The organism is uncultured Parvibaculum sp. (genome assembly GCF_963975745.1).
Lineage (GTDB): Bacteria > Pseudomonadota > Alphaproteobacteria > Parvibaculales > Parvibaculaceae > Parvibaculum.
In genome coordinates, this window is the sequence record NZ_CAXBIB010000014.1 from 57356 (window position 1) to 100643 (window position 43288).

A 43288-nucleotide genomic window follows, 5' to 3' on the forward strand; every position below is an offset into this window, starting at 1 on the left:
GCGCGGGCGAAAGTCGGCTGTATCACCAACAATGTCTCGGCCGGCGAGGGCGCCGGCATGGCGCGCAGCCACGACAAGGCGGCCGCCGTGCAGGAAATCATGTCGCTTTTCGACCATGTGATCGAAAGCTCGAAGGTCGGCATCCGCAAGCCCGATCCGCGAATCTACGAAATGGCCTGCAATGCGCTCGGGGTTTCCGCCGCGTCATCGGTCTATCTCGACGATCTCGGCATCAATCTGAAGCCGGCCCGGGCGCTCGGCATGACGACCATCAAGGTCGTGACGCCCGAACAGGCGCTGAAGGAACTCGAGGCTGCCGTCGGCTTTGCGGTCGCCTGATCCCCGACCTTGCTTGAGTGGCCGCGCCAAAGCGGCCTGGAGCCGCTCACCGTTTCACGGATACGATGAACGGCTCCAGGTTATTGTTCTGTCGCGTTTTCGAACCGCAAAACCGGTAGTCACTTTTGCTGAAAACGCTCTAAGCTTCCCGAAAAGAACAACGGGAGGAACTCGATGCTCAGGCCCCAGGCAAAGGCGATCGATCTCGGTGGCAAGCCGGATCTGAAGGACCCCGACCTCTACATGCGCGACGAGCACCACGCGGTGTTTCGCAAGCTGCGCGCCGAGGAACCGGTCTACTGGAACCCGGAGGCGGATGCGGCCGGCTTCTGGGCCGTCACGCGCTACGACGATATCGAGGCGATCTCGAAAAATCCCGGTCTGTTCTCATCGGCCAAGAACAATGGCGGCCACCGGATCTTCAACGAGAACGAGATCGACGGCAACGACACCGACGCCTCGATGATCTCGATGGATCCGCCCGAACATGCCGCCTACCGGCGCATGGTGACGCCGGGCTTCGTCCCGAAGCGCATCACCGGGATGGAAGACCGCATTCGCGCGCGCGTCACGCGGCTGCTCGACAATCTGCCGAAGACCGGCGAGGCCGAATTCATTTCGTCCGTCGCCGCCGCCCTGCCGATCGAGGTGCTGGCCGAACTTTTCGGCGTGCCGCAAAGCGACGGCGCCAAGCTTTTCGAATGGTCGAACGCAACCGTCGGCGAGGACGATCCGGAACTTCGCGTCTCCGACGAGTATATGCGCCAATGCGTGTTGGAAATGGCGGGCTATGCGGCCGGGCTGTGGCAGCAGCGGCTCGAAAAGCCGGGCGAGGACCTGATCTCGATGCTGGCGCATTCGAAGCCGGGCGGCGAGGCGATGAATTTCCCGACCTATATCGGCACCTTCATCCTGCTGGTCGTCGCCGGCAACGAGACGACGCGCAATTCGATTTCGGGCGGTTTGCTGGCACTTTCCGAAAACCCGCAGGAGCGGCAGAAACTTCTCGACGATCCGGCGCTGATCCCGAGCGCGGTGCAGGAAATCGTGCGCTGGGTCAGTCCGGTGCTGCATATGCGGCGCACCGCGACCGCCGACACCGAGATTCGCGGCCAGAAGATCCGGCAGGGCGACAAGGTCGTGATGTGGTACGCCTCGGCCAATCGCGACGATGAGGCATTCGACGATCCCTACCGCTTCGACGTCACGCGCTACACCAGGCCCGATGTCCCGACCCAGCTCGGCTTCGGCGCCGGACAGCATTTCTGCCTCGGATCGCGGCTGGCGGAACTGCAGCTGAAAGTGCTGTTCGAGGAACTGCTGAAGCGCTTTCCCGACATTCACGTTTCGGGGCCGGTCCGGCGCCTGCGCTCCAACTTCATTTCGGGCATCAAGGAAATGCCGGTCCGCTACACGCCGGAAGGCTGACGCCACGGCCGCAAGCCATGCGCTGAAACAAAAGAGCCGCCGGTCGCCCGGCGGCTCTTTCCGTTTTCGCTGTCGCGCCGCTCAGTGAACGGGCGCGTTCTTCATTTTCGCGACCGGACGCGAACGCGGGAAGAGCATTTCCAGCGTCACGGCCAGGGCCGGCAGCACCGTCACCGCCATGATCATGTTGACCATGAACATGAAGGAGAGCAGCAGACCCATATCGGCCTGGAACTTCAGGTCCGAGAAGGCCCAGGTCGACACGCCCACCGCCAGCGTCAGGGCGGTGAAGAAGGTCGCCATGCCCGCTTCCAGCAGCGACTGACGGAAGGCGTCGGAGATGTTCAACCCCTCGCCCAGATAGTAGGGAACGCGGTTGTAGATGTAGTAGGCGTAGTCGACGCCGATACCGACGGCCAGCACCATCACCGGCAGCGTGGCAACCGTCAGACCGATCTGCAGCATCTCCATGAACCAGTAGCCGAAGAAGGTGCCGAAGGTCAGCGGCAGACAACAGGCGATGACCGCGCGCCAGTCGCGATAGGTCAGCGCCACCAGTGCGATGATGACCGCATAGACCCACATGATCATCGGCAATTCGGTTTCGGTGATCTCCTGGTTGACGGCAGCCTGCACGCCCATGTTGCCGGAGGCCAGCCGGATCGTGACGCCTTCCATCTTGTTGGTGTTGCGGAACTCCTCGATGGCGGCGATGGCGGCCTTGATGGTCGTCGCCTTGGCGTCGCGCAGATAGAACATGTGCGGCAGAACCGTGCAGGTCTGGTTGTAGAGCGAGGAGGCGCCCGGCACGGTGTTGGAGGCCTGGGCCAGCGCCGGCCGGTTGCGCGGAATGTCCTTCCACTTCAGATTGCCTTCGTTCCAGCCGGCGGCCGAGCCCTTGATCGCGAAGGGCAGCGAGACGACCAGCGTCACGTCCGGCACGTTCTGCATGTACCAGGAGAAGCGGTTGAGATACTCCATGTAGGGATATTGCACGCAGCTGTCCGGCGGCGTCTCGACGACGGCGATCAGCACGTTGAGACCCAGCGCATAGCTTTCGGCGATCTCGGTCGAGTCGATATTGTAGCGCGCGTCGGGGCGCAGTTCCGGCGCACCGGCATGCAGCGCACCGACATGGCGGTTCATCGCCTGGTTGACGGCGATGGCGAAGAGCACCGTCGCGCCCGCCAGCAGGAACGGGGCGATCTTGCGGTTGGCGACGAAGCCCAGCGAACGCATGATCTTCAGGCGCACCTCGCGCGAGCGCTGAACCCGATGAACGAATCGCTCGTCGAACTTCAGGTAGCTGACCAGCAGCGGCAGCATGACGAGGTTGGTCGCGACCTTCAGGATGACACCGATCGAGGCGGTGATCGCCAGTTCGCGGATCATCGGCACCGGGATCAGATAGAGCGTCGCGAAGCTGACCAGCGTCGTGATCAGCGCCATTGAACCCGGGATGAAGAGACGCGAGAAGGCGGTGCGCGCGGCCGTTTCGGCATTGGCGCCGCCGCTGATCTCGGCGGTGACCACGTTTATCTGCTGCACGCCGTGGCTGACGCCGATGGCGAAGACCAGGAAGGGCACCAGCACGGCCAGCGGATCGAGGCCGTAGCCGAGGAAGTTCAGGAGGCCGAATTGCCAGACCACCGAGGTCAGCGAGGCAAAGAGCGTGGCCGCCGTCAGCATGATCGAGCGCGAATAGAGATAGACCGCGAGCGCGGTCAGGACAAAGGCGACGAAGAAGAAGGTGACGACGGTGCCGGCACCATCTGCGATGTCGCCGATCAGCTTGGCAAAGCCGATGATGCGGATCGTGTGGTCTTCGGTCTCGTATTTCTCGCGGATCTGGGCTTCGAGCTTGGCGGCGAGATCGAAATAGTTGAGGCGCTCGCCGGTCGAGGGATCGAAATCCTGGAGCTCGGCCACGACCATCGCCGAATGGAAATCGTCGGAGACGAGACGGCCGACATAGCCGCCGCGAATGACGTTGTTCTGGACGTTCATCAACGCCTGCTCGGTCATCGTGTCGGCGGTGACCTTGCCGGAAATCACGTCATCGGCGCTGATGCCTTCCTCGGTGATCTCGATGTAGCGCGTGTTCGGCGTCCAGAGCGAGGTCACGGTGTGGCGCGAGACGCCGGGCAGGAAGAAGATGTCGTCGGTCAGGTCCTTGTAGACCTTGAAGAATTCCTTGGTCCAGATCGTGCCCTCATTGGCCTCCATCACCACGATGATGCGGTTGGAGCCGAAGAGCTGGTCGCGATATTCCTGGAAGGTCTCGATGTATTCGTGGCCGATCGGGAGCTGCTTGTCGAAACCGGCATCCATGCGCAGGTTCAGCGCGTAGAAACCCGAAACGACCGTGAAGGCGAGAAGGCCGGCCAGAATGAAGAAACGCAGGCCGAAAACGACATTCTCAAGTAACTTAATCATGGACTTTACCCATCGCTCCCCTGGCCGCATCACCGCGCATGGCGGCGGACGGCGCCGTTGCAAATCCCTGCCCGCCGGCCGGGCCGGATGGCGCTTGGCACCGGTCGCGGCTGCATCGGCATGCAGCGGCGCGAGCCGGCCTCTTGTCGTCCTGGAGGTCTGCCGGCCGCCGCCTGTAGCGCCTGGCCCGGCATGGCGGTCCCGCTCGAACCGCCCCTCCCGAAAAATCAGCGCTCGCCGGTCCGCGGCCTTGCGGCCGGGCGCGAGCACAATGTCGTTCGGGGTTTATGCCCCCTCCCAGGATGCCTTTCTCTTGTGACGGCGCGTCATCGGTCCCCCGCGCGGCCGTCCGGAACGGTCATCTTTCGTTACTTAAGCAGATAGCACAATTTTCGCCGCTTTGTAACGGGTGCGTAGTCATCATCCGTGAAGTTTAGATGGGCAGGGTTAACGGCTGGCAAGGAAGTTGACGCCAGCGTCACTTTCTTCTTGACCCGGCGCCGCTTCACCCTATTCTGCTGGCAACGAGACAAGATGGAAGTGCCGCCCCCGCGGCGCGAAACCGTCATTTGCGTTTGCCGGAAACATCTCTTTCCGGCCGTCATTCCGGAGGACCCGATGACCGAGATTCGGCAGATTACCAAGGACAATGCCTATGACGCCGTCGCGCCGGACGATTTCCCGGCGATGATGGAAGTCGACCGCTACAACGCGCGCTCGACCGCCTTCGACAAGATCATTTCGGCGACCCATGACCATTTCTGGGATCCGCTCGACAAGAAGTATATCGACTTCAGCGAGCCCTTCGATCTCGAGAACCAGATGATCATGCCCGAGGAGATGGTGCCGGAACTCAGGCTGCCCTGCGTCCAGGCGCTGGACCGCAAGGCGCAGGTCAAGCTCGCCAATGAGAGCGCGCGCTGGGCCCTGTCCTCGATCCTGCATGGCGAACAGGGCGCGCTGAACCTGTCGGCGTCGCTCTGCCACATTCTCCGCGATCCGGGTGCGCAGGAATATGCCGCCAACCAGACCCGCGAAGAAGCCCGCCATGTCACGGCCTTCGCCAAATACGTCCAGGCCCGCTGGGGCAAGCCGCTGCCGGTCGGCACGACGCTGGGCGGCCTTCTGACCGACATTGTGCGCGCGCCGGAGGTCTACAAGAAGATCGTCGGCATGCAGATGCTGGTCGAGGGTCTCGCCATGGGCGCCTTCGCGACGCTCTATGCCAAGTCGAACGACCCGCTGCTCGTCAAACTCACGCAGCTCGTCATGACCGACGAGGCCTTCCACCACAAGTTCGGCAAGATCTGGGCCGACCGCACGATCCCGAACCTGTCGGAAGAAGAGCAGAACATCATCGAGGACTGGGCGGCCGAGTGCTTCCAGACGCTGCTGTTCAACCTCGTCAACCCCGAGCAGAAGCAGGTCATCTATGGCGATTTCGGTCTCGACTGGCAGCAGGTCCAGCTCGAGATGCTCGAAGCCTTCGGCGACGACGACCGCCGCGAAGCGATGAAGGAAGGCACCAACATCTTCCGGGTGCTGATCAAGACGCTGCTCAAGGCCGGCATCATCACCGACCGCACCAAGGCCTTCTATGCGACCTATGTCGACATGGAAGAGCTCCGGGGCGAAGGCGACCGCATGGTCGGCGACGACATCGCCGAGGACGGCATCCGCTATCTGCAGAAGATCAATTTCGGCGCCAATATCGACGCGCTGAAGGAAGTCACGATCTCCGCAGCCGAATGATCCTGTCTGTTGCGTGCGTAAAGTGAAGAAGGCGTAGAGTTTCCCTCAGCTCGATCCCTCACAAACTGGGCGGCTCCATACCGGAGCCGCCCTTTTTGTTGTTGGCGGGGCGACGTCCCATGCACAAAAAAGCCGGGCGCGGATTTCTCCGGCCCGGCTCTTTCGTTGCGGCTGTTGCCTCAGTGCTTGCGCTTCGGCAGTTCGACCATCATCTTTTCATAGCCCTTGACGAAGGGCGAGAACACGCGGGTCGGCTCCTCGAGAACGCGGATCGGCTCGTCCGGCCAGCGTTTCAGGATTTCCTCCCAGACGATGCGGAGCTGCATCTCGGCCAGGCGGTTGCCGACGCAGCGGTGAATGCCGAAACCGAAGGAGAGATGCTGGCGGGCGCGATCGCGGTCGATCACGAGCTGGTTCGGATTGGAGATCACGTCCTCGTCGCGGTTGCCCGAGACGTACCACATCGCAACCTTGTCGCCCTTCTTGATCTGCTTGCCGCCGAGCTCGACATCCTGAAGCGCGGTGCGGCGCATATGTGCCAGCGGCGTCTGCCAGCGGATGATCTCGGCCACCATGTTCGGGATCAGCGAGGGGTTCGCCTGCAGCTTCTTGTACTGCTCCGGGAACTTGTTGAGCGCGTAGAGGCCGCCGGTGATCGAGTTGCGCGTCGTGTCGTTGCCGCCGACGATCAGCAGGATCAGGTTGCCGAGATATTCCATGCGGTCCATGTTGCGCGTCGATTCGCCATGCGCCAGCATCGAGATCAGGTCGTTGCCCGGCTCGCGCGCATTGACACGCTCGTTCCAGAGGCGGGTGAAATAGTCGGCGCATTCGAGCAGCTCGGCGCGGCGCGCATCCTCCGATTCGATGAGGCCCGACTCTTCCGAGGCGGTCGCAACGTCCGACCAGCGCGTCAGCTTGCGGCGGTCCTCGAAGGGGAAATCGAACAGCGTTGCCAGCATCTGCGTCGTCAGTTCGATCGAGATGCGATCGACCCAGTCGACGGGCTGCTGCGTATCCATTTCGTCGAGAAGTTTGCCGGCGCGTTCGCGGATCGTGCTTTCGAGCTTGGCCAGATTGGCCGGCGCGACGATCGGGCTGACCACCTTGCGCTGATCGTCATGCTTGGGCGGATCCATCGCAATGAACATCGGCAGCTTGAAGTCCTCGTCCTGGTCGCGCAGCGTGATGCCGCCTTCGGACGAAAACACCTGATGGTTGGTGTCGACCGCCATGATGTCGTTGTATTTCGTCACCGACCAGTAAGGCCCGAACTCCTCGTTCGTCGCGCAGTAATGCACCGGCGCTTCCTTGCGCAGCCGTTCGAAATAGGGCCACATCGTGTCGGTCTTGAAGAGCTGTCCCTGGCCGACATCGATTTCCTCGAGCGGCATCGAATAGGCGGCCTCGCGCGCCTCGTCGATCTCGTATTTGCGTGCTGCGTCGCTCATGGTTTCCTCCACGTCAGCCATTGTTTGTTGGCACCAGCCTACCCTTCGAGCACGGAGTTGTCATACGCAAAGTGACGCAGGCGTCATTTTGCGTAGTTCATTTTTCCGAGCCAGCCCTCAGGGGCACCCTGCGCAAAATGACGCAGGCGTCACTTTCGGATTGATGTGCAGCGCAGCAATACCCACACTCCAATTGTGACAATTCGCCGGGTCCCGCCCCGCTCGAGGGCCGCCGGCGCAACAAGAACCAGTTTGGAGAGAGCCCATGACCGCTGTTCGGCAGATCACCAAGGACAATGCCTATGATGCCGTCGCGCCGGACGATTTCGAGGCGATGATGAATACCGAGCGCTACAACCGGCGCTCCTCGGCCTTCGACAAGATCATCTCGGCGACCCATGACCATTTCTGGGATCCGATGGACAAGCGCTATATCGACTACAGCGAGCCCTTCGATCTCGAAAACGAGATGCTGATCGATCCGCAGCTGGTGCCGGAACTGAAGCTGGCCTGTTTCGAGGCGCTGTCGGAGAAGGAAAGGATCCGCTTCGTCAACGAGACCGCGCGCTGGATGATGTCGGCGATCCTGCATGGCGAACAGGGCGCGCTCAATCTCTCGGCCTCGCTCTGCCACATCCTGCTCGATCCGGGCGCACAGGAATATGCGGCCAACCAGGCGCGCGAGGAAGCCCGCCATGTGACCGCCTTCGCCAAATATGTGCAGGCCCGTTTCGGCAAGCCGCTGCCCTGCGGCGAGACGCTGTCCGGGCTGCTGTCGGAAATGGTCAATGCGAAAGAGGTCTACAAGAAGATCGTCGGCATGCAGTTGCTGGTCGAGGGTCTCGCGATGGGCACCTTCGCGACCTTCTTCAACACCGCGCGCGATCCGCTCCTCGTCAAGCTCTGCCAGCTGGCGATGACGGACGAGGCCTTCCACCACAAGTTCGGCAAGATCTGGGCCGACCGCACGATCCCGAAACTTTCCCAGGACGAGCGCGACATCATCGAGGACTGGGCCGCCAGCGTCTTCCAGACGCTGCTCTTCAACCTCGTCAATCCGGAACAGAAGAAGCTGATCTATGCCGATTTCGGCCTCGACTGGCAGCAGGTGCAGGCCGAGATGCTCGAAGCGGTGACCGATGAAGACCGCCGCGAAGGCATGAAGGATGCGGCCAACATCTTCCGCGTGCTGGTCAAGACGCTCCTGAAGGCCGGCATCATCACCGACCGTACCAGGGCCTTCTATGCGATCTATGTCGACATGGAAGAACTGAAGAACGAAGACGACCGCATGGTCGGCGACGATATCGCCGAACAGGGCATCGACTTCCTGAAGACGGTCAATTTCGGCAAGAAGAGCAATCCGATGGCGAGCGTCGCTGCCGAGTAATCCGAATTCCCGAAGGGTCCTCTCCAGAGGGATGAACTTGCGGGCGGTTCCGGAAGGAACCGCCCCTTTTTCGTTTGTGTACGGATGTATCTCAACTTACTAAAACCGTCATGACCCACCCACCTTTATTGTAAAGGAGGGCGGGTCATCCACGTCTTCCTTGCGGTGGTTGCGTGAAAGAAAGACGTGGATGGCCCGGACGAGCCGGGCCATGACGACGTTGGAGATGTACTTTCTCTCGTATATCTTCTGCTACACTCCCGCCATGAGCGATTTCCACGCGCTGCTGCGCGACACGATCCCCGATCTGCCGCAAGGGTCCTGGCCGCTGCTCGGCGAAGGCCTGTGGTCGACGATCCACGATCTCGGCGACGGCTCGGTGCTGAAGCTGGTGCGCCGCAATGGCGGGCTCGGCAGCGGCGAGAGCAAGCATTATCGCGAGGCCGAGGTGCTGCGGCTGCTCGACGGGCTGACGGGGCGCGACTACCGTGTGCCGCGTCTTCTCGGCGCCGGCCGCTTCGCCGATGCCTATGGCTTTTCCGGACCGCCGCTGGCCGGCTGGCTGCGCATCGAGAAACTGCCCGGCCGCGCGCTTGAGGAAGGCGGGCTCTATGCGCTGAAGTCCGATCAGCGCGAAAGGATCGGCGAGACGATCGGCGCGGCGCTGGCGGCGTTCCATGCGGCCGGCGCCGCGCATCTGCCCGCGGCGGCGAAACTCGGCCGCAGCAGCCTGCGCAGTCTCGACGAGGCGCTGACGCGGATCGGCGCTCCCGAACAGCGCGCCGGCATCGACAGGCTGAAGGCGATGTGGGCGGCCGAGGAAGGTGCGCCCGTGCTGCTGCATGGCGACGTCAATCTCGCCAATCTCGTCATCGAACGCGGCGCGCCCATCGGGCTTGTCGATTTTGCCGAAGCCGGCACCGGCCTGCCCGAAGAAGACCTGCGTCATTTCGACAATCCCGGGCCGCTGCGCGACGCGATCTTCCGCGCCTATGGCGCGGTCGCCGGACGCGCGGTCGACATGCGCCGCTTCCGCATGGCGGTCGCGGTCAATGCGGCGGTGTCGCTGGCGCTGGGCAGCAATGCCGGTCATCCGCGCGAGGCGATGCGCCGCGTCAGCTTTCTCGACGAGGCATTGCGGGCGGCGGGCGCGGCGGCGTAGCCTCGCCCCATGAGCGACGAGCTGCCCGATATCGAGGAAGACGAATTCCGCCTGTTCGACGGACGGCAATCGCCGGTGGCCGCCAATGTGCAGCGCGGCTGCTGCCGCTTGCTGGCGCAGATGGGCTATGCCGCCGTCACGGAACTGACGCTGGCCACCGGGCGGCGCGTCGACATCATCGCACTGGGGCCGAAGGGCGAGATCGTCGTCCTTGAAATCAAGTCGAGCCTCGCCGACTACCGGGCGGACGGGAAATGGGCGGAATATCTCGACTTCTGCGACCGTTTCTATTTCGCGGTGCCGCCGGAATTTCCGCGCGAGATCATTCCGGACGAAGTCGGCCTCGTCGTCGCCGACCGCTATGGCGCCGAGATCCTGCGCGAAGGCCCGACAACGCCGCTGGCCCCGGCGCGGCGCAAGAAACTGACGCTGCATGCCGCCCGCATCTCGGCCCGCCGCGTCATCCGCTTCCTCGATCCGGCGTGAGGAGAAACCTTGACATTGTACGTATAACGTACTACATAGAGCTGTGATCAGAAGCTTCGCCGACAAGGACACGCAGCGTCTCTGGGATCGCCAGCCGGTCGCCCGGTTTCGCGCCTTTGAGCGTATCGCCCTGCGCAAGCTTGCGCAGATCGATGCCGCCAAATCGCTGGACGATTTGAAGTATCCACCGGGAAACCGGCTCGAAGCGCTGAAAGGCGGACGGCGGGGACAGATGTCGCTGCGCATCAACGATCAGTGGCGCATCTGTTTCGAATGGCGCGACGGAAGTGCGGAGAACGTCGAGATTGTCGACTATCACTAATCCGCGGAGAGTATCGAGGACGAGCATGGCAAAGATTACCCCCATTCATCCCGGCGAAGTTCTGGCGGAGGACTTCATGGCACCGCTCGGCCTCAGCGCCAACGCGCTGGCGAAGCGGCTCGGCGTCCCGGCAAACCGCGTCAGCGCCATTGTCGGCGGCAAGCGCGACGTCTCGCCCGATACGGCGCTCAGGCTCGAACGCGCTTTCGGTTCCTCGGCCGAATTCTGGCTCAATCTGCAGGCGCGCTACGATCTCGAAACCGCGCGCGACGGAGCCGACAAGAAGGAACTCGCCGCAATCAGGATGATCGAACCAGCCTGAACCCTATTTCGGTGCGCGTTTCGCCAGGATGCGCTGCAGCGTGCGGCGATGCATGTTGAGGCGGCGTGCGGTTTCCGAGACGTTGCGGTCGCAGAGTTCGTAGACGCGCTGGATGTGCTCCCAGCGCACGCGGTCGGCCGACATCGGGTTCTCGGGCGGATCGGCCTTTTCGGCGCCGGTCGCCAGCAGCGCGGCCTCGATCGCATCGGCATCGGCGGGCTTGGCCAGATAATCGGCGGCACCGAGCTTCACCGCGGTCACCGCGGTTGCGATATTGCCATAGCCGGTCAGCACCACGATGCGGGCCTCGGGCCGCGCCTCTTCCAGCGCCGCCACCACGTCGAGACCGTTGCCGTCCTCGAGCCGCATGTCGATCACCGCAAAGCCCGGCTTTTTCGAGCGCGCCAGTTCCTTGCCTTCCCTGACCGTGCTCGCGGTCGAGACCTCGAAACCGCGGCCCTCCATGGCCCGGGCGAGGCGCGTCAGGAACGGCACGTCGTCATCGACCAGCAGCAGCGTCCGGTCTTCGGGAATGACGGGGTTTTCGCCTTCCGGCGCGACACTTGGCTTTTGCACGTTCTTGATTCTCTTGTCGAATTTCCGCGAATGCCGCCGATCTTAGGCCGAAGCGCCGGGCCGCGCCACCCCGGCGGGCGGCGGACCGTCGGCGGGAAAGGCAGGGTCGGCCTCGATGGCGCGGCGCGGCCAGCTGATGGTCAGTTCGGCGCCGGGCCGGGCGTCGCGGCGATTGCCGATATCGACGGTGGCACCGGTGCGCTCCAGCAGCGTCTTGCCGATGAAGAAGCCGAGGCCCATGCCCTCATGCGCGTCGTTGGCGGCCGGTCCGCCGCGCTTGCCCGCGCGCGGCCGCGTCGTCACATAGGGCTCGCCGAGCTTCTCCAGCACATCGGCCGCAAAGCCCGGCCCGTCATCGACAATCGAGACGGTGATGCGGTCGCGGTCGTAGCGCGCCGCGATCGCCACTTCGCTGCGTGCGAAATCGGCGGCGTTCTCGATGAAATTGCCGAGGCCGTAGAGAATCTCGGGGCGGCGCCAGATTTCCGGTTCCGCCTCGCCCTCCTCGCCCGCGATCACTTCGGTGCGGAAGGCCACATCCATGTCGCGATGCGGCCGCGTCACCTCGTCGAGCAATGCCTTCAGCGGCAGGCGCGAATAGATCGCGTCGCCGTCTTCCGGCCGGCGCGACAGGCGCGAGAGGATTTCCTTGCAGCGCTCGGCCTGGCTGTTGAGCAGCGCCAGATCCTCCTTCATTTCCGCCTCGCTCATGCCGCCCCGCATCAGCTCCTTCGAAACCAGCGAGATCGTGCCGAGCGGCGTGCCGAGTTCATGCGCGGCGGCAGCGGCCAGGCCGTCCAGTGCCGACAGGCGCTGCGCGCGCGCCAGCACCAGTTGCGTGGCCGAAAGGGCGGCCGACATGCGGCGCGATTCCTGCGAGATGCGCCAGGCATAGGCGGCGATGAAACCGAGCCCCAGCAGCAATGCGATCCAGTGGCCGGTGACGAAGAGCGGCGGCAGATTGACCTCTTCGCCCGGATACCAGGGCAGCGGCAGGTGAAACCAGGCCAGCAGCGTCACATAGACAAATGCCTGCAGCAGCAGCAGGCCGGTCGAGCGCATGGACAGCGTCGTTGCCGAAATCGTCACCGGCGCCATGAAGAGCAGCGCGAAGGGGTTCTGCAAGCCGCCGGTCAGGAAGAGCAGCACCGCCAGCTGCATCAGATCGATGGCGAAATAGACCGCCGCCTGCCATTCGGGCAGGCGCGTCGTCGAGCGGTAGCGGAGCGTCAGGAAGACATTGAGCCAGGCCGACGCCGCGATGACCGCCAGGCAGAGCCCCAGCGGCAGCGGAAAATCCATCACCAGATTGGCAAACAGCACCGCGGCCAGCTGGCCGGCAATGGCCAGCCAGCGCAGGATCACCAGCGTCTGCAGGCGCACCCGCCCGCTCGCATCGCCCGCGGGCCCGATCCGGCCGGCCAGGAAATCCCGGCGCAGCCAGCGCATGCTGCCTCTGTCCTCGATGGTTGTCATGAAATGCCGCCCTGGTTTTGTCCGGTGGCTATTCTAGCGCGGCTTTCAGCGGTCGGGGATAAGTTCCATGCCGGTGCCTTTCGGCGCCCTCAGGCGTTGGACGGCCAGCCGGAAAGCGGGCGGCTTTCGCCGATGGCCATGATCCAGGCATCCTCGGCCGCATAGCCGGCCGCTTCGGCCGCCGCGCGGAATCGCACCGGCGGCTCGAAAGGCGGTTCGACCGTCAGCAGCACGGTCCCCCAATGCATGCCGACAATACGCCTTGCCTTCAGGTCGCGGCCCATCTGCACCGCCTCTTCCGGCGTCGCATGCGAGGCCTTCATCATGGCGCGCGGCTCATAGGCGCCGATGCCGAGAAGTGCCGTGTCGAAGGGGCCGTAGGTTTCGCCGATTTCGCTGAAGACCGGGCCATAGCCCGAATCGCCGCCGAAAAACAGATGATGGCGGTCGCTCTTCAAGGCGAAGCCGGCCCAGAGCGTGCGGTTGGTGTCGAAGCCGGAGCGCCGCGACCAGTGCACCACCGGCAGCGCCGTCGCCGTCACGCCGCCAATCTCGAGGCTCTCGTGCCAGTCGAGTTCGACGACATTGGGAAAACCGCGGTCGTTCAGAAAACCGCCGAGATTGAGCGGCACAACCACCGTCATGCGGTCCTTGCCCGGCAGCCGCGCCAGCGCGCGTTCGTCGAGATGGTCGTAGTGATTGTGGCTGATGACGAGGAGATCGATCGGGGGCAGCGCCGAGACCGAGACACCCGACTTGACGAAACGGCGCGGGCCCAGCCCGGCAGGGCCGGCATAGGTGGTGAGATAGGGATCGGTCAGCACCGTCACGCCGCCGATGCGGATCAGGAAGGAGGCATGGCCGAGCCAGGTGATGAAATCGCCGCCATCCTCGATATGCGTCTCGATGGCGCGCAGCGCCAGCGGGCGCGGCACCACATGATCCTTCGGCACCTCGACCTTGCGGCCGCTCATCTTCAGCATTTCGAGGAAGAAGGGCGCGGCCGTCTTGAGGCGCGCCAGGCTGCGGGCCGGGCTGCCTTTGGGATTGCGGAAGGTGCCGTCCGGCAGATGATGCCAGGGCTTGTCGCCGGCCGCCTTGCGCTCGTCGCGCGGCTGCATCGAGGCGCGCAGCTGATGGCCGCGCGAAACAAGTTTCGCCCGGACACGCGGCACGGCCTTGACGGTCGGTTTTGGCGGCGGTCTGCGGTCTGTCATTCAGGTCATGAAATAGGGTGTGGCCGCGCCATCAGCAAGGCGCAGCGCGACGCACTGACCGTTTGTCGCGGCCCGCTCAATAGGCGCCGGCCGCGCGCAAAAGGGCGGCAATCTCACGATAATGGTTCTCTTCCGCCAGCATCAGCGCAGTACGGCCCGTCAGATCGGTCTCGCCGAGATCGGCATTGTGGCGGATCAGCGCCTCGACAAAGGCCGTGTTGCGGGCGCGTGTGGCGATCAGCAGCGGCGCATCGCGATTGGGGCCGAGGCCGTTGGGGTCGGCACCACCCTGCAGCAGCACTTCGGCGATGTCGGCACGGCCGGTCGCGGCAGCCATGGTCAACGGCGTGGTGCCGTCGGGCGCACGCCGGTTCGGATCGGCGCCCTTTTCGAGCAGCAGTTCGACCACGGCCAGATGACCGTTGCCGACGGCCAGGATCAGCATCGGAATCCTGTCGCGGCCCGCCTCGTTGGGCGTGACGCCCTTCATCAGGTCGGTGCGCAGCTTTTCGATATCGCCGGTCCGCGCCGCATGCACCGTGTCGTTGTCGACCATGTAGTTGGTCGGCCCGCCAGGCGGCACGGCGCGCGCATCGGACAGGGCGGCGAGCGCCAGCGGGGCGGCAAGCATCAGCGCCATGATCGGCCGGAACAGCCCGGATGTTGCCATACGTGTCATTTTGTCGCCCCGGCGTCCTTTCATGGCGCGCCATCGTTTCACGGCGGCGCCATTTGGCGGTAAAGAGGGGGTTGCGGACCGTGCCTTGTCGGGCGCGTGCTTCCCTGAAAATCACTATAGTCCATAGGCCATGCCGCGTCCGCATTTCAAGCCATTCCGGCCCCATCGGCCGGGCGCCCGCCACCAACCGGAGTACCGATCATGACACGCAACGGCATTATCGCGCTGGTCGCCGGGGTCGCGATTGCGGTCGTCGTCGGCATCTGGTTTTCCAATCTCGTCGTCTCGTCGGTCGAGAATCGCGGCCAGCAGGCGGGCCAGGCGCGTGTCGGCGGACCCTTCACGCTGGTCAACGAGAAGGGCGAGACCGTCACCGAGGCCGATTTCCGCGGCAAGTTCATGCTGATCTATTTCGGTTTCACCTTCTGCCCCGATGTCTGCCCGACCGAGCTGCAGGTGATGGCGAGCGCCATCGAGGCGCTGGGCCCGGAGGCCGAAAAGGTCACGCCGGTCTTCATCACCATCGATCCCGAGCGCGACACGCCGGAACTGATGGCGCGCTATGTCCGGCTCTTCCATCCGCGTCTGACCGGCCTCACCGGCACGCCCGAACAGATCGCCGCCACGGCCAAGGCCTGGCATGTGTTCTATCGCAAGGCCGAGGATCAGTCGTCGCCGGAGGACTACACGATGGATCATTCCTCGATCGTCTTCCTGATGGGGCCAGAGGGCGAATATCTCAAGCTCTTCGGTCCCGGCACCGGGCCCGACCAGATGGCCGAGGGAATCGCGGCCTTTCTCTGATGCCTGTCAGGGATGCTGTCCCATTCATCCGTGTCTTGACGGTTTTCGCGAGGCCACCTATGTTCCGCTCATGGATCGCAACGCGCATATCGCCTTCGGCCGCACGCTTGGCCTTGCACTCGCTCTTCGGGGCGCGCTTCTCTGCGCTTGAGCGCAGAAAACAGATCCACCTCACCCACAGATACCTGAATTTCCCTTTGCGCCGCGCAAGCGACACGCCCGCCATGCCGTGCGCCTGCCGTTGAAGATGCGAGAGCTGTCATGTTGAAGAACCCTGCCGTCAAATACCGCGCCTTCCAGCCGGTCGATCTGCCCGACCGGCAATGGCCGTCGAAAACCATCGCCAAACCGCCGATCTGGATGAGCACCGATCTCCGGGACGGCAATCAGGCGCTTTTCGAACCGATGAATGCGGAACGCAAGCTGCGCATGTTCGAAATGCTGGTCCGGATCGGCTTCAAGGAGATCGAAGCGGGCTTTCCGTCGGCGTCGGACACCGATTTCGGTTTCATCCGCAAGCTGATCGAAGACGGCCGCGTCCCCGACGATGTGCGCATCGAGGTGCTGACCCAGGCGCGTCCCGAACTGATCGCCCGCACGATGGAATCATTGCGCGGCGCGAAGAACGCCATCGTCCATGTCTACAACGCCACCGCGCCCAATTTCCGCGAGGTCGTCTTCCAGCAGGGCAAGCAGGGCGTCAAGGCGATCGCCACCGAAAGCGCGCACCAGATCAAGGAGCTCGCGGCCGCGCAGCCCTCGACCAACTGGACCTTCCAGTACAGTCCCGAAGTCTTTTCGGGCACCGAGCTCGATTTCGCCAAGGAAGTCGTCGATGCGGTGACCAAGGTCTGGGAAGCGGGGCCCGAGCGCAAGGTCATCATCAACCTGCCGGCGACCGTCGAAATGGCGACGCCCAACATCTATGCCGACCAGATCGAATGGATGCATCGCAATCTCGAGCGGCGCGACGGCATCGTGCTGTCGCTGCATCCGCATAACGACCGCGGCACGGCAGTGGCGGCCGCCGAACTCGGCGTGATGGCCGGCGCCGATCGCGTCGAAGGCTGTCTCTTCGGTCATGGCGAACGCACCGGCAATGTCGATCTCGTGACGCTGGCGCTCAATCTCTACAGTCAGGGCATTCATCCCGGTCTCGATTTCTCGCAGATCAACGAGATCGCGCGCACGGTCGAATACTGCACGCAGCTGCCGATCCATCCGCGCCACCCCTATGTCGGCGATCTGGTGTTCACGGCCTTTTCCGGCTCGCACCAGGACGCGATCAAGAAGGGCCTGGCCGCGCGCAAGGACGGCGATATCTGGGAAGTGCCCTATCTGCCGGTCGACCCGAAGGATCTGGGGCGCACCTATGAATCGATCATTCGCGTCAACAGCCAGTCGGGCAAGGGCGGCGTCTCCTATCTTCTCGAAGCCGAGTACGATCTGAAACTGCCGCGCCGGCTGCAGGTCGAGTTCAGCTCGGCCGTCCAGAAGGTCACCGACGACACCGGCAAGGAGGTGACGGCGGCCGATATCTGGCGGATCTTCGAGGCCGAGTATCTGACACTCACCGATCCGCTGGAATATCGCAGCCATTCGCTGTTCGACGAGGGTGGCAAGCAGGGCGTGAAGCTCCGTGTACGCCGTTTCGGCAAGGATGAGGAACTCATCGGCTTCGGCAATGGCCCGATCGACGCGCTGGTCGATGCGCTGAAGCTCGGCGTCCAGTTCCGCCATTTCGAGGAGCACTCGATCGGCTCGGGCTCGGATGCCAAGGCGGTCGCTTTCATCGAGGTGGCGGATCCGGCCGGCGCCGGCGACATTTTCGGCGTTGGCATCGATCCCAACATCATCACCGCTTCATTCCGGGCGCTGATCGGCGGCGCCAACCGGGCGGCGAAGCGGCTGCCGGACGCCGAGCGGCGGCGCTTCTGCGGCCTCGCCGATTGAGGCGGCGGGCGGTGACGGCCGCCAGGCGGGGATAAGGGCGGGGACAAGTTTTTTCGACTTGTCGCCGCCGCCCTGACCGGCGGGTCGGCCGCCCGTCGCCGGAGTCCCGCCCCGGCGATTTGTGACAGTTTTGTGACAGTTCGATGACAGAAGGGGGGTCGGCTGGCGTTGCCGACTGTCAAAAAAATGCCTTGGAGTACCCTGATCGAGCGCCTAGATTGAATGCTGCGCCGCAACATGAAGGCGCGCGGGAGGCCGTTCGCTGCGAGGTACTGCGTGCTCTATCACATCTACGAAATGAACCATGCGGCCGTCGCGCCGTTCCGCGCCGCCGCCGAACTCGGCCTCTGGGCGCTGCGCCACCCGCTCAATCCGCTTTCCGAAACCATCGCCAGCAAGACACTCGCCGCTGCACTCGACGTTTTCGAAACGACGACGCGGCGCTACGGCAAACCCGAATTCGGTCTGCACGAAACGACAATCGGCGACAAGGCCGTGCCGGTCGTCGAGAAATGCGTGTGGGAACGTCCCTTCTCCAAACTGATCCATTTCGAACGCGAACCGTCGGCGCTGAAGGATATGCCGCCGCAGCCGAAACTGCTGATCGTCGCGCCGCTGTCGGGCCATTACGCGACATTGCTGCGCGGCACGGTCGAGGCGATGCTTCCCCATTGCGAGGTCTATGTCACCGACTGGACCGACGCGCGAAAAGTGCCTGTGACAGAAGGCTCTTTCGATCTCGACGACTATATCGACTATGTGATCGACATGTGCCACCTGCTCGGCCCGGATGTGCATCTGCTGGCCGTCTGCCAGCCGTCGGTACCGGTCTTTGCGGCAGTCGCGGCGATGCACGACAATGACGATCCCGATGTGCCGCTCAGCATGACGCTGATGGGCGGGCCGATCGACACGCGGGAAAACCCGACCGAGGTCAATCGTCTCGCGACCGAACGCGGCACCGAATGGTACGAGCGCAATGTCGTCATGACGGTGCCCTTTCCGCATCCGGGCGTCATGCGCCGCGTCTATCCGGGCTTCGTGCAACTGTCGGGCTTCATGGCGATGAATCTCGACCGCCACATGGATGCCCATTGGGACTATTTCAATCACATGGTCGAGGGCGACGGCGACTCGGCCGAGAAGCACCGGGAATTCTATGACGAGTATCTGTCGGTCATGGACATGACCGAGGCGTTCTACCTCCAGACCGTCGACGAGGTCTTCGTCAAGCACAGCCTGCCCAAGGGCGAATTCATGCATCGCGGCCGGCCGATCCGGCCCGAGGCGATCACGCGCACCGCGCTGATGACCATCGAAGGCGAAAAGGACGACATTTCCGGGGTCGGCCAGACAAAGGCCGCGCATAAGCTCTGCACCGCCCTGCCGGCCTCGATGAAGGCTCATTGGGAACAGCCGGGTGTCGGCCATTACGGCGTCTTCAACGGCTCACGCTGGAAGAACGAAATCGCGCCCCGCGTGCGCGACTTCATCGCCGCCCATACCCGGCACCCGAGCGGGCGCTAGAACGTCCGGGCGAAGACCCGCGCCTCGTCCTGAAAGGCCTTGAACTCGAGCGCATTGCCGGCCGGGTCGCGGAGGAACATCGTCGCCTGCTCGCCGGCCTCGCCCTTGAAACGGACATGTGGTTCGATGACGAATTCCGTGCCGGCGGCCGTCAGGCGGCCGGCCAGGTCATGCCAGGCCTGCCATTCGAGGATCAAACCGAAATGGGGCACCGGCACCTCGTCGCCATCGACCGCATTGGATGCGGCATCGGGGCTCTCGCGCGGCGGCGCCAGATGGGCGACAATCTGGTGCCCGCAAAGATCGAAGTCGACCCATCTGTCGGACGAACGCCCCTCGGGGCAGCCCAGCAGCCGGCCGTAGAATTCTCTTGCCCGGGCAAGATCATCGACCGCGAAAGCAAAATGAAATCGTGGCATCCTTGACATGATTCGAGCCTATCTTCTTAGCCTTCGAACAGGAACGACCAGACCGCCGTCATCGCCCGGCCGGGCACCCCGGAGGGCATTGGGTTCGACCGCATTATGAACAAGCCGCTGAAACCTGCATCGCTTCATTTCGACTATCTGCAGATCGAGGGCCGCACCGTCCCGATCACCGTCCGTCACAACCCGCGCGCCAAGCGGGTCATCGTTCGTGTCGACCTTGCTGCCGGTTCGGTGCAGGTCACCGCGCCGTCGCGGCGGGGGCTCGACAAGGCGCTTCTGTTCGCGCGCGAGCAGCGTGAGTGGATCGCTGCAAGGCTGCATCAGGTCCCGGCGCCGGTTCCCTTCCGCAACGGGGCGCACATTCCCTATCGCGGAAAGGAACATATCGTGCGCCATGTCGGTGCACGGCGCGAGGACGCGCTGGAGCGCGGACCGGTCTGGCGGGTGCGCAGCGCCGATACGGGCGGGATGCCGGAAATCCGCGTCACCGGCCATCCGGATTTCGTACAGCGCCGGATAACCGACTGGCTGAAGGCCAAGGCGCGCGACGAGCTCAACGAACAGGCTCTTTTCTACGCCGACCTCTTCGACGTCCGGCCCTCGCGTATCACCGTTCGCGACACGACGACGCGTTGGGGCTCGTGCTCGCCGACACGGGCGCTTTCGTTCTCCTGGCGGCTGATCCTGGCGCCGGGCTATGTGCTCGACTATGTGGCCGCACATGAGGTCGCGCATATCCGGCACATGAATCATGGGCCGCGCTTCTGGAATCTCGTTGCCGAGGCGATCCCCAACTACGAAATGGCCAAGCGCTGGCTTGAGATCAACGGGCCCGGCCTTCACCGCTATGGCGCCGATCCGCTCGGCATTTTCGCCGGCCGATGAGGCTTTCGCCCGGCACAGCCGCCTTCACCATCTTTCTCGGCGCGCTGACGGCGGTCGGCCCGTTGTCGACCGACATGTACCTGCCGTCCCTGCCGGCAATCGCGCTTGCCTTCGCGGCCGATACCGGCGCGACACAGCTTACGCTCAGCGTCCATCTGATCGGCTTTGCCGGCTCGCAGCTCTTCTACGGACCGCTGGCCGACCGATACGGGCGGCGGCCCGTGCTGCTTTGCGGCTTCACGCTCTATATCGCCGGCTGCTTCGTTTCACTCTTCGTCGGCTCGATCGAGGAACTGATTGCGGCGCGGTTCTTCCAGGCGATCGGCGGCGGCGCCTCGGTCGTACTCGCACGCGCCATTGTCCGCGACCTCTATGAAGGCCCGGCCGCCGGACAGATGCTGGCACGCATGGCCGCGATCATGGGGATCGTGCCGGCGCTGGCGCCGATGCTCGGCGGCGTCATCGAAGCGGCCTATGGCTGGAAGATGAACTTCGTCGCCATGGGCGCCTTCGGCGCCGTTCTGGCGCTGATCGCGCTGACGCGCCTCGACGAAACCCTTCCGCCAGCGCGGCGGCAAAGCGCGGCGCCTGCCGCCATTCTCGCGCATTACCGGCGTCTGATCGGCGACCGGCGCTATCTGCGCTATCTGCTGATTGCGAGCACCTGCTTTGCCGGGCTCTTCGCCTTCATCTCGGGCTCGTCCTTCGTGCTGCAAGGCCTCTACGGTCTTTCGCCGATCGTCTACGGTCTGTGTTTCGGGCTGATGGCCGGCGGCTATATCGCCGGATCGCTGACCGGCGGACGGCTGGTGCGGCGGCTCGGAATCGACGGCACATTGAAGGTTGGCGGCAGTTTTGCCTGTCTCGGCGGCCTGTCGATGCTGGCGGGGTCGATCGTCAGCGCCTCGCCCGCCGCCATCGTTGCACCGGTCGTGCTTTACGGTTTTGCCGTCGGTCTGACCATGCCGCAGGCGATGGCGGGCGCCCTGACACCATTCCCCGAAATCGCCGGCACGGCATCGGCCCTGCTGGGCTTTCTGCAAGCCGCTGCTGCCGCGGCTGTCGGCATCTATGTCGGTCATGGCGTGGGAGAGAGCGCCCTGCCGATGGTCGGCACGATGGCGCTGACCGGTCTTCTGACTTTCACGGTGACGTTCTTCAGACGGCGGGCAGCGGACGACTAGCGCCGATCGCCCGGATGACCCGGCTGCAATGTCGGCCGGCGCGGCTCCGCCCGACCGAAGAGGCGATCGAAGAAGCCGGGTTCTTCCCATTCATACTCGCGACCAGCTGCCGTCGTCGCCGATGTCGCGACCGGCATCGGTGTCTCGGCAAGGATCATGTCGGGAAGCTCGGCCACCGGGACATTGCTTTGCGTGCGCGACATGAAGTCGTGCCAGATGCGGGCCGGCAGCGTGCCGCCGGTGACATTCTTCATCGGCGCGCCATTGTCGTTGCCGACCCAGACGCCGACGACAAGATCGGCCGTATAGCCGATGAACCAGGCGTCGCGGAAATCCTGACTCGTGCCGGTCTTGCCGCCGCTCGGCCGTGCGCCAAGCGCCGCGTTGCGCCCGGTGCCATAGATCATCACCGCCTTCAGCATATTGTTCATCGCGCCGGCCGCATGTTCGTCGATCACCCGCCCGAAGCCGGATCCGTGGCGTCGATAGAGCTCTTCGCCCTCGCGCGTGTAGACCTCGGCAATGCCATGCGGAATCACCCCGTAGCCGCCATTGGCAAAGGTTGCATAGGCCCCGGTCAGTTCGATCAGCGTCGCGCTGCCCGAGCCCAGCGCCAGCGACAGGTTCGATGGCATATCTTCCTGCAGACCGAGGCGGCGCGCCGCCGAGACGATGTTGCGGATGCCGACCTCTTGCGCGACCTGCACCGCGACCGAGTTGACCGATTTCGCCAATGCGGTGCGCAGAGTCATTTCGCCCTCGAAGCGGTCGGAATAGTTCGAGGGCGACCAGCCACCATAAGTGACCGGCCGGTCGATGCGCAACGTGTCGGGGCTCATGCCCCTCTCGACGGCGGCCAGGTAGACGAACGGCTTGAAGGCGGAGCCGGCCTGGCGCTTGGCCTGCACCGCGCGGTTGAACTGGCTCTGTGCATAGGAACGGCCGCCGACCATAGCCCGCACCGCACCGTCAGGTGTCATGGCGACAAGCGCGGCCTGGCCTGCATTCATCGCCGCTCCATCATCGGCCAGGATCGCCGCAATGACGGCCTCCGCTTCGCGCTGGAGATCTGGATCGATGGTGGTCACGACATCGACATCGGTGTCGGGGCGACCGGCATAATCCGGCAGCGCTTCCGCTACCCAATCGACGAAATAGTTGATCGACCCTCGCGCCGCATAACCTTCAAGCGATGCCGGGCTGACATTTGCCAGATGCGCCTCGTCGGCCGAAATATACCCGGCATCGACCATGTTCTGGAGCACGATGGCGGCGCGTCCGCGCGCGAGACCGATATCGTTGGTTGGCGAATAGCGCGACGGCGCCTTCAGCAGTCCAGCCAGCATCGCCGCCTCGGGCAAGGTCAGGGCCCGGGCGGGTTTGCGGAAATAGCGTTCGGACGCGGCCTCGAGCCCATAAGCGCCGCCGCCGAAATAGACCCGGTTCAGATAGAGGGTCAGAATCTCCTCTTTCGAGAAGCGCAATTCCAGCCAGACTGCCAGCACCATTTCCTCAATCTTGCGCGCGAGTGTGCGGTCGGGCTTCAGGAACAGGTTCTTGGCCAATTGCTGGGTGATTGTCGAGCCGCCCTGCACATAGGCGCCGGCGCGATAGTTGGCGACCATGGCGCGGCCGAGACCGACCGGGTCGACACCGAAATGCCAGTAGAAGCGGCGGTCCTCGGTCGCGAGTACTGCCGCCGGTACATGCGGCGGCAGATCGGCCAGCGAGGCATAGCCGCCCTTCAGGTCGCCCCGGTGGCTCAGCAGCTCGCCATCGGCGGCGCGAATGGAGACCGACGGGGCCTGACGGACGTTGTAGAGGGCCGAGGTGTCGGGAAGGTTGAGGCCATACCAGAAGAGGAGACCGCCGAAAGCGATCACCCCCCACAATGCGACGACCGCGCCATAATAAAAGGTGGCGCCGAGTATGTTGCGACCGCGGACCGGTTTGCGCTTGCGTTGCGCGGTCGCCTTGCCGGATGGCGGCCGGCGTGAGGGTCGCGGCGAGCCCTTGGCGGCAGGTGCGGTCTTTTTTGCAGATGATTTCGGCTTAGTCCCGGCCTTGCGGGACTTGGACGAAGACTTCACGCCTGATTTGAAGGAGGGGTCGAGACGGCGCATGCCGCGATCTTCCCAGGCATCATCACCCCAGCGCGCCATGTCCTCGCCGTCACTTCCTTGGTCATCGGCATCATTGTCCGGCACACCATTGACGCCAACACCGAGCCTCACAGGACGAATGCCCGGCATACGGACAACGGTCCAGTCGCCGTCATCCGCCATGCCGCGTCGCTCGGATCTCGGTGCCGGCCTGCGGAATGCCATCGGACCCTGTGCCTTGCCCTGCCGCGCCGGCACATCGCCCGGTGCCGGGATTTCGTCCCGAAGCTAGACACCGAGAGTTAATGCGCTGTTAACGCTTCGGGGCAGGCGCGGCCGCCTCTCAGATGTCGAGATTGGCGACACTGAGCGCATTTTCACGAATGAAATCGCGACGCGGCTCGACGACGTCGCCCATCAGTTTCACAAACAGGTCATCAGCCTCATCCAGTTCGCGAATCTTGACCTGCAACAGCGAGCGGGCGTCCCGGTCGAGTGTTGTTTCCCAGAGCTGGTCGGGATTCATCTCGCCCAACCCCTTGTAGCGCTGAACCGAATTTCCCTTGGAGCCGGCGGCCAGAATGGCTTCAAAGAGCTGCGACGGCGAACGAATGAAATGGGTTTCGTCCTTGCGGCGCAGCGTCGCCGCCTTGCCATAGATCTCCTGCAGATGCGGCGTATAGCTGTCGAGCCGGCGGGCGTCGGCACTCGCAATCAAAGGCCCATCGATCGAGACTTCCTCGCGCACGCCCCGCACCTCGCGGGCGAAACGCAATCCGCCATCGGCCGTCGTCTCGCCCGTCCAGCCGCGTTCGGTTTCCTCGGAAAGAAGATCGAGGCGGCGGGCGATATAGGCGGCCGCCTCCGTTGCCTGCGCCTCCTCGGCCAAGGCTTTCGGATTGAGCGCCCCGGCGATTGCCGCCTGCTCGATGACGAAGCGGGGATATTTCCCCGGCAGTCCGTCGAGCACATTGCGCACGGCACGCGCCCTGGACACGATGTCGGCAAGATCGGGGCCGGCGCGTTGCGAACCATCGGCGAGCGTCAGCACCATGTCCTCGATGCCGGTCGCTGCCAGAAAATCGTCGAGCGCCTTTTCGTTCTTCAGATAGGTTTCCGATGTACCGCGCCGTACCTTGTAGAGTGGCGGCTGGGCGATGTAGAGATGGCCGCGTTCGATGACTTCGGGCATCTGCCGGTAGAAAAAAGTCAGGAGAAGCGTGCGGATATGGGCGCCGTCGACATCGGCGTCGGTCATGATGATGATCTTGTGGTAGCGCAGCTTCTCGATGTTGAAGTCGTCGCGGCCGATGCCCGTGCCAAGTGCGGTGATCAACGTGCCGATTTCGTTGGATGACAGCATCTTGTCGAAACGCGCCCGCTCGACATTGAGAATCTTGCCGCGGAGCGGCAAGACCGCCTGATTGGAACGGTCGCGCGCCTGCTTCGCCGAACCGCCGGCCGAGTCGCCCTCGACGATGAAGAGTTCGGATTTTGCCGGATCGCGCTCCTGACAATCGGCCAGCTTGCCGGGCAGGCTCGATACATCGAGCGCGCCCTTGCGCCGCGTCAGTTCGCGGGCCTTGCGCGCGGCCTCGCGGGCGGCGGCAGCCTCCACAACCTTGCCGACAATCTGCTTCGCCTCTGAAGGATGTTCTTCAAGCCAGGTCGAGAGCGCATCGTTGACCAGACTTTCGACGACCGGACGCACTTCGGATGAAACCAGCTTGTCCTTGGTTTGCGACGAGAATTTCGGATCGGGCACCTTGACCGACAATACGCAGGTCAGTCCTTCCCGCGCGTCGTCGCCAGTCAGCGTGACCTTTTCCTTCTTCGCGATGCCGCTTTCATTCGCGTAGGAATTGATAACGCGGGTCAGTGCCGCGCGGTAACCCGCGAGATGCGTGCCGCCGTCGCGCTGGGGAATGTTGTTGGTGAAGCACAGCACGTTCTCGTGGTAGCTGTCGTTCCACCACATCGCCACCTCGACCGTGATGCCGTCCCGCTCGGCCGAAATGGCGATCGGCGTCTGGATCAGCGGTGCCTTGGTGCGGTCGAGGAAGCGGACAAAGGCCTCAAGGCCGCCTTCATACATCAGATCGACGGATTTCGGCTCGACGCCGCGATTGTCGGTCAGATTGATCCGGACACCTGAATTGAGGAAGGCCAGTTCGCGCAGACGGTGTTCGAGCGTCGCGAAATCGAATTCGGTCTGCGTGAAAGTTCCCGACGAGGGGTGAAACGTGATCTCGGTGCCGCTGACAGGCTTGCCATCGGGGCCGAGCGGCGCATCGCCGACAACGGCAAGCGGCGCGTCCGGCACGCCGTGCTGGAAGCGGATCATATGCTCCTTGCCGACACGCCAGATGCGCAGTTCGAGCCAGTCGGACAGGGCATTGACCACAGAGACGCCAACGCCGTGCAGACCGCCCGAGACCTTGTAGGAGTTCTGATCGAACTTCCCGCCGGCATGAAGCTGGGTCATGATGACTTCGGCCGCCGACACGCCTTCGCCCTTGTGGATTTCGACCGGAATGCCGCGCCCATTGTCCATGACGGTGCAGGATCCGTCGGCATTGAGACGTACATTGACCGCATCGCAATGACCGGCCAGGGCCTCGTCGATCGAGTTGTCGACAACCTCATAGACCATGTGATGCAGTCCGGAGCCATCGTCGGTATCGCCGATATACATACCCGGACGCTTGCGAACCGCGTCGAGGCCTTTCAGGACCTTGATCGATTCCGCACCATATTCCTCGGGCACATCGTCGGCTGGCGTAGACATCTGTTTCTTCCTTCGGATTCGTTCACCCACCCACAGGAGCGGGGCTTCAGACCATTTCGGCGGCGGAGCGGATGATCTTGCCGACCACACCATATTCCTTCGCCTCTTCGGCATTCATCCAGTGATCGCGATTGGTGTCCTTGACGATCTTTTCGAGCGGCTGTCCCGTCGCTTCGGCAAAGATCAGATTGAGGCGCTCGCGCATTTTCAGCACTTCGCGCGCCTGAATGTCGATTTCGGTCGCCGAACCGCCAATGCCGCCGCGCGGCTCGTGCAGCAGGAAGCGTGTGTTCGGCAGGCAATAGCGGTCTTCGCGCTCCGCCGAGACATAGATCAGGGCGCCGGCGCTGGCGACCCAGCCCGTGCCCAGAACACGGACACGCGGCTTGATGTACTTGATCATGTCGTGAATCATGTCGCCGGATTCGACATGGCCGCCGGGCGAGGAGACGATCAGCGTGATCGGATCGTCGGACTCGCCGGCCATCGCCAGAAGACGCTCGGAGACGGCGCGCGCCTGACGATCGTTGATTTCACCTGTGACCAGCACGGTGCGCGACTTGAACAATCCGCTTTCGACCAGCGGTGTGAACTGGTTCTTCAGCGCGTCGACGTCGGGGGTCTCTTTTTCGTTTCGCATTCTGCTCATTCCCTTGATGCCGGATCTAGCCGGCATTTTCGATTGCACCGCGCGCGACGCGGAAGTTCTGCGCCCGCGCGCCAAGAGTTTCAAAAAGTGACGGATCGGCACCCGTCATGAAGGCCTGCAGACCCAGCGCGACGATCTCGTCGAACAGAGCGGCGCGGCGCTTGCCGTCGAGATGCGCCGCGATTTCATCGAGCAACAGCAGCGGCGGCGTACCGCGCGCCGCCAGCAGCCGCGCGTTGGCAAGCACAATGCCGATCAGCAGCGCCTTCTGTTCACCCGTCGAACAGCTTCGTGCGTCGCGATCCCGCGCCACGTGACGAACCGCAAGGTCGGTGCGGTGCGGGCCACTGAGCGCACGGCCGGCGGCCGCATCGCGGGCGCGCATTTCGGCAAGTTCGCGGCGGAAACCATCCTCCAGATCGACTGCGGCCGCGCCATCGAGCGCGGCCTCGAGCGCACCGTCCAACGCAATGTCGGCGCGCGGAAAAATGTTTGTTTCCGCGGCCTCCAGCGCACCGCGCAGCCGTGCCAGTGTTTCGACGCGTGCCGCGGCGATGGCCACGCCATGCTCGGCCATCTGGGTTTCGAGACCGGCAAGCCAGCTGTCATCGAGAATATTGTCGGCCAGCAGACGGTTACGTTCGCGCAATGCCCGATCATATGCGTTGACGCGCGCGCCGTGTGCGGGATCGAAACCCATGACGAGGCGGTCGAAAAAGTGGCGGCGTTCGCTTGCACCGTCGACAAAGAGCCGATCCATGGCCGGCGTCAACCAGACCGTGCGCAGATGCGTCGCCAGCGCCGACGGTCCTGCCGGTTCACCATCGATCCTGACGCTGCGGCTGCGCGCGGCGGGCGCCGCACCGGGCTCAATGCCGGTGCCGATGCGGACGGGGCCCTGGGCCGTCTCCAGCGTCGCCGCAACGGCCCAGCCGCCCGCGCCGCCATCGCGGGCAATTTCCGCATAAGGCACGCCGCGAAGCCCGCGGCCTGGCGAGAGAAGTGAAATGGCCTCGAGCAGATTGGTCTTGCCGGCGCCGTTTTCACCGGTCAGGACGGCCGGTCGGCCGTCCAGTGCCAGTTCCGCGCGTGCATAGGAGCGGAAGTCCGTCACGACAAGACGGCTCAGGCCAATGCGCACATGGGCCGCCGGCCGGTCGACAGCAATCAACTCACCCGTAGGATGCACTCCCAGTCCTCTGTTTTCGGCCTAGACGCGCATCGGCATCAGAACATAGATTGCCATACCGTCCTCGCTGTCACGCACAAGCGTCGGCGAGCCGGAATCGGCGAAGGCGAAGGTCGCCTCCGCGCCGTCGATCTGGCCGGTGATATCGAGCAGGTAGCGGGCATTGAAGCCGATCTCCAGCGGCGCACTGGAATAGGCGACCGACAATTCCTCGGTTGCGCTCCCCGAGTCCGGGTTGGTGACCGACAGGGTCAGCTTGCCTTCGTCGAGATTGAGTTTCACAGCGCGGGATTTTTCGGTCGAGATCGTCGAGACACGATCCACCGCCTCGGCAAACCGCTTGCCATCGACCTGCATCATCTTGTCGTTTCCGGCCGGAATGACACGGCCGTAATCGGGAAAGGTCCCGTCGATCAATTTGGAGGTCAGCACGATGCCGCCGAACTCGAAGCGGATCTTCGTTTCCGAAACGCCGACCGACAATGTGCCGGCATCGCCTTCCAGCAGTTTCTGCAGTTCGAGTACCGTCTTGCGGGGGACGATCACGCCGGGCATTCCGCTCGCGCCGTCAGGCAGATCGTGATCGACCTGGGCCAGGCGATGGCCATCCGTCGCCACAGCGCGCAGGGCCTTCTGCTTGCCGCTTTCGACCGCGTGGACATAAATGCCGTTGAGATAGTAGCGCGTCTCCTCCGTTGAGATCGCGAAGCGCGTCTTGTCGATCAGCCGGCGCATGGCCTCGGCCGGTATCTCGAAGCGATGCGGCAAAGAACCCGCCGCCATGGCCGGAAAATCTTCCTGCGGCAGCGACTGCAGCGCGAAACGCGAACGGCCCGCCGTCAGCTGCAGACGCCCTTCGTCGGCTCCGGTCGACAGCTCGACCTGCGCACCTTCCGGCAATTTGCGCACGATGTCGTAAAGTGTGTGGGCCGACGCCGTGGTCGCACCCGATTGCGCAACATCGGCGTCTATCGCCTCCACTACCTCAATGTCGAGATCGGTCGCCGTCAGGCTCAGCTGGCCATCGGCCGCCTTGATCAGGACATTGGAAAGAATGGGAATGGTGTTGCGGCGTTCGACAACCGACTGCACATGGTTGAGAGACTTGAGCAGCGCGCCCCGTTCGATCGTGATCTTCATGGTCTCTCTTCGGTCCCCCCGGTTGGGTTCGCTTGTGGCTTCAGCAGCATCGCGGATGGTGGACCGAAAGCTCCACCGTCCGTGCCTGGTACGGCATCATGCGGGTCTCTCCCCCCACCATCGGCGGTGTGTTCCGGAGTGTCCGGGGGCGCCGCCCGCGTCTCTTGGACGCGCCGTTTCCTCAAGGACCTCTCGCGAACAGGGGGTCGGATACGGCTGCCCCGGGATCGTCCGGATCAACGGAACCGGACACCGCGGCAGGCGCATTCCGGCGACAGCCGGAATTCCGCAGGAATTCGCGCTGAGAGTATATCAGATCGCTCGCACGATGCACGTTTTTCGGCGGATCTGGCGCCCCGCCGTCGGCCCCTCAAAGCCCTGATTCTCAAGGGGTTTCCGGGCGCCCTGCCGCAAGCCGCATCAGTTGGGTCCGTGACCGCCTTCGAGCATCCGGCGGAGCAGATCGACGTCCTCCTCAATGCCCGAATCGAGGTGGCAAAGTTCGTCGATCTTGCGGACCGCATGAATGACCGTCGTGTGGTCGCGGCCACCGAACTTGCGGCCGATCTCCGGCAGGGAGCGCGAGGTCAGCTGCTTGGCCAGATACATCGCTACCTGACGCGGACGGGCGACCGCCCGGGCACGGCGAGCCGAGAGCATGTCGGCCAGGCGCACGTTGTAATATTCGGCAACGCGGCGCTGGATTTCCTCGATCGTGATCTTGCGGTCGTTGGAACGCAGCAGGTCGCGCAGGACTTCCTGCGACATGTCGAGCGTGATCGGACGGCCCACGAAGGAGGCATAGGCCACAACTCGCTTCAAGGCCCCCTCAAGCTCGCGCACATTGGAAACAATACGATGTGCCAGAAATTCCAGAACCCCGGCAGGAATGGTCACCGGCCCGTTCTTCTGCATCATTTCCTCGGCCTTGGCCTGCAGAATCCCGAGACGCAACTCATAGTCCGTCGGGTGGATATCGGCGGCCAGACCCCAACCGAGACGGGAGCGAATGCGCTCCTCGATACCTTCGAGATCGGAAGGCGAACGGTCGGCTGAAATGATGACCTGGCGGTTATGATCGATCAACGCGTTGAAAGTGTGGAAGAACTCCTCCTGCGTCGAATCCTTGCCCGAGATGAATTGAACGTCGTCGATCATCAGGACGTCGACCGAACGGAACTGCTGCTTGAAGGCCATTGTGTCCTTGAAGCGCAGCGCGCGAACGAACTGGTACATGAACTTCTCGGCCGAGAGGTAAAGAACCTTGCGTTCCGGTTGCCGCGTACGAATCTCCCAGGCGATCGCGTGCATCAGATGCGTTTTGCCGAGCCCAACGCCGCCATAAAGGAAGAGCGGATTGAAGCTGACATCCGTCGCTTCGGCCACGCGGCGGGCCGCGGCATGCGCCAACTCGTTCGATTTGCCGACAACGAAGGCATCGAAGGTAAAGCGCGGATCGAGCGGGGCACCAACGCCGGCGTCTTCAAGACCTGCGGGAACCGCGCCCGTGACCGGCTGATTTTCAACCGGAACCGACGCCGGAACCGGACGCATGGTCCGTTCGGCATCGTCCGCGCCATTCGGCTTCGTCTCGCTTGCCGCGACCAGTATCTCGACACGCGCAAAATCGGCGTCTTCATCCGCCCAGAGCTTCGACAGGCGATCGGCATAATGCGAGACAATCCAGTTCCGGATGAACCGTGTCGGCACCGAAAGCATGACGCGACCGTCGCCCACGCCGATCAGATCGATCTGCTTGAACCAGCTGTTGAAAGTCGCCTCGCCCAGCTCGGCCTGCAGCCGGGCGCGCACGCGGCGCCACTGGTCATTGAGGCTCATGGTTGCCGCGCGCCTTTCGACCGGCGCTGCAGCCTCGTCGGCGACCCGCCGCGCATCCGGCCGGTGCAGGAACTTCTTTTCGGCGGAAGATGAACCCATGTCATTCTCGTTCACAAGCCTTGCCCCGTTCTCGTTCCGGCCCAAAAAGCGGCTCCGGATTGTATTTCGCGCTCGGGAATACTCGCCCCGACCCGCCGCCCCCCGACGTTCCCCAAGCTCAGGATTGAGACCAGGGAAGACCTGCCGCCTTCCAGCCGTTGCGCGCGCCGCGATGACGGGCACCGTCAAGGTCGCCCTCGAACCCACCGGCAATGTTGAAGCAACGGCCAAAACCGGCCGATGTCAGGGCAATCGCTGCCGCACGACTGCGCGCACCCGATCGGCACAGAAAGAACACCGGCATGTCGCCGGCACCGGACCCCAGGGTCGCCGACAGTTCGTCGGCAAACCGCGGGTTGCGCTCCATGGCCGGAAAAACCTGCCATTCCAGCAATATCGGCTCCTTGCCCAATCCCGACAGGTCGGGAAGGCCGACAAAGGACCATTCGGCCCGTGTGCGGACATCGACGAGCCTTGCACGGGGGTCGGCGCCAAGCACACGGAAGGCCTCTTCCGGCGTCACATCGCCCGCGTAGTCGTCCGGCCGCTTTCCGATCACTTCCGGCACAGTGTCCCCATCCGCCATGGCCGCCCCATCACTCTGCTGTCCGGCACCCGAACTCCGGACATACAACCTCGACGGGGCACCAACGGAACCGCCCCGGCTCGTCACTCAATTTATTTTGGATACTTGTTTTTGTTCAAAGGAGCAAACATCAATACTGTATTGCTTCGATTTTTATTACAAAAACACAGTATTGGTGGGCCCCTCTGAGGTTGTTAAACATACCGGCTGGTGACGGGTGAGGCAAGCGGAAGAATCGCATCCGTCAAAAAAAGTTCGCATGTGTGACGGCAGGCGCGCACGCAATATCGTGTGTCCATCGCAACGCAAACATACAGCCGCGCCGACAAGTGTTGGTGTGGTCCGAATTATTTTTTTCGCCGCGCGAATGTTTTGCAACGCACCCGTCCCGAAATGATGCGCGGTGCGCGCAAAGAAAAAGCCCGCCGATCATTCGATCGCGGGCTATCCTATTTTCGTCATTCGATGATGAGCGGCAGAAGACGCTGCCGCGCAAAGAATGCCTGTCAGGCAAGTGCTTTCACACGCTGCGCGAAACGCGAAACCTTGCGCGAAGCCGTGTTCTTGTGAATGACACCCTTTTGCGCCGCGCGCATGATCTCGGGCTGCGCGGCGCGAAGCGCGACTTCCGCCGCCTTCTTGTCGCCGCTTGCCAGCGCTTCCTCGACCTTGCGGACGAAGGTCCGCATGCGGCTGCGCCGGTCCTTGTTGACCGCGGTGCGCGCTGCGATCTTGCGGATTGCTTTCTTTGCGGACGTTGTATTCGCCATCGATCTTCGGACCTTGTGTCTCGCCCGGTCCAAGCCGGACCCGCGGAAATGCCGTTCAAGAATAGGCGGCCAGCCGAAGGCAAAGACGGTCTGGTGCCCTGAAAGCGGGGGTTATACGCGGCTGCCCCCCTTTCGTCAACAGGCCAAAACCCGGCGAAAACGCTGCAAATCCGGCCTTTTTCAACGGTTTCGGAACTGCGGCTGGCGCTTCTCGACAAAGGCGGCCATGCCTTCGGTCTGGTCGTCGGTCGCAAACATCGAATGGAACAGCCGGCGCTCGAAACGGACGCCTTCGGTCAGCGTCGTCTCATAGGCCCGATTGACGCTTTCCTTGGTCATCATCGCGATCGGCAACGACATGGCAGCAACGCTCGCCGCCGCCTTCAGCGCCTCGTCGAGAAGGTCATCCGCGGCGACAACCCGGCTGACCAAACCGGCGCGCTCGGCTTCTTCCGCGTCCATCATGCGGCCGGTCAGACACATTTCCATGGCCTTCGACTTGCCGACAAAACGGGTCAGGCGCTGGGTGCCGCCCGCCCCCGGCATGACGCCGAGCTTGATTTCGGGCTGACCGAATTTGGCGGTGTCGGCCGCGATGATGAAGTCGCACATCATGGCGAGTTCGCATCCGCCCCCCAGCGCGTAGCCCGCGACCGCGGCAATGACCGGTTTGCGACAGCGCGTCACGCGCTCCCAGTTGGCCGTGATGAAGTCTTCCCTGTAGACATCCATATAGGATTTCGGCTGCATCTCCTTGATGTCGGCGCCAGCCGCAAATGCCTTCGGCGAGCCGGTGAGGACAATGCAGTGAATGCCGTCGTCGGCCTCCCAGTCGTCCAGCGCCAGGGTCAGTTCATCCATCAGCGCCTTGTTGAGCGCATTCAATGCATCCGGACGGTTCAGCGTGATCAGGCCGACCGCGCCTTTCTTTTCGACCAGGATGTTTTGATAGGCCATTGATTTCTCCTGTCAGAGGTACTCGTTTGCTGCAACGACGGAAGGCCACATTCATTCGGGCGTGATCGAAAATCGCACTTCCGTTCGCGCAATCGCGCCACTCGAAAGGGATACGATCTGGATTTCGAGTTTCTCGCCCTCGCGCCGGAAAAGCAGCAGTCCGCCGATCAATTCCAGTTCCTTAATGCGCGCCCAGCCGAGCTGCGGCAGCGTTTCCACATAAAAAGCACGCACATTGGCGGGCGCGACATCGCCGCGCGCCACGGCGCGAACAATGCGGCCGGTCGGCTTGTCGAAGACAATGCCGCCATCACCGGTTTCACTCAGGCCATCCATCAACGGCATATCCTCGACCTTGTCGAGATAGCCGCCGGCCGCGAATGCTGCCGCCGTCGCCGCACAAAACAGCAGCAGCGCGGCGAAACCGGCGTGAAGCAGGGTGACGGGTCTCGTCATATGGGTCTTCACCTCTGGCAGGATGAACAGAAAAAGGTCGAACGGCCCGATTGCACGATGCGGTTCACGGTACCGCCGCAACCGGGCTTTGAACAAGCATTGCCTTCGCGATCGTAAACAGCGAAGGAATGCTGAAAATAGCCCAGCGCCCCATCGGTATGCGCGTAATCGCGCAGGGTCGAGCCCCCGGCAACAATGGCTTCTTCCAGAACGCAGCGGATCGCTGCGGCAAGCCGTGTCGAACGCAAGGGAGTCGCGACGGTCGCCGCCATGCGCCGGGGCGAGAGCCCGGCGCGGAACAGCGCCTCGCAGACATAGATATTGCCAAGGCCTGCGACCGTGCGCTGGTCGAGCAGCGCTGCCTTGATCGGCGTGCGGCGCCCCGCAAGGCGTTCGGCCAGTACCGGCCCGGAGAATGCATTTCCAAGCGGCTCGGGGCCCATCCCGGCAAAATGCCGCGACGCGTCCAGCGACGCCTCGGGGACCAGGTCCATGAAGCCGAAACGGCGATGATCGGCATAGACGATGCGGGTTCCGTCCTCCATATCGAAGACGACATGGTCGTGGCGCTCTGTCCCGGGCATTCCATGATGAAAATGGCCCGGCGCCATCGGTCCGTCCGGCCCGTGAATGGTGAACCGGCCCGACATGCCGAGATGCATGATCAAAACCTCTTCAGGCGCCGTCGCTGTCGCATCGAGACAGACAAGGATGTACTTGGCGCGACGCTCGAGACGGGAGACGCGCCGGCCGGTCAGGCGTCGGGCGAACCCCTTCGGAAAGGGAAAACGCAGGTCCGGTCGGCGCAAGGTCACATGCGCGAAGCGGCGACCCTCAAGTGCCGGGACGAGGCCACGGCGGACGGTTTCGACTTCAGGGAGTTCGGGCATGGCGGCCTTCAACGCTCGCGGCACAGGCGGGGGATCAAAGTAGCGCCCCCGGCGACGGCGCGCTATGGTCCGGCGCATGAGCGCAGACACAAAAAAGCGGACAGAGACGGATACGACCCGAGCCTCGGAGAGCGAGACGCATTTCGGCTTCCGGACCGTTCGCGAGGGCGAGAAGGCAAAGCTCGTTCACGAGGTCTTCGAGCAGGTCGCCGAGCGCTACGACCTGATGAACGATCTGATGTCGGGCGGGCTTCATCGCGCCTGGAAGCAGGCGATGATCGACTGGCTCAACCCGCCGCGCAGCGCGCGGCCCTTTCATCTGATCGATGTTGCCGGCGGTACCGGCGATATTGCCTTTCGTTTTCTCGACCGTGCGGGCGCCGGCGCGCAAGTGACCGTCTGCGACATCAACGAACACATGCTCGGTGTCGGCCAGGACCGCGCCGAAGCGAAGGCCTGTGAGGGCCGCATCGAATTTGCGTGCGGCGACGCCGAGCGGTTGCCCTTTCCCGACCGTTCGTTCGATGCCTATACGATTGCCTTCGGCATTCGCAATGTGACGCATATCGAACAGGCGCTGGCCGACGCCTGGCGCGTGCTGAAACCCGGCGGACGGTTTCTCTGCCTCGAATTCTCGCATGTCGCCGTGCCGGGACTTGAAGACATCTACAATGCCTATTCGTTTGCCGCGATCCCGCGCATGGGCGAATGGGTGACCGGCGACGGCGCACCCTATCAATATCTCGTCGAGAGCATCCGGCGCTTTCCCGAGCAGGAAACCTTCAAGCAGATGATTGCCGCCGCCGGCTTCGGCAATACGAGCTACCGCAACCTCACTGGCGGCGTGGCGGCGCTGCATTCCGGCTGGCGCCTCTGACGATGCTGCGCGCATTCCGTTCCATCGGCCGATTGACCCGTGCGGCGCGCATTCTGGGCCGTCACGATGCCTTGATGCCGCTCGAATTGCGGGCGGAGATGCCGCCCCTGGTGCTGGCGCTTCTGCCGCTTGCCAAGATCCGCTTCCCCTGGGAAGCGCCGCCGCAGGAGATCGCCAGCAGCGCGGGCGAGCGCCTTGCGACGGCACTGGCGGCGCTCGGGCCTTCGTATATCAAGCTCGGGCAGTTCCTGGCGACACGTCCCGATATCATCGGCGCCGAGCTCGCGCAGGACCTGACATCGCTGCAGGACAAGCTGCCGCCCTTCTCAATGGCCGAAGCCCGCGCCATCGTCGAAGAAGGAATCGGCAAGCCAGTCGAGCAATTGTTCAGTGTCTTCAGCGAGCCGATCGCGGCCGCGTCGATTGCGCAGGTCCATCGCGCCCGGACACTGCCAGCGGACGCGCAGACGGAAGGCCGCGATGTGGCGGTCAAGGTGCTGAGACCCGGTATCGAGACGCGATTTGCGGCCGATCTCGACAGTTTTTTCTGGGTGGCCGAAACGGTCGAGCGCTTCCATGCGCCGGCGCGCCGCCTGCGGCCAGTCGAGATCGTGCAGACGCTGGCCGACAGCGTGAAACTCGAAATGGATCTTCGCCTCGAAGCCGCGGCCATGTCGGAAATGGCCGAAAACACCGCCAAGGAGACGGGATTTCGCGTACCGCAGATCGATTGGGAGCTGACCGCCCGACGCGTGATGACCATGGAATGGATCGACGGCATCGCCGCCTCCGACCGCGCCGCGCTCGTCGCCGCCGGGCATGACATGAAACGGCTCGGGCAGCAGGTGATCCAGTCCTTCCTCACGCATGCGCTGCGCGACGGGTTTTTCCATGCCGACATGCATCAGGGCAATCTGTTCGTCGATGCGGATGGCGGGCTCGTCGCCGTCGATTTCGGCATCATGGGGCGGATCGACACGGAGGAGCGGCGTTTTCTCGCCGAAATTCTCTATGGCTTCATCTCCCGCGATTACACGCGCGTTGCCGAAGTCCATTTCGAAGCCGGCTATGTGCCGAATTCGAAGAGCATTCACGCTTTTGCCCAGGCGCTGCGCTCGATCGGCGAGCCGATTTTCGGACGTTCGGCGCGCGAGGTATCGATGGGAAAGCTACTGTCGCAACTCTTCCAGGTGACCGACCAGTTCGACATGAAGACGCGGCCGGAACTGATCCTGCTGCAGAAGACGATGGTTGTCGTCGAAGGCGTCGCCCGGCATTTCGACCCCGATCACAATATCTGGGAAAGCGCAGAGCCGGTGCTGAAAGCCTGGATGATCGAGCGCATGGCACCCGAGACGCGCATCGAGGAGGCGGCCGCCGGCGCCTTGCAGCTTGGCCGCATGATGAGCCATCTGCCCGATGTCCTCGACCGCGCCGAACGCACCGCGCGCCTGCTTGCCGACAGCGTCGACGAGGAAGGCGTGCGCATTCATCCGACATCCGCCGACGCCATCGCCCGGGCTCAGGATCGGCAGGCCGGGCCCGGACGGCCGCTTCTCTGGCTGGCGCTTGGTGCCCTTGGGGCCCTTCTCGTCGCCAACCTCTTGTAAACAATATATCTTTTTTGAAGATTTCCTTTCTTTCTCCGTCGGCGGATTTGATCTACAAATCCTTGGCGTGAATAATTATATTTTCACGTACAGCACAGCAGAACCTCCCGGGAGGCATTCTGACTGCGGCGCCGACGAATGGAGAGGGACTTGGCCGAGGGCGTATTGAGCGGACGGCGCGTGCTGCTGATCATCGGCGGCGGCATCGCGGCTTATAAGAGCCTCGAGTTGATCCGGCGGCTGAAGGAGCGCGGCGCCTCGGTGCGCGCGATCATGACGAAAGCCGCGCATCAATTCGTGACACCGCTGTCGGTCTCGAGCCTCAGCGGCGACAAGGTCTATACCGATCTCTTCGATCTGACCGACGAAGCCGAAATGGGCCATATCGAGTTGTCGCGCGATGCGGACCTTCTCGTGGTCGCGCCGGCGACCGCCGACCTGATGGCGAAGATGGCCAGCGGCCTCGCCAACGATCTGGCCAGCACCGCGCTGCTCGCGACCGACAAGAAAGTGCTGATCGCACCCGCGATGAATGTGCGCATGTGGACGCACCGCGCGACGCAACGCAATCTCGAGACGCTGCTTGCCGACGGCGTCGATGTCGTCGGCCCCAATCAGGGCGACATGGCCTGCGGCGAATACGGGCCCGGCCGCATGGCAGAGCCCGCCGAAATTCTGGCCGCCATCGAAGCACATTTTGCCGAACTCGCCTTTCCGGGCGGCGGGCCGCTGAAAGGCAAGCGCATCCTGATCACGTCGGGGCCGACGCATGAGCCGATCGATCCGGTGCGCTATCTCGCCAACCGCTCCTCGGGCAAGCAGGGTTATGCGATCGCGCAGGCGGTGGCGCGGCTCGGCGCCGAGACGGTACTGGTTTCGGGTCCGACCAACCTGCCCTCCCCGCCCGGCGTCACCGTCAAGCGCGTCGAGACCGCGCGCGAGATGCTGTCGGCCTGCGAGGCGGCGCTGCCAGCCGATATCGCGATCTGCGCCGCCGCCGTCGCCGACTGGCGGGTGGCCAGCGACGCCGAACAGAAACTCAAGAAGCAGCCGGGCGAGCAGGCGCCGGCCCTGATGCTGGTCGAGAATCCCGACATTCTTGCCACGCTGTCGCAATTGACCGCCAACCGGCCGCTGCTCGTCATCGGCTTTGCCGCGGAAACCGAAAAGGTGATCGCGCATGCCGTCGCCAAGCGGCAGCGCAAGGGCTGCGACTGGATCGTCGCCAACGACGTCTCGCCGGCAACCGGTGTAATGGGCGGCGATCTCAACACCGTGCATCTGATCACGCGCGAAGGACAGGAGGACTGGCCGCTGCTGCCCAAGCAGGCCGTCGCCGAACGTCTCGCGCGGCGTATCGCCGATCATTTCTCATCTGCAAAGGCCGCCGAATGACGCTCACGATCGATGTCCGCGTGCAACGCTTGCCGCATGCACAAGGGTTGCCCCTGCCGCGCTATGAAACGGGCGGCGCGGCCGGCATGGATCTCATTGCGGCCCTGCCCGAGGATATGCCGCTGACGCTGGCGCCCGGCGCGCGCGCGCTGGTGCCGACCGGACTGGCAATCGCGCTGCCACAGGGTTTCGAGGCGCAGGTCCGGCCTCGCTCGGGACTCGCCGCCAAGAACGGTGTCACGGTTCTCAATTCGCCCGGCACGGTCGATTGCGATTATCGCGGCGAAGTGAAGGTCATCCTTATCAATCACGGCGCCGAGGCGTTCCTGATCGAACGCGGCACACGGGTGGCGCAGATGGTTGTGGCACCGGTGACCCGGGCGGCGCTCCATGAAGTCGAGACGCTCGACGAAACGGGGCGCGGGCAGGGCGGTTTCGGATCGACCGGTACATCGGGCATTGCAGGAAAATAGCGGGGACGAGGGTCGATGCTGAGACTTTCCAAGAAAACCTGGCTGGCGCTCGAAGCGGTGGTCGATGTCGCGATCAATGCGCGGCCCGATCCCGTGCAGTCCAAGGAAATCACCAAGCGGCAGGGAATCCCGCAGCGCTATCTCGAACAGGTGATGCAGCAGCTGGTACATGCGGGCATCCTGAAGGGCGTGCGCGGGCCGCGCGGCGGCTATACGCTGGCACGCGAGCGGCGGCGGATCGCGGTCGGCGAAGTGGTGCGCGTGGTCGGGGCGATGGAAGCCTCCGACGAACCCACCAGCAGCGGCCCTTCGGAACTCGGCGAACGCGTGATCGCGCCGCTCTGGGAAGAGGTGCAACGCGAGCTGATGACGAAGCTCGACGGCATTACGGTGGAGGATCTCTGCCAGAAGGCAGACGAGGCCGGCGTCGGCACATCGAAGCCGACAGCCGATTTCACGATCTGATAGGCTCCCCTGTCGGGGCGCACGGAAACGATTGAGCAGAGGCCCGGGAGGCCAGCATGAGCGAAAGCAGCAAGAAGCCCGGACGCGGACGCGTCTATGACAGCATCACCGAGACCATCGGCGACACGCCGCTGGTGCGCATCAAACGCATGGCGGGAGAAGCCGGCGTCGTTGCCGACATCCTGCTGAAGCTCGAATTCTTCAATCCGCTGTCGAGCGTCAAGGACCGCATCGGCGTGTCGATGATCGAGGCGCTGGAACGCCAGGGCAAGATCGCCGAGAACACGGTCATCATCGAACCGACATCGGGCAATACGGGCATCGCGCTTGCCTTTGTCTGCGCGGCCAAGGGCTACAAGCTCATTCTCTGCATGCCGGAAAGCATGTCGCTCGAACGGCGCAAGATGCTGGCGCTGCTGGGCGCGCAGCTCGAACTGACGCCGAAGGAAAAAGGCATGAAGGGCGCCATCGCACGCGCCGAGGAACTGCTGACGCAGCATCCGAATTCGGTGATGCCGCAGCAGTTCGACAATCCGGCCAATCCGGAGATTCACCGCAAGACGACGGCAGAGGAAATCTGGAACGACACCGACGGCAAGGTCGACGTCGTGATTTCGGGCATCGGCACGGCCGGGACCTTTACCGGCGTCGGTTCGGTGTTGAAGGCGCGCAAGCCCAGCGTGCGAATGATCGCGGTCGAACCGGAAGACAGTCCCGTGCTGTCGGGCGGGCAGCCGGGACCGCATATGATACAAGGCATCGGTGCCGGCTTTGCGCCGGGCAATCTCGACAAGACGCTGATCGATGAAGTCGTCACCATCGGCAATGCGACGGCGTTCGAACATGCGCGCAAGGTCGCCCGGATGGAAGGCATCGCCTGCGGCATTTCCTCCGGCGCCGCAATCGCCGTGGCGCTCGAAGTCGGCGCACGGCCGGAGATGAAGGGCAAGACGATCGTCGTGATCATCCCGTCCTTTGCCGAACGCTATTTGTCGACGGCGCTGTTCGACGGGCTCTGAGGCACAACGAGATCGGCCGGCGCGCCCGGGCCGCGCTCGACGGCAACGTCGCGCGGACCGACCGGTTCGCCACATTCCGAACAGGCCGGCACGGCCTGCATGACATGGCCGCAGGTCTTGTGACGACGCAGCAGCGGCGGCCCGTCCTTGCCGGACATGTATCTGTCGCCCCAGTCGAGCAGCGTCACCAGCACCGGATAAAGTGCCAGCCCCTTTTCGGTGAGGCGATATTCCTCGCGGCGCGGGCGTTCCTGATAGGGTGTTTTTTCGAGGACACCGGCATCGGTCAGCTTCTTCAGGCGATCGGCCAGGACATGGCGAGCGATGCCGAGACGCTGTTCGAATTCCTCGAAACGCCGTATGCGGAGGAAGCATTCGCGCAGCACCATCAGCGTCCAGCGGTCGCCGACGACCGAGAGCGCACGGGCGAGCGAGCAGGGTTCGCGATCGAGTTCTTCCCAGCGCATCGGGCCTCCTTTGTGCGCAGTATAGCTTGACAAGTTCCTTTTCGGAACCCAATCTGACATTACCGTTCCGAAACGGAACTGATGATTGTGACAGTGATTGTGACAGTGCATACCCCCCCTCTGTCACGCAACTGTCATAAAACTGTCACAAATGATTTTGTGTACCCCTCGCGAGGGGTCGGCGATCACCGACGGAGGCATGATTATGGGAAGCCAAAAGGCCGTTCTGGTCATCGGGGCGGGTGACGCGACCGGCGGGGCGGTCGCCCGGCGCTTCGCGCGCGAGGGCTATGTCGCCTGCGTGACGCGGCGCGATGCCGAAAAGTTGGTTCCGCTGACCACCCGGATCGCGGCGGATGGCGGCCAGGCGCGCGGCTTCGGTTCTGACGCGCGCGACGAAAGTCAGGTCACGGAGCTTTTCGCCACCATCGAGCGCGAGGTCGGGCCGGTCGAGGTCATGGTCTTCAATATCGGCGCCAATGTGAATTTCCCGATCCGCGAGATGACCGAGCGCGTCTATCGCAAGGTCTGGGAGATGGCGGCGCTGGCCGGCTTCCTTGCGGGGCGCGAGGCGGCGCGCGTGATGGTGCCGCGCGGGCGCGGCACCATCATCTTCACCGGCGCGACGGCCAGCCTGCGCGGCGGCAAGGGCTTTGCCGCCTTTGCCGGCGCCAAATTCGCACTGCGGGCGCTGGCCCAGAGCATGGCGCGCGAACTCGGGCCCCAAGGCATCCATGTCGCCCATCCGATCATCGACGGTGCCATCGACACGGCCTTCATCCGCGACAATTTTCCCGAGCGCTACAAGCTCAAGGAGCAGGACGGGATCCTCAACCCCGACGATATTGCCGAAGCCTATTGGCAGCTCCATTGCCAGCCGCGCAGCGCCTGGACGCATGAACTCGACCTGCGGCCGTGGATCGAAAAATTCTGAACCGGAAACAGAGGGAATGCGCGGATGAGCAAGAGGATTGAATTTCTTTTCGATTTCGGAAGCCCCAACGCCTATCTCGCCGGGAAGGCGCTGCCGGCCATCGAGCAACGGACAGGTGCGAAATTCGACTATGTGCCGGTGCTGCTGGGCGGCATCTTCAAGGCGACCGGCAATGTGTCGCCGGTGATCGCCAATCAGGGGATCAAGAACAAGGGCGAATACCAGTTCCTCGAGATCGAGCGCTTCATCAAGAAGCACGGATTGACGAAGTTCCAGTTCAATTCGCATTTCCCGGTCAACACGCTGCAGATCATGCGCGGCGCGATTGCCGCACAGCTCGACGGCCTGTTGCCGAAATATTTCGAGGTGGTCGCGGCGGCGATGTGGGAGCAATCGCTGAAGATGGACGATCCGGACGTCATCAAGGCGGCGCTCGATGCGGGCGGGATCGACGGAGCGCATATTCTGGCGCGCATCCAGGAGGCGGATGTGAAGGCGAAGCTGATCGCCAACACCGAAGACGCGGTCAACCGCGGTGCCTTCGGCATCCCGACCTTCTTTGTCGATGGCGAGATCTATTTCGGCAAGGACCGCTTGCGCGAAGTGGAAGAGGCGATAGTGGGTAGCTGAAGAGGGACCCGCGACGACTGTGTGCGACGCAAGCGCTGCGCCCCCGCCCCAAACGGCTTTCAGCCGTTTGACCCTCCCCTCAGGGATTCCTCTGCAAAAGAGAGTGGCATTTGGATTGTAGTGATGATTCCCTGTT

40 protein-coding genes (1 of these 40 only partly in view) are annotated in these 43288 nt (G+C 63.5%); 21 read left to right on the top strand and 19 right to left on the bottom strand.

The window, feature by feature from the left end; genetic code table 11:
• Positions 1–339: the 3' portion of an HAD-IA family hydrolase gene (locus tag AAC071_RS12125; protein WP_339832874.1), read on the top strand. The gene continues 303 nt to the left of window position 1, outside the view; only the last 339 of its 642 coding nucleotides appear in the window; its start codon lies off the left edge, out of view; it ends in the stop codon at positions 337–339.
• Between the two features lie 174 nt (positions 340–513).
• Complete coding sequence (locus AAC071_RS12130) at positions 514–1767, top strand: cytochrome P450 (protein ID WP_339832875.1); 1254 nt, start codon at positions 514–516, stop codon at positions 1765–1767.
• Positions 1768–1848: 81 nt separating this feature from the next.
• On the opposite strand, the gene AAC071_RS12135 is transcribed toward AAC071_RS12130, so the two are convergent.
• The gene (locus AAC071_RS12135; protein ID WP_339832876.1) at positions 1849–4203 is read right to left on the bottom strand and encodes an MMPL family transporter; all 2355 of its coding nucleotides are present in this window, start codon (positions 4201–4203) and stop codon (positions 1849–1851) included.
• 618 nt (positions 4204–4821) lie between these two features.
• Here AAC071_RS12135 and AAC071_RS12140 point away from each other — a divergent pair.
• A complete protein-coding gene (locus AAC071_RS12140; protein WP_339832877.1) occupies positions 4822–5955 on the top strand; it encodes a diiron oxygenase in 1134 nt (377 codons plus the stop codon).
• Between the two features lie 179 nt (positions 5956–6134).
• Here AAC071_RS12140 and AAC071_RS12145 read toward each other — a convergent pair whose 3' ends face one another.
• Entirely contained in the window at positions 6135–7406 is a 1272-nt protein-coding gene (locus AAC071_RS12145; protein ID WP_339832878.1) for a cytochrome P450, read from the bottom strand.
• A 265-nt stretch (positions 7407–7671) separates the two neighbouring features.
• Here AAC071_RS12145 and AAC071_RS12150 point away from each other — a divergent pair, with 265 nt between their 5' ends.
• From AAC071_RS12150 to AAC071_RS12170, 5 genes are all read left to right on the top strand, one after another.
• Positions 7672–8796, top strand: coding sequence for a ferritin-like domain-containing protein (locus tag AAC071_RS12150; RefSeq protein WP_339832879.1), 1125 nt, complete (start codon positions 7672–7674; stop codon positions 8794–8796).
• A gap of 211 nt (positions 8797–9007) precedes the next feature.
• Positions 9008–9958 (top strand): phosphotransferase, encoded by a 951-nt coding sequence (locus tag AAC071_RS12155; protein WP_339832880.1) that lies wholly within the window; start codon positions 9008–9010, stop codon positions 9956–9958.
• Between the two features lie 9 nt (positions 9959–9967).
• Positions 9968–10444, top strand: coding sequence for an MmcB family DNA repair protein (locus AAC071_RS12160; protein ID WP_339832881.1), 477 nt, complete (start codon positions 9968–9970; stop codon positions 10442–10444).
• Between the two features lie 43 nt (positions 10445–10487).
• A complete protein-coding gene (locus tag AAC071_RS12165) occupies positions 10488–10766 on the top strand; it encodes a type II toxin-antitoxin system RelE/ParE family toxin (protein WP_339832882.1) in 279 nt (92 codons plus the stop codon).
• A gap of 25 nt (positions 10767–10791) precedes the next feature.
• Positions 10792–11088, top strand: a complete 297-nt coding sequence (locus AAC071_RS12170) for a HigA family addiction module antitoxin (RefSeq protein ID WP_339832883.1) — start codon at positions 10792–10794, stop codon at positions 11086–11088.
• Between the two features lie 3 nt (positions 11089–11091).
• Here AAC071_RS12170 and AAC071_RS12175 read toward each other — a convergent pair whose 3' ends face one another.
• The 4 genes from AAC071_RS12175 to AAC071_RS12190 form a co-directional block, all read right to left on the bottom strand.
• On the bottom strand, positions 11092–11664 hold the full coding sequence (locus AAC071_RS12175; protein ID WP_339832884.1) for an ActR/PrrA/RegA family redox response regulator transcription factor: 573 nt from the start codon (positions 11662–11664) through the stop codon (positions 11092–11094).
• 42 nt (positions 11665–11706) lie between these two features.
• Entirely contained in the window at positions 11707–13140 is a 1434-nt protein-coding gene (locus AAC071_RS12180) for an ActS/PrrB/RegB family redox-sensitive histidine kinase (protein ID WP_339832885.1), read from the bottom strand.
• An 89-nt stretch (positions 13141–13229) separates the two neighbouring features.
• Positions 13230–14357, bottom strand: a complete 1128-nt coding sequence (locus AAC071_RS12185; protein WP_339832886.1) for an MBL fold metallo-hydrolase — start codon at positions 14355–14357, stop codon at positions 13230–13232.
• 76 nt (positions 14358–14433) lie between these two features.
• Positions 14434–15036, bottom strand: a complete 603-nt coding sequence (locus AAC071_RS12190) for an ankyrin repeat domain-containing protein (RefSeq protein ID WP_339832887.1) — start codon at positions 15034–15036, stop codon at positions 14434–14436.
• A gap of 201 nt (positions 15037–15237) precedes the next feature.
• Here AAC071_RS12190 and AAC071_RS12195 point away from each other — a divergent pair, with 201 nt between their 5' ends.
• From AAC071_RS12195 to phaZ, 3 genes are all read left to right on the top strand, one after another.
• Complete coding sequence (locus AAC071_RS12195) at positions 15238–15840, top strand: SCO family protein (protein WP_339832889.1); 603 nt, start codon at positions 15238–15240, stop codon at positions 15838–15840.
• Positions 15841–16101: 261 nt separating this feature from the next.
• Entirely contained in the window at positions 16102–17793 is a 1692-nt protein-coding gene (gene leuA, locus AAC071_RS12200) for a 2-isopropylmalate synthase (protein ID WP_339832890.1), read from the top strand.
• A gap of 276 nt (positions 17794–18069) precedes the next feature.
• Entirely contained in the window at positions 18070–19320 is a 1251-nt protein-coding gene (gene phaZ, locus AAC071_RS12205) for a polyhydroxyalkanoate depolymerase (RefSeq protein WP_339832891.1), read from the top strand.
• Here the strand turns inward: phaZ and AAC071_RS12210 are convergent.
• Positions 19317–19748, bottom strand: coding sequence for a VOC family protein (locus tag AAC071_RS12210; RefSeq protein WP_339832892.1), 432 nt, complete (start codon positions 19746–19748; stop codon positions 19317–19319). The two genes, phaZ and AAC071_RS12210, sit on opposite strands and share 4 nt — an antisense overlap.
• A gap of 96 nt (positions 19749–19844) precedes the next feature.
• Between AAC071_RS12210 and AAC071_RS12215 the strand changes: the two genes are divergently transcribed.
• Positions 19845–20633: a SprT family zinc-dependent metalloprotease gene (locus AAC071_RS12215; RefSeq protein WP_339832893.1), complete on the top strand. Its 789-nt coding sequence runs from the start codon at positions 19845–19847 to the stop codon at positions 20631–20633.
• The gene (locus AAC071_RS12220) at positions 20630–21817 is read left to right on the top strand and encodes a multidrug effflux MFS transporter (RefSeq protein ID WP_339832894.1); all 1188 of its coding nucleotides are present in this window, start codon (positions 20630–20632) and stop codon (positions 21815–21817) included. Before AAC071_RS12215 ends, AAC071_RS12220 begins: the two co-directional genes overlap by 4 nt.
• Here the strand turns inward: AAC071_RS12220 and AAC071_RS12225 are convergent.
• The 11 genes from AAC071_RS12225 to mutM form a co-directional block, all read right to left on the bottom strand.
• On the bottom strand, positions 21814–24102 hold the full coding sequence (locus AAC071_RS12225) for a PBP1A family penicillin-binding protein (RefSeq protein WP_339832895.1): 2289 nt from the start codon (positions 24100–24102) through the stop codon (positions 21814–21816). The two genes, AAC071_RS12220 and AAC071_RS12225, sit on opposite strands and share 4 nt — an antisense overlap.
• Before the next feature lie 160 nt (positions 24103–24262).
• The gene (gene gyrB, locus AAC071_RS12230) at positions 24263–26707 is read right to left on the bottom strand and encodes a DNA topoisomerase (ATP-hydrolyzing) subunit B (protein ID WP_339832896.1); all 2445 of its coding nucleotides are present in this window, start codon (positions 26705–26707) and stop codon (positions 24263–24265) included.
• 46 nt (positions 26708–26753) lie between these two features.
• Positions 26754–27347, bottom strand: coding sequence for an ATP-dependent Clp protease proteolytic subunit (locus tag AAC071_RS12235; protein WP_339832897.1), 594 nt, complete (start codon positions 27345–27347; stop codon positions 26754–26756).
• A 25-nt stretch (positions 27348–27372) separates the two neighbouring features.
• Positions 27373–28545 (bottom strand): DNA replication/repair protein RecF, encoded by a 1173-nt coding sequence (recF, locus tag AAC071_RS12240; RefSeq protein ID WP_339832898.1) that lies wholly within the window; start codon positions 28543–28545, stop codon positions 27373–27375.
• A gap of 21 nt (positions 28546–28566) precedes the next feature.
• Positions 28567–29685: a DNA polymerase III subunit beta gene (gene dnaN, locus AAC071_RS12245; protein WP_339832899.1), complete on the bottom strand. Its 1119-nt coding sequence runs from the start codon at positions 29683–29685 to the stop codon at positions 28567–28569.
• Between the two features lie 420 nt (positions 29686–30105).
• Positions 30106–31524 (bottom strand): chromosomal replication initiator protein DnaA, encoded by a 1419-nt coding sequence (gene dnaA, locus AAC071_RS12250; RefSeq protein ID WP_339832916.1) that lies wholly within the window; start codon positions 31522–31524, stop codon positions 30106–30108.
• 217 nt (positions 31525–31741) lie between these two features.
• The gene (locus tag AAC071_RS12255; RefSeq protein ID WP_339832900.1) at positions 31742–32209 is read right to left on the bottom strand and encodes a rhodanese-like domain-containing protein; all 468 of its coding nucleotides are present in this window, start codon (positions 32207–32209) and stop codon (positions 31742–31744) included.
• 506 nt (positions 32210–32715) lie between these two features.
• On the bottom strand, positions 32716–32979 hold the full coding sequence (gene rpsT / locus AAC071_RS12260) for a 30S ribosomal protein S20 (RefSeq protein WP_339832901.1): 264 nt from the start codon (positions 32977–32979) through the stop codon (positions 32716–32718).
• A gap of 180 nt (positions 32980–33159) precedes the next feature.
• Positions 33160–33936 carry an enoyl-CoA hydratase gene (locus tag AAC071_RS12265; RefSeq protein ID WP_339832902.1) on the bottom strand — a complete coding sequence of 259 codons (777 nt, stop codon included), beginning with the start codon at positions 33934–33936 and terminating at the stop codon, positions 33160–33162.
• A 51-nt stretch (positions 33937–33987) separates the two neighbouring features.
• Positions 33988–34392 carry a hypothetical protein gene (locus AAC071_RS12270; RefSeq protein ID WP_339832903.1) on the bottom strand — a complete coding sequence of 135 codons (405 nt, stop codon included), beginning with the start codon at positions 34390–34392 and terminating at the stop codon, positions 33988–33990.
• Positions 34393–34400: 8 nt separating this feature from the next.
• Complete coding sequence (gene mutM / locus AAC071_RS12275; RefSeq protein ID WP_339832904.1) at positions 34401–35282, bottom strand: bifunctional DNA-formamidopyrimidine glycosylase/DNA-(apurinic or apyrimidinic site) lyase; 882 nt, start codon at positions 35280–35282, stop codon at positions 34401–34403.
• A gap of 76 nt (positions 35283–35358) precedes the next feature.
• Between mutM and ubiE the strand changes: the two genes are divergently transcribed.
• The 6 genes from ubiE (at position 35359) to cysK (ending at position 41121) form a co-directional block, all read left to right on the top strand.
• Positions 35359–36159, top strand: a complete 801-nt coding sequence (ubiE, locus tag AAC071_RS12280) for a bifunctional demethylmenaquinone methyltransferase/2-methoxy-6-polyprenyl-1,4-benzoquinol methylase UbiE (RefSeq protein WP_339832905.1) — start codon at positions 35359–35361, stop codon at positions 36157–36159.
• Positions 36160–36161: 2 nt separating this feature from the next.
• A complete protein-coding gene (gene ubiB, locus AAC071_RS12285; protein ID WP_339832906.1) occupies positions 36162–37769 on the top strand; it encodes a 2-polyprenylphenol 6-hydroxylase in 1608 nt (535 codons plus the stop codon).
• A gap of 138 nt (positions 37770–37907) precedes the next feature.
• Complete coding sequence (coaBC, locus tag AAC071_RS12290; protein ID WP_339832907.1) at positions 37908–39164, top strand: bifunctional phosphopantothenoylcysteine decarboxylase/phosphopantothenate--cysteine ligase CoaBC; 1257 nt, start codon at positions 37908–37910, stop codon at positions 39162–39164.
• Complete coding sequence (dut, locus tag AAC071_RS12295; RefSeq protein WP_339832908.1) at positions 39161–39637, top strand: dUTP diphosphatase; 477 nt, start codon at positions 39161–39163, stop codon at positions 39635–39637. Before coaBC ends, dut begins: the two co-directional genes overlap by 4 nt.
• Before the next feature lie 15 nt (positions 39638–39652).
• A complete protein-coding gene (locus AAC071_RS12300; protein WP_339832909.1) occupies positions 39653–40102 on the top strand; it encodes an Rrf2 family transcriptional regulator in 450 nt (149 codons plus the stop codon).
• A gap of 56 nt (positions 40103–40158) precedes the next feature.
• Positions 40159–41121 (top strand): cysteine synthase A, encoded by a 963-nt coding sequence (gene cysK / locus AAC071_RS12305; protein ID WP_339832910.1) that lies wholly within the window; start codon positions 40159–40161, stop codon positions 41119–41121.
• Here cysK and AAC071_RS12310 read toward each other — a convergent pair.
• A complete protein-coding gene (locus AAC071_RS12310) occupies positions 41088–41588 on the bottom strand; it encodes a helix-turn-helix domain-containing protein (RefSeq protein ID WP_339832911.1) in 501 nt (166 codons plus the stop codon). The two genes, cysK and AAC071_RS12310, sit on opposite strands and share 34 nt — an antisense overlap.
• A 205-nt stretch (positions 41589–41793) precedes the next feature.
• On the opposite strand from AAC071_RS12310, the gene AAC071_RS12315 reads away from it, so the two are divergent.
• Entirely contained in the window at positions 41794–42522 is a 729-nt protein-coding gene (locus AAC071_RS12315) for an SDR family oxidoreductase (protein ID WP_339832912.1), read from the top strand.
• Between the two features lie 24 nt (positions 42523–42546).
• Entirely contained in the window at positions 42547–43152 is a 606-nt protein-coding gene (locus AAC071_RS12320; protein ID WP_339832913.1) for a 2-hydroxychromene-2-carboxylate isomerase, read from the top strand.
• Positions 43153–43288: the final 136 nt, after the last annotated feature.

What these genes read in the sequence shown, in the direction of transcription:
- AAC071_RS12130 (WP_339832875.1), top strand. Translation starts at nt 514, where the DNA reads ATGCTCAGGCCCCAGGCAAAGGCGATCGATCTCGGTGGCAAGCCGGAT.
- AAC071_RS12135 (WP_339832876.1), bottom strand. Translation starts at nt 4,203, where the DNA reads ATGATTAAGTTACTTGAGAATGTCGTTTTCGGCCTGCGTTTCTTCATT.
- AAC071_RS12140 (WP_339832877.1), top strand. Translation starts at nt 4,822, where the DNA reads ATGACCGAGATTCGGCAGATTACCAAGGACAATGCCTATGACGCCGTC.
- AAC071_RS12145 (WP_339832878.1), bottom strand. Translation starts at nt 7,406, where the DNA reads ATGAGCGACGCAGCACGCAAATACGAGATCGACGAGGCGCGCGAGGCC.
- AAC071_RS12150 (WP_339832879.1), top strand. Translation starts at nt 7,672, where the DNA reads ATGACCGCTGTTCGGCAGATCACCAAGGACAATGCCTATGATGCCGTC.
- AAC071_RS12155 (WP_339832880.1), top strand. Translation starts at nt 9,008, where the DNA reads ATGACGACGTTGGAGATGTACTTTCTCTCGTATATCTTCTGCTACACT.
- AAC071_RS12160 (WP_339832881.1), top strand. Translation starts at nt 9,968, where the DNA reads ATGAGCGACGAGCTGCCCGATATCGAGGAAGACGAATTCCGCCTGTTC.
- AAC071_RS12170 (WP_339832883.1), top strand. Translation starts at nt 10,792, where the DNA reads ATGGCAAAGATTACCCCCATTCATCCCGGCGAAGTTCTGGCGGAGGAC.
- AAC071_RS12180 (WP_339832885.1), bottom strand. Translation starts at nt 13,140, where the DNA reads ATGACAACCATCGAGGACAGAGGCAGCATGCGCTGGCTGCGCCGGGAT.
- AAC071_RS12185 (WP_339832886.1), bottom strand. Translation starts at nt 14,357, where the DNA reads ATGACAGACCGCAGACCGCCGCCAAAACCGACCGTCAAGGCCGTGCCG.
- AAC071_RS12190 (WP_339832887.1), bottom strand. Translation starts at nt 15,036, where the DNA reads ATGACACGTATGGCAACATCCGGGCTGTTCCGGCCGATCATGGCGCTG.
- AAC071_RS12195 (WP_339832889.1), top strand. Translation starts at nt 15,238, where the DNA reads ATGACACGCAACGGCATTATCGCGCTGGTCGCCGGGGTCGCGATTGCG.
- leuA (WP_339832890.1), top strand. Translation starts at nt 16,102, where the DNA reads ATGTTGAAGAACCCTGCCGTCAAATACCGCGCCTTCCAGCCGGTCGAT.
- AAC071_RS12210 (WP_339832892.1), bottom strand. Translation starts at nt 19,748, where the DNA reads ATGTCAAGGATGCCACGATTTCATTTTGCTTTCGCGGTCGATGATCTT.
- AAC071_RS12215 (WP_339832893.1), top strand. Translation starts at nt 19,845, where the DNA reads ATGAACAAGCCGCTGAAACCTGCATCGCTTCATTTCGACTATCTGCAG.
- AAC071_RS12220 (WP_339832894.1), top strand. Translation starts at nt 20,630, where the DNA reads ATGAGGCTTTCGCCCGGCACAGCCGCCTTCACCATCTTTCTCGGCGCG.
- AAC071_RS12225 (WP_339832895.1), bottom strand. Translation starts at nt 24,102, where the DNA reads ATGGCGGATGACGGCGACTGGACCGTTGTCCGTATGCCGGGCATTCGT.
- gyrB (WP_339832896.1), bottom strand. Translation starts at nt 26,707, where the DNA reads ATGTCTACGCCAGCCGACGATGTGCCCGAGGAATATGGTGCGGAATCG.
- AAC071_RS12235 (WP_339832897.1), bottom strand. Translation starts at nt 27,347, where the DNA reads ATGCGAAACGAAAAAGAGACCCCCGACGTCGACGCGCTGAAGAACCAG.
- dnaN (WP_339832899.1), bottom strand. Translation starts at nt 29,685, where the DNA reads ATGAAGATCACGATCGAACGGGGCGCGCTGCTCAAGTCTCTCAACCAT.
- dnaA (WP_339832916.1), bottom strand. Translation starts at nt 31,524, where the DNA reads ATGAGCCTCAATGACCAGTGGCGCCGCGTGCGCGCCCGGCTGCAGGCC.
- AAC071_RS12255 (WP_339832900.1), bottom strand. Translation starts at nt 32,209, where the DNA reads ATGGCGGATGGGGACACTGTGCCGGAAGTGATCGGAAAGCGGCCGGAC.
- rpsT (WP_339832901.1), bottom strand. Translation starts at nt 32,979, where the DNA reads ATGGCGAATACAACGTCCGCAAAGAAAGCAATCCGCAAGATCGCAGCG.
- AAC071_RS12265 (WP_339832902.1), bottom strand. Translation starts at nt 33,936, where the DNA reads ATGGCCTATCAAAACATCCTGGTCGAAAAGAAAGGCGCGGTCGGCCTG.
- AAC071_RS12270 (WP_339832903.1), bottom strand. Translation starts at nt 34,392, where the DNA reads ATGACGAGACCCGTCACCCTGCTTCACGCCGGTTTCGCCGCGCTGCTG.
- mutM (WP_339832904.1), bottom strand. Translation starts at nt 35,282, where the DNA reads ATGCCCGAACTCCCTGAAGTCGAAACCGTCCGCCGTGGCCTCGTCCCG.
- ubiE (WP_339832905.1), top strand. Translation starts at nt 35,359, where the DNA reads ATGAGCGCAGACACAAAAAAGCGGACAGAGACGGATACGACCCGAGCC.
- ubiB (WP_339832906.1), top strand. Translation starts at nt 36,162, where the DNA reads ATGCTGCGCGCATTCCGTTCCATCGGCCGATTGACCCGTGCGGCGCGC.
- coaBC (WP_339832907.1), top strand. Translation starts at nt 37,908, where the DNA reads ATGGAGAGGGACTTGGCCGAGGGCGTATTGAGCGGACGGCGCGTGCTG.
- dut (WP_339832908.1), top strand. Translation starts at nt 39,161, where the DNA reads ATGACGCTCACGATCGATGTCCGCGTGCAACGCTTGCCGCATGCACAA.
- AAC071_RS12300 (WP_339832909.1), top strand. Translation starts at nt 39,653, where the DNA reads ATGCTGAGACTTTCCAAGAAAACCTGGCTGGCGCTCGAAGCGGTGGTC.
- cysK (WP_339832910.1), top strand. Translation starts at nt 40,159, where the DNA reads ATGAGCGAAAGCAGCAAGAAGCCCGGACGCGGACGCGTCTATGACAGC.
- AAC071_RS12310 (WP_339832911.1), bottom strand. Translation starts at nt 41,588, where the DNA reads ATGCGCTGGGAAGAACTCGATCGCGAACCCTGCTCGCTCGCCCGTGCG.
- AAC071_RS12315 (WP_339832912.1), top strand. Translation starts at nt 41,794, where the DNA reads ATGGGAAGCCAAAAGGCCGTTCTGGTCATCGGGGCGGGTGACGCGACC.
- AAC071_RS12320 (WP_339832913.1), top strand. Translation starts at nt 42,547, where the DNA reads ATGAGCAAGAGGATTGAATTTCTTTTCGATTTCGGAAGCCCCAACGCC.